Below are 57,671 nucleotides of genomic sequence, written 5' to 3' on the forward strand. Positions count from 1 at the left end.
CCATGCTCATCCCGATGTACTTCCTGATCGGCGGCTTCGGCCACGGGGCCGGGCGGTCGAAGGCAGCGGTGAAGTTCTTGCTGTACAACCTGTTCGGCGGGTTGATCATGCTCGCGGCGGTGATCGGGCTGTACGTGGTGACCGCCCAGCACTCGGTAGGTGGTGGGGCCGGCACCTTCGACTTCCGCGAGATCGTGACCGGCGTGCAGTGGGGCCGTTACAGCGACGTCGATCCCGCCGTCTTCAAGGCGCTGTTCCTGGGCTTCATGTTCGCGTTCGCCGTCAAGGCACCGCTGTGGCCGTTCCACCGCTGGCTGCCCGACGCTGCGGTGGAGTCGACCCCGGCCACCGCCGTGTTGATCACCGCGGTGATGGACAAGGTCGGTACCTTCGGCATGCTGCGCTACTGCCTGCAGCTGTTCCCGGACGCCTCAACCTATTTCCGTCCGGTGATCGTGACGCTGGCCATCATCGGGGTGATCTACGGCGCCATTGTGGCAATCGGACAGGCCGACATGATGCGTTTGATCGCCTATACCTCGATCTCGCACTTCGGGTTCATCATCGCGGGCATCTTCGTGATGACCACCCAGGGTCAGAGCGGCTCCACGCTCTACATGCTCAACCACGGCATCTCCACCGCGGCGGTGTTCCTGATCGCCGGTTTCCTGGTCTCCCGGCGCGGCAGCAGGTTGATCGCCGATTACGGCGGGGTGCAGAAGGTGGCCCCGGTCCTGGCCGGCACCTTCCTGGTCTCCTGTATGGCCACCCTGTCGCTGCCCGGGCTGGCACCGTTCGTCAGCGAATTCCTGGTGCTGCTGGGCACTTTCAACCGGTACTGGCTGGCCGCGGCGTTCGGAGTCACCGCGCTGGTGCTGGCGGCCATCTACATGCTGTGGCTGTACCAGCGCGTGATGACCGGACCGGTGGCCGCCGGCAACGACAAGATCCGTGATCTCGCCGGCCGCGAAATGATCGTCGTCGCACCGCTCATCGCATTGCTGCTGGTACTCGGGGTCTACCCGAAACCGATACTGGACGTAGTCAATCCGGCCGTCGCCAACACGATGCGCACGATCGGGCAGCACGATCCCAAGCCCGTCGTGCCGATGAACGGCGTACCCCGTAGAGCCGAAGGACCGCACCGATGAACCTGTCCACCATCAGCGTCGAATACTTCCTGCTGTCGCCGATGTTCATCGTGTTCGGCGTCGCGGTGGTCGGCGTGCTGGTCGAAGCGTTCGTACCGCGCCGGAGTCGCTATGGCGCGCAGGTGATCTTGACTCTCGGCGGCTTCGTCGCCGCGTTCGTCGCGGTCGTACTGGTGGCGCGGTCGGTACCCGCAGATGGTCAGCGCGCGGTGCTCGGCGCGATGGCGGTGGACCGTCCGGCGCTGTTCCTGCAGGGCACCGTGCTGCTGGTGGCGGTACTGGCCACCATCTTCGTCGCCGAGCGCAGCCATGTCGTGACGAAGACGAAGGTCTTCGCGGGCCTGGATTCCTTTACCCCGCAAGCCTCCTCGGTGCCCGGTAGCGACATCGAGCAGGAGGCGCAGCGCGCCGGAGCCGCCCAAACCGAGCTGTTTCCGCTGCTGACGCTGTCGGTCGGCGGCATGCTGGTGTTCCCCGCGTCCAACGACCTGCTGACCATGTTCGTCGCGCTGGAAGTGCTGTCGCTGCCGTTGTATCTGCTGTGCGGACTGGCCCGGCACCGCCGGCTGCTGTCGCAGGAGTCGGCGCTGAAATACTTTCTGTTGGGCGCGTTCTCGTCGGCGTTCTTCCTCTACGGTGTGGCGTTGCTGTACGGGGCGACCGGCACCCTGAACCTGAACGGTATCCGCGATTCGCTTGCGGCCCAGAACGATACGACGATGGCTCTGGCTGGTGTGGCCCTGCTGTCGGTGGGCCTGCTGTTCAAGGTCGGCGCCGTCCCCTTCCATTCCTGGATTCCCGATGTATACCAGGGCGCACCCACGCCCATCACCGGCTTCATGGCGGCGGCCACCAAGGTAGCGGCCTTCGGGGCGGTGCTGCGGGTGATCTACGTCGCGCTGCCGCCCTTGCATGCTGATTGGCGTCCGGTGCTGTGGGGGGTCGCGATCCTGACCATGGCCGTCGGCACCATCACCGCCATCAACCAGACCGACGTCAAGCGGATGCTGGCCTATTCGTCGGTGGCACACGTCGGCTTCATCTTCACGGGCGTGATCGCCGACAATTCCGCCGGCCTGTCAGCAACGTTGTTCTACCTGGTCGCCTACAGCTTCAGCACGGTGGGCGCGTTCGCGATCGTCGGCCTGATCCGCGACGCCGACGGTGTGGAAGAGGCGTCTTTAGCGCGCTGGGCCGGCCTGGGCCAGCGCTCCCCCATTGTCGGCGTGATGCTGTCGATGTTCCTGTTGGCGTTTGCCGGCATTCCGCTGACGAGCGGCTTCATCAGCAAGTTCGCGGTGTTCCGGGCGGCCGCCCAGGGCGGTGCGGTTCCGCTGGTGATCATCGGTGTGACGTTCAGCGCGATCGCGGCCTACTTCTATGTGCGGGTGATCGTGTCGATGTTCTTCACCGAGCCCACCGAAGACACGCCGCGGGTGGTGGAGCCCGGCGTACTGAGCAAAGCCGCAATTGCGGTGTGCGCGTTGGTGACTGTGGGGTTGGGGATCTTCCCGCAGCCGGTATTGGACCTGGCCGACCAGGCCGGGCAGTTGCTGCATTAAGAGGAGCTAACTCCGGCCGAGTACCCCTCGGAAGAACCCGGCCTGGAAGTCGCCGATAATGAAAAATCCCGAGCTGAACATGCCCAGATTGCCGACGCCGGTGTTGCCGTAGCCAGGGTTGAAAGCGCCGATATTCGCCCCTCCGGTGTTCCAGATTCCGACGGCGCTGCCGCCGGAGTTGAAGAGCCCCGTGGTGAACGGTGCGGTGTTACCCACGCCGGAGCTGGGGCCGTTGAACCACGACGGGTCGGAGTTGCCATAGCCGGACGAATTATGGGTCGAGTTGAAAAACCCGGAGGTATTGGGTGCGGTGTTACCGAAACCCGACGTCGTTGCTCCGACCGGAGTGGTTGAGCTGCCGATCCCCGTGTTCAGGCCGCCCGCGTTGAACAATCCCGTATTGGTACCACCCGAACTGCCCCAACCGGTGTTCCGGTCACCGGCATTCGAGAAGCCGGTGTTGTATTCACCGGTGTTGGCCGACCCGGTGTTGTTGTCGCCGGCGTTGCCGAAGCCGAAGTTCAACAAGCCGGCGTTTCCGGAGCCGAAGTTGAGGCTGCCCGCGTTGCCGATGCCGAAATTGCTGGTACCGAAGTTGCCGATACCGACATTGTCACTTCCTGAGTTCCAGAACCCGGTATTCAAGTTTCCGGAATTGCCGAAGCCGAAGGAGCCGTTACCTGAATTGAAGAAGCCGACGTTGCCGTCGCCGGAGTTGCCGAACCCGATGTTGCCGTTGCCGGAGTTGCCGAAGCCGATGTTGCCGATCCCGGTGTTCAGCGCACCGATGCCGATCTGATTGTCGCCGGTGAGCCCGAAGCCGATGTTGTTGTTCCCGGTGTTGCCGAACCCGAAGTTCCTGTTCCCGAAGTTGCCGAAACCGACGTTGTCTGAGCCGATGTTGGCGGCACCCAAGTTGGTGGCTCCCCGGTTCGCACTGCCGATGTTGTTACCGAAGTTGCCTTCGGTCGGATGAGAACTGTTGGCGCTGCCGAGGTTTCCGTTGACGTTGTTGCCGATGCCGAAGTTGCCTTGGCCGTGGTTGCCCAAGCCGATATTCAGCTGGCCGTCGTTGCCGAAACCGATATTGATGGCCCCGTAGTTGCCGAACCCGACGTGGTAATCACCCCGGTTTCCGCCGCCGAAGTTCAGGTTTCCCTGGTTGCCACCGCCGAAGTTGCGGCTACCGACGTTGCCGCTGCCCAGGTTCAGGTCCCCGAGATTTCCGCCGCCCAGATTCCAGTTCCCGATGTTTCCCAGGCCGGTGTTGAGGGCGGGAAACGTTTCCAGCATGGCAGTCCAGGGCGACAATGCGGCCGCCGCTGCCGAGGCGCCGCCGTGATAACCGACCATCGCTGCCACATCGGCAGCCCAGAACCCTTCATAAACACTCTCCGCCGCCGCGATCGCGGGCGCGTTCTGCCCGAACACATTGGATAACACCAACTGCACGAACGCATTTCGGTTAGCTGCCACCGCCACCGGGTGCACAATTGCCGCGCGGGCCGCTTCGAACGCGCTGACAACACCCTGAGCCGAAGCCGACATGCTTGACGCCTGAGTAGCGGCCGCCGAAAGCCAGCTCGCATACGGCGTCGCTGCGGCGGCCATCGCCTGCGCCGCCGCACCCTGCCACGCTTGACCCGTCAGATCCGAGACCACGGTCGCGAAAGACTGTGCGGATCCCGCTAATTCGACGGCCAGCCCGTCCCAGGCCGCGGCCGCGGCCAACATCGGCACCGAACCCGCACCGGCCAGCATTCGCAACGAGTTGACCTCGGGCGGTAGCGTGAAAAAACTCAAGGTGGTATCCCCTTCGAGGGTTCCAGTCGGGCCGTGGTCCGCCCTCTCGGGCCACCCGCGAATCTAGGCGACTTCGCAGCCGGATTCCGGGAAATCACCAGATTGGCTTGTCACCAAACAGAATTCAGATCAGCCGGGCATGGGCCCGGTCCGGGTCAGCGGAAGATTCCGGCCACGTCGTCGCTCCGGTTGAACGCGCCCGCACTGCCGTTGCCCCAGTTCGACACGCCACTGCTCTGGCTGCCAACGTTCCCGATGCCGGTGCTGGCGCTTCCGGAGTTCCAGACGCCAACCGAGCCCTCTGCGGCATTGAACCAACCCACCAGTCCTGATCCGTTGTTGCTGATCCCGACGTTGCCGCCACCCACATTGTTGAATCCGGACATGTAGAGGCTCGCCCCGACCTCGGTGTTCTGGAATCCCGACGTGTGGTCGCCGGTGTTGAAGAAGCCCGAGGTGCCTATTCCGCTGTTGCCGAATCCCGACCACGTCACGCCCACCGGGGTCGTGGAGCTGCCTATACCGGTGTTCAGATCGCCCGAGTTCATCACGCCGGTATTGGAGTCACCCGAGTTGCCGTAGCCGGTGTTGAAGTAACCCGAGTTGAAGTCACCGGTATTGGCGTTGCCGGCGTTGAAACTGCCGGTATTGGACGAACCGGCGTTACCGAGCCCCATGTTGCCGTAGCCGCCGTTACCGATACCCATGTTGAAGTCGCCCGCATTGCCGACGCCGAAGTTGGCGTAACCCGCATTTCCGACGCCGGTGCCGAACGAGCCTGCGTTCCAAAAGCCGGTGTCCGTATTGCCGGCATTACTGAAGCCGAAGTTCCCGTTGCCGGAGTTGAAGAACCCGACGTTTCCGTTGCCGGAGTTGAAGAACCCGATGTTGTTGTTGCCGGAATTCCCGAAACCGAGGTTTCCGATGCCACCGTTCAGAGCACCGATGCCGAATTGGTTGTCGCCGCTGAGTCCGAATCCGATGTTGTTGTTACCGCTGTTGCCGAATCCGAAGTTGTAGCTACCGTTGTTGCCGAACCCGACGTTGTTCCAGCCATTGTTGCCGCTACCGAGATTGAACCAACCGAGATTGCCGCTGCCGACGTTGCGGTCACCGATGTTGCCACCACCCAGGTTCCCGTCGCCGCTGTTACCCAACCCGAAGTTGCTGTTGCCGAAGTTGCCGCTGCCCAGGTTGAGGCTGCCGATGTTTCCGCTGCCGAGGTTGGTGTGTCCGAGGTTGCCACTGCCCAGGTTGAAGAAGCCCTCGTTTCCGCTGCCGATATTCAGGTTGCCGACGTTGCCGCCACCGAAGTTCACGTTTCCGGCATTGCCGCTGCCCAGGTTCAGGTCGCCGAAGTTGCCGCCGCCGAGGTTCCAGGCACCGATGTTGCCCAGGCCGGTGTTGATATCCGGGAATGTGATTGCCGCTGGCGCAGACACTGTGCCGACGATCGGAGCCAAGGGGCCCAGGTCGAGCAGGAACGCCGGGGTGGCGGCGGGGCCGAAGATGCCGGACTGGTTGTCGCCTTGGTTGAAGAGGCCGGCGCTGAACTGGCCCGCGTTGCCGACTCCCGAACTGTTGTTACCGCTGATGCCGATGCCTGATGCGAACAGCGCGGAGTTGAAGAAGCCGACGCCGGAGTCACCCGTATTGCCAATCCCTACGCTGGCAAAGCCCGAGTTGTTGAAACCCGACGTGTAGGCGTTGCTGTTGTTGAAGCCAGACACTTGACCCCACCCCATGATGGGGTCGGAATTGTTGAAGCCGGAGGAGTTATTCGCCGAGTTGTAGAACCCGGAGCTGCCGGTGCCGGTATTGCCGATCCCAGACGAGGTCGCCCCGAGCGGCGTCGTGGAACCACCGATTCCGGTGTTGAAGTCGCCTGAATTGAGCAGACCCGTGTTGGTGTCGCCTGCGTTGCAGATTCCGGTATTGATTGAACCCGAATTCGAGAAGCCCGTGTTGTACTGCCCGGAATTGAAGAATCCGGAGTTGTTGAATCCCGAATTGCCGGACCCGGCATTATCGAAACCGGCATTCGCCGATCCAAAATTGGAGCTACCGGCATTGCCGAAGCCCATGTTGAGGCTGCCCGCGTTGCCGAAGCCGGTGTTCGTGCTTGCCGCGTTCCAGAACCCGGTGTTGGTGCTTCCGCCATTCGAGAACCCAAAGTTTCCGTTTCCGGAGTTGAAGAGGCCGACGTTCCCGTCGCCGGAGTTGAAGAACCCGATGTTGTTGTTACCTGAGTTCCCGAAACCGATGTTCCCGAGGCCGGAGTTCAACGCGCCGATACCGAACTGATTGTCGCCGGTGAGACCGAAGCCGATATTGTTATTGCCGGAGTTGCCGAAACCGAAGTTGAAATTGCCGTTGTTTCCGAAGCCGACGTTGTGCAAGCCGAGGTTGCCGCTGCCCAGATTGAAGGCGCCAGCGTTGCCACTGCCGAAGTTCGTGCCACCGACGAAGGTGGACGGATGGAAGGTGTTTCCGAAACCCAGATTCCCACTGCCGAGGTTGCCCAGACCGAAGTTGCCGCTACCTCTGTTGCCGAGCCCGATATTCACGTTACCGGAATTGCCGAGTCCCAAATTGGTGGAACCGATGTTCCCAAATCCGAAATTGCTGTAACCGAGATTTCCGAAGCCGAAGTTCGTGGCACCGGTGTTCCCGCTACCGACATTCGCATTCCCGGAGTTACCGCCGCCCAGGTTGAAGTCACCGATATTGCCGCCGCCGAGGTTCCAGGACCCGATATTTCCCAGACCGGTGTTGAACTCCGGGATCGTGGCCGCCGCCGCGCTCGCCGCCACCTGGCCGAGGCCAGTCAATCCAGCCAACGACGAACCCCACGACGCGAGCGCAGACACAGCCGCCGATGCCCCGCTGTAGTAGCCGACCATTGCCGCCACGTCGGCAGCCCAGAACTCCTCGTAGATACTCTCGGCGGCCGCGATAGCCGGCGCATTCTGGCCGAAGATATTCGACATCACCAACTGCACGAACGCATTTCGGTTCGCTGCCACCGCCAGGGGGTGTATGGTCGCGGCCCGCGCCGCCTCGAACGCACTCACCGCCGCCTGCGCCGATCCGGCGGCGCCCACCGCCCGCGCCGCCGCCGCACTCAACCACGCCGCATACGGCGCCGCCGCAGCCGCCATCGCCTCCGCCGCGGCGCCCTGCCACGCTTGAGCCGCCAACCCAGACGTCACCGACGAGAACGACTGCGCCGCCGTCGACAATTCGTCGGCCAAACCATTCCAGGCCGCCGCTGCCTGCAATAGCGGAGCCGGGCCTGCGCCGGAAAGTAGCCGCACGGAGTTGATTTCCGGCGGTAGTCCGAAGAAACTCATCAGACGCTCCCCTTCGTTGAGTCACAGGCCGCAACCGACCCACCGGACACACACTGTATGACTTTTCCTCGTGGCTATCCGGCAAATGCACAAACCTCATGCAATAGCGACTCGCCTGAACGGAACACGCGCTCCGATCAATTCAGAAAGGGCCGGGTGGCCAGTACATAAATGGCCACCACCGCGAACGGGGCCAACAGCGGCAGCCACGGCACCTGCAGCGGGAACGACGTCGCAACCAACCCGACGAAGGTAAACCCCACAGCACCAACAACCGTCGTCCAGGATTGAGCGAGGTGTCGGCTCGTCAGGTAGCCCACCGCGCAGAGCCCGGACAGCGCAGCAAGTACCGGTGAGCTATCCGCGACGACGATCGCCGCGACCGCCGACAACACGGCAACCGTTGCCGCGGCGCGTATGACGAGTCCCGCTCCCACCGCCAGCACCGCGATCGCCGGAAATGCCAACGCAGGCCCGTGCGTGTCGATGGCGGCCAGTCCAACCATCAGCAGCCCAAGAACTGTCGGCATCTCAACGCCTGCCCTGTCCCCGGACCCGACGCCGGCGGTCCGGCAGTCCACCCAGCGAATGTTCCAGTGAGCGATCCCCCGGCCAGGACAGCACATCCACGCCCACCGTCGCCATGTCGCGGTACATGGCAGACCGTTGCAACGTCCACATACGGATGATCAGCGGATCATGCTCGCCTTCGAATGGGGAGTTGTCGAGGACGTCGACAGCTACCACCACATGGCCGCGCCTGCGCAAGTCGATCAGTGCCAGGGCGAATTCGGTGTCGAGCAGGGTGGAGAACGCAAAGACGATCGCACCCGCCGGTACCGCGGCACGAGGTGCCAGCGTGCCGGTGGCATTGTCGAACTGCTCGCCGGCACCCAGCACGGTGTCGAGCACCCGGTAGAACTGACGTTGGCCGATGTCGGCGCCCAGCCAGCGCGGCCGGTTGCCGCCCAGCGCGACGATGCCGGCGCGATCTCCGTTGCGCAACGCGGTTTGTACCACCTGCGCGGCGCCCCGCACTACGCGTTCGGTGGCGGCGGTCGCCGGACCCGCGGGCTGACGGTACGTGTCGATCAGCACCACCACGTCGGCCGCGCGGTCGGTCAGCCGTTGCGTGACGTGCAATCGTCCCCGCCGCGCGCTCACCGCCCAGTTCACCGCGCGCAGTTGGTCGCCGGGGACGTAGGGCCGAATATCGGCATATTCGACACCCGGGCCGATGTGCCGGGTCAGGTGGGCACCCAACCGGTCGAGCAACTCGGTCTGCGGAATGGACGTGGACTGTGGTGGCGTCAAAGGGAATACGATGACGTTGGATACATCGGCGGTCCCCTTGCCCTGCACCAGACCGCCGCGGGCGAGGACGTCGACGCGGGCCGTGATCGGATAGCGGCCCCAACGTTGCGCCACCGCGGTCACCGCTTTTCCCTCACCGGCATCCGCAACCTCGAGTTCCATGCCGGGAAGCGCGGATACCGCCAGCTCGACCGTCGCCTCCACGGAATCCGTTGTTGTCCAGACCTTTATCCGTGCCTCTTCGAGCTCGAAACATCGCTGGGCATCTGGCTCACCATGCACCTGCACGGTCGGGACTGGGTGTTGCCAACCCAGCGAGCACAAGACCCCGAGCAGCGGCGCGGCGAAGGCGATGAGCTGCCAGCGTCCACTGATGACCGCAGCGACCAGCGCGACGCCCGCACAGGTGGCGATTGCCAGCGTCAATGGCGATGCGCGCCAGCGCAACTCGACTTCCCGAGTCTGGATCACGCCGATCCGCCGTTAGCCCGCGGCACAGGCAGGCGTCGCAACAATTCCCCGACCACGTCAGCACCCTGGATCTTGCGCACCCACATCTCGGGTCGCAACGTAATACGGTGTGCGACAGCGGCTGTGGCAAGCGCCTTCACGTCCTCGGGAATCACGAAGTCGCGGCCGAGCAACAGCGCCCGGGCGCGCGCGAGTTGAACGAGGTCGAGTTCCGCACGCGGACTGGCCCCGACCGCAACCTGCGGATGATGTCGGGTGGCGGTGGCCAGCGACACCACATAGTGCAGGACATCCTCGTGCACCGTGACCTGCTCGACCGATTCGCGCATCGTCAGCAGATCGTGCGCGTCGACAACCTGGTTCACCGTCGGTTGGGCCGAGCCACGGTCCAGCCGTCGGCGCAGCATCGCCGCCTCGTCCTGCTCGGACAGATAGCGCAGTTCCAGGCGGATCGCGAACCGGTCCAGTTGTGCCTCCGGCAGCGGATAGGTGCCTTCGTACTCGATCGGATTGTCGGTAGCCAGGACGATGAACGGCGTTGGCAGGCGGTGGGTTTGACCGTCGATGCTGACCTGACCCTCGGCCATCGCCTCGAGCAGGGCGGCCTGCGTCTTGGGCGGCGTGCGGTTGATCTCGTCGGCGAGCAGGAGGTTGGTGAAGATCGGTCCGCGCCGGAAATCGAAACGGCCGGACTGCATGTCATAGATCGTCGAACCGAGCAGATCGGCCGGCAGCAGGTCCGGAGTGAATTGCACCCGGGTGAATTCCAGTCCCAGTGCCGAGGCGAACGAACGTGCGATCAGAGTCTTGCCGAGACCGGGCAGGTCTTCGATCAGCACATGGCCGCCCGCGAGGACGGCGGTCAAGATCAGCGTCAGAGCCGAACGTTTCCCGACCACGACGCGTTCGATTTCATCTAGTACTGCTTCACAATTGGCGGTGGTCTTCTCGGCCGGCATCGTCATACCTGTTCCAACTTTCGCAGAATCTCTTCCAGCGCCGCCCGTCCGGGACCCGATTGCCGGTGGCTATCGGTATTCCCGACGTTATTTGGATTAACCCATTCCCATAGCTGAGCTCCGAACAGCATCTCGCCGGTCGCGTTGTAAGCCGCCGGATCCTTCGCCTGCCGTTGGCCGGTGGCCATCTGGTAGCGCCGCGCCAACATCGGGCGCAAGTGACGATCCCAGTCCGCGCGGGTCGATTCCGACCATCGGATCGTGGTCTCGGTCGTGGCCAGCCAACGGCGCAATCCCTCGCCGGGATCGTCGGAGTCCGGTTCGGCGACCGATTCGTTCGGGTGTCCCAGGACACGGCGAACATTGAGCAGCACCAAAGCCAGACCCACCCCGGCCGCGGCGAGCACGAACCGCCGGTCCTGCAGGATCAGCGCCAGGGCCTCGGTGCCGAGGATGAGCAAAATGCCAAGCACGATAAGCTTTTTCATGGTCGCGCACCTGACCGCGGTGTGATTTCTTCGAGGACGAGTTCGAGCACACGAACCGCGGTCTCCCGGTGGACCTCGTTCATCACGTGGGGGCTGAACCGCGCTTCCTCGAACAAATTGACCAGCTGGACGGCGTTTTCGGCATGCAGCGCATGGTGTTCGACGGCGCGGGCCAGCACTTCGGTCGGCGTGTCGAAATCCTGGGGGACCGCGCCGGGGACGTTGGCCAGCTCACGTTCCATCGCTGCGTAGCACGCGATGATCGCCTCGCGGGGTTCGCGGCTAAGGTCGGTCATTTCGGCGAGACCGACTTCGGCTGCGCGCACCAGCGTTTCGGACGCGGTCTGGGGCGGCGGCGCATCGCTGTCACCATCGCGGGTGGTTTTCGTGGTCGGCGTGGGTCGTCGACGTCGCGACGCGATGGCACCGCCGATGAACAACATCAGCAGCACAGGCGCACTCGCGAGCAGGATTCCGAGCGTGTCGGTGGAGTCTTTGTGCTGCGGCGGTTGTTTCGGTGGCTGTCCGGTGCCCGAACCGGTTGACGGCGTTGTGGTCGAGTTCTGTTGCGCCGCATCGAGTCCCAGATCAGGTGGGACGAACAGCCGGGAGAGCAGGATTGCGGTCAACAGCCACGCGACGATCACCCCCAGTCCGATCAGGACGACGCGCCAACTAGGTCGAGCACTGCCACGGCCAAGCAATTGGGACAACTCACCGGCACTGGGCGCTGCGGCACGCGGGTCGCGTAGCCGGGCGACGATCGAAAACGCCACCAGCACGAGCGTGCCCGCGAGCGCCGCGGTCAGGAACATCAGTGCCGCCGGACTGCCGCCCGATTCCCGCACGCTGGAACCGTGATGAGCGGGTAGGTAACCGCGCAAAGCCGCGGCGACCACGATCAGCAGGGCGATCATCAGGACAACGCGTGCGGTGGGCTTGTCGACTCGCCCCATAGCCGAAGGCTAGCCGTGGCGGCGTGCCGCGGTCCAGAACGGTGGTGCTCCACAACTCGCGACCGTGCCAGAGCACCGGCCAGCAATACGGGGTATAGTCGAACATATGTTCGAGTCGCACGATATTCCCGCTGCTCAACGGGCCATGGAAGCTGAACTGATCGCCCGGATCACCGCCTGCGAACACGCCAAGAGCGTCGCAGCCGCCGAACAGGCCCGCGCCACCGCCGCCCTGGCTGTGGTGCGGTGCAGCGCCGAAGCCGCCACCGGAGTACCCGCCCGCAAACAGGGACGCGGACTGGCCAGCGAGATCGCCCTGGCCCGGCACGATTCCCCCGCCCGCGGCGGCCGCCACCTCGGCTTCGCCAACGCCCTGGTCCACGAAATGCCGCACACCCTGGCCGCACTGGAATCCGGTGCGTTGTCCGAGTGGCGCGCCACCCTGATCGTGCGCGAATCAGCCTGCCTGGACCTTCAGGACCGCCAAACGCTGGACCGCGAACTGTGTGCAGATGTCACGGCACTGCACGGGATGGGTGATCAACGGGTGACCGCAGCGGCCAAGGCCATCGCCTACCGTCTCGACCCGCATGCCGTCGTCGAGCGCGCCGCGAAAGCCGAGCATGAGCGCACCGTGACCATCCGGCCCGCTCCCGACACCATGACCTGGGTCAGCGCCCTGCTTCCGGTGGCCAAAGGTGTCGGCGTCTACGCTGCGCTGCGCCGCGCCGCCGACACCACGTTCGACGGCCGCTCCCGCGGCCAAGTCATGGCCGACACCCTGATCGAACGCATTACCGGCACCCCCGCCGACGTACCTGCCCCTGTCGACGTCAATGTGGTCATCTCCGACGAGACACTGCTCGGCGACGGCAACGAACCAGCCGTACTCGACGGCTACGGACCCATCCCCGCCGCGGTTGCCCGCAATCTGATCGGCAGCGCCCTGGCCGACGCCCGCTCGCGGGCCGCCTTGCGCCGCCTCTACACCCACCCCAAAACCGGTGCCCTGCTCGCCATGGAGTCCCGCTCCCGCACCTTCCCCCGCGGGCTGGCCCACTTCATCGGGCTACGCGACCAAACCTGCCGCACCCCCTACTGCGACGCCCCCATCCGCCACCGCGACCACGCCCAACCCCATCACTGCGGCGGACCCACCACCGCGCATAACGGCCTGGGCACCTGCGAACACTGCAACTACGCCAAGGAAGCACCTGGCTGGAGCGTCGAAACCAGCACCGACACCGGTACCCACACCGCCACTTACACCACCCCCACCGGTGCCCGCTACCAATCCACCGCCCCGCCGCCGGTCGGCCGCCCACGAATCGAGCTCAGCGAAATCGAAGCAGCTGTCAAGATCACGCTGATCGACCGACATGCCGCCTGACGTGGATTCAGACTGTGAACGGTGTGAAGCTGCCATCGAGCACCTGGTGGTGACCGATGGTGCGGCCGGTGACCTCGCCGGGGTCGACGTGCGTCAGTTGCACAGCGGCCTGGGCGAATTCCTCGGCGGAACTCACGTCGTCGAAACCGCGCGCGTAATAAGACAGCCCCGGCGTCATGATCGGCTTGGACGGCGCCAGGGTGTTGACCGCAATGTGGTAGTCGGCCAGGTCGAACGCCGCGCACTGGGTCAGGTGTTCGAGGGCGGCTTTGGAGCCGCCATATCCCGGCAGCACCCCGGCGCCGCGGTCGGCGTAGGGTCCGTCGCCGGGCAGCCGCGAGGCGATCGAGGTGATGTTGACGATCGATCCGCCGCCAGCCTCGATCATGTCCGGGCAGACCAGTTGCATGAGTTCGTATGCGGCGAAGATCGAGATCTCGAAGTGCCGGCGATAGGCAGCCAGCGGAACACTGACGAAGCCCGGCCAATCGGGCTTGGGCGCTGTGTTGGCCGCTTTGGCGCGACGCTGCGCTCCCGGCCGGCCGGGAGCGGTGAAGGCGGCGTTATTGATCAGGGTCGTGATGGGCCCGAGGGCGTCCCGCGCCTCGGCGACCACCCGGCCGATGTCGTCACGGTCGGTCAGATCGGCCCGCACCGCCACCGCCCGGCCCCCGGCCGATTCGATCTCGGCCACCGTCTCGCCGATGGTGCCGGGCAGCCGCTCGTCCCAAACCGCCTCGGTGCGCCCGACGACGGCCACCGGGGCGCCGTCGGCGGCCAGCGCCAGCGCGATCGCCCGTCCCAGCCCGCGACTGGCACCCGTGACGATCGCGGTCACCGGTTGACCCCGTGCACGACGATGGCGGTGGTCTGGTCGACCCAGGCGTCGTCCAACTCCGGATACAGCAGCACCCTCAGCATGGTGGCTCCCCCTATCAACTCGATGAGCCGGCCCGGATCGACGTCGGGATGGGCTTCGCCGCGTTCGATGGCCTCGCGCAGTCGCACCCGGACCGCCTCGAAAAGGCCGGCGAACCGGGCCATCACCCGTGCGTTGAGTTCCGGGTCCGCGGTCATGTCCGCCATGAGCCCGGGCAGCGCAGCGCGCACCACGGGTGTGGTGAAGATGTCGCGCGTGGCTTCGAACATCATCCGAATGTCGGCGGCGAAGTCCCCCGCCGGCGTTTCCAGGGCAGTCGGCGCAACCGGAAAGGCAGCCTCGTGAACCAGCTCGGCCTTGCTCGACCACCTTCGGTACAGTGCCGACTTAGTGGTTCCCGCCCGTTCGGCGACCGCGGCCAGGCTCAGATTCGAATACCCGATCTGCACAAGCAGTTCCGAGGTCGCCGACAAGATGGCCGAGTCGATGCGCGGATCGCGCGGCCGCCCGGCGCCCGAGGCCTTGTCAAGGGATGGCAGGTCTGCTTTCATAACGCTACCTACCGTATCGTAATTATCTCGCGAAGGAAGCCTCGTGGCCAATGAACCGGCGGTCGAAGATGTCGGCCGCATGCAACGCTCGAGCCGCGACACCACCACCGTCCCGCAACTGATCTCGCAGTGGCTGTCGACCGTGTTGCCGGTGGCACCGGACATCACCGTGGAGAGCGGTGTCGACTCCACCGGCATGTCCTCGGAGACCATCATCTTGACCGCGCGATGGGCGGACCAAGAGCAGAAGCTGGTGGCCCGGGTCGCACCCACCAACCAAGACGTCCCGGTGTTTCCGACCTATCGCCTCGACCACCAATTCGACGTGATCCGCAAAGTCGGCGAACTGACCGACGTCCCGGTTCCGCGGATGCGCTGGATCGAGAACACCGGGGAGGTGTTGGGAGCACCCTTCTTCCTGATGGACTACGTCGAGGGCGAGGTGCCGCCCGACGTCATGCCTTACACGTTCGGCGGCAACTGGTTCGCTGACGCGCCGGCCGAGCAGCAACGCAAACTGCAGGATGCGTCGGTCGGGATTCTGGCAACGCTGCACTCGATCCCGGAGGCGGACAAGACGTTTGGCTTCCTGACGGAGGGTCTCACCGGCGATACCGCTCTGCGCAAACATTTCAGCTGGGTCAGGTCCTGGTATGAGTTCGCTGTCCCCGATATCGGCCGCTCGCCCTTGGTGGAGCGCAGTTTCGAATGGCTGCAAGACAATTGGCCGGAACAGGCCGACACGCGTGAGCCTGTCTTGCTGTGGGGCGACGCCCGGGTGGGCAACGTCTTGTACCGGGACTTCACTCCGGTGGCGGTGCTGGACTGGGAGATGGTGACGCTGGGCCCGCGGGAACTGGATGTCGCCTGGATGATCTTCGCGCACAAGGTTTTCGAGGAACTCGCCGGCCTGGCCACGCTGCCGGGACTACCGCAGGTGATGCGCGAGGAAGACGTCCGCGACACCTATGGTCGGCTCACCGGCGTACACCTCGACGACCTGCACTGGTTCTACGTGTATTCCGGCATCATGTGGGCCTGTGTCTTCATGCGCACCGGAGCCCGGCGCATTCACTTCGGCGAGGCCGAAAAGCCCGATGATGTCGAATCGCTGTTCTACCACGCCGGATTGATGAAACGCCTTATCGGAGAGGACAACTGATGCTCGGCCCGCTCGACGAGTACCCGGTACACCAGATTCCCCAGCCGATCGCCTGGCCGGGCTCCTCGGACCGCAACTTCTACGATCGCTCCTACTTCAACGCCCACGACCGGACCGGTGACATCTTCGTGATCACCGGCATCGGCTACTACCCCAACCTCGGTGTCAAAGACGCGTTCCTGCTCATCCGGCGCGGCGACATCCAGACGGCGGTGCACGTGTCCGACGCCATCGACCAGGACAGGCTGCATCAGCATGTCAACGGCTACCGGGTAGAGGTCGTCGAACCGCTGCGCAAGATCCGGATCGTGCTCGACGAAACCGAAGGCGTCGCAGCCGATCTCACCTGGGAAGGCCTATTCGACGTCGTACAGGAGCAGCCGCACATTCTGCGGACGGGTAACCGCGTCACGCTCAACGCACAGCGCTTCGCCCAGCTGGGCAGTTGGAGCGGACAGCTGTCGATCGACGGCGACGAGATCACCGTCGACCCCTCGGTGTGGATCGGCAGCCGAGACCGGTCCTGGGGTATCCGGCCGATCGGCGAGGCCGAACCGGCGGGGCGCCCGGCCGACCCGCCGTTCGAAGGCATGTGGTGGCTCTACGTTCCGATCGCGTTCGAGGACTTCGCGATCGTGCTGATCATCCAGGAGGAGCCCAACGGGTTCCGTTCGCTCAACGACTGCACCCGGGTATGGCGCGACGGGCGGGTCGAGCAGCTGGGCTGGCCGCGGGTGAAAATTCACTACCGCTCCGGCACCCGGATCCCGACTGGCGCCTCCATCGACGCGACCGCCCCGGACGGCACCCCGGTCCACGTCGACGTGGAGTCCAAACTCCCGGTCCCGATCCACGTCGGCGGCGGCTACGGGGGCGACTCGGACTGGCTGCACGGGACGTGGAAAGGCGAGAAGTTCGTCGAGCGACTGACCTACGACATGACCGACCCCGCCATCATCGCCCGGTCCGGTTTCGGTGTCATCGACCACGTCGGGCGCGCGGTGTGCCGCGACGGTGACGGAGATCCGGTGGAAGGGTGGGGCCTCTACGAGCACGGCGCGCTCGGACGCCATGACCCGTCGGGATTCGCCGACTGGTTGACGGTTGCCCCCTAGCGTGCGGTTCACTGGACAACGTGACAAACCCACCGTGGAATGTCGACGTTGTGGTGGTGGGCGCCGGCTTTGCCGGACTGGCTGCTGCCCGTGACCTGACCCAGCAGGGCCACGATGTGCTGGTATTCGAAGGCAGAGACCGTGTCGGGGGCCGCTCCTTCACCGGCAACGTCGCGGGTCTGCCCGTCGATATGGGCGGCTCGTTCGTCGGCCCCACCCAGGACGCGGTGCTGGGATTGGTCGCCGAACTCGGGCTGCCGACCATCCCGACCTTCCACGAAGGCAAGAACGTCATCCACTGGCGCGGCGCAGCGCGCGCCTACAGCGGCACCATCCCGCGACTGTCGTTGCTCGGCCTGCTCGACATCGGCCGCCTGCAATGGCAGTTCGGGAGACTTTCCCGTACCGTCCCGGTTTCCCGGCCGTGGGAGGCCAAGCGGGCACGCCAACTGGACAGCGTGTCCCTGGGCCAATGGTTGCGCATGGTGCACGCCACCGAATCTTCGCGCGACCTGATGGCGATCATGTCCCGGGTGACCTGGGGGTGCGAACCCGACGACGTCTCGATGCTGCACGCCACCCGGTACGTGCGGGCCGCCGGCGGACTGAACCGGCTGCTCGACACCGAGAACGGTGCGCAGCAGGACCGGTTTCCCGGCGGCACCCAGCAGGTCGCGGAATTCGCAGCGGCCGAATTGGGCTCGCGCGTCGTCCTGGACGCACCCGTCCGGCGCATCGAACGACACGGGTCGGGGGTCACCGTCACCTCCGATCAGGGCCAGGCCGAGGCCGGTTTCGTCATCGTGGCGATCCCGCCGGCGCACCGCCACCACATCGAATTCACCCCGCCGCTGCCGCCCGACTACGCCGAACTCGCCCAGCACTGGCCGCAGGGCCGCCTGAGCAAGGCTTATGCAGCGTATGAGACGCCATTCTGGCGGGCGCAGGGTTTCTCCGGCTCAGCGCTGCTCGACACGGGTCCGGTGTTCATCACATTCGACGTCAGCCCGCACGAAGACGGACCGGGCATTCTGATGGGTTTCGTCGACGCCCGCGCCTTCGACTCCCTGACCACCGACCAGCGCCGCCGCGACACCCTGCGCTGCTTCGCCTCGCTCTACGGCGACGAAGCGCTCAAGCCGCTGGACTATGCCGACTACCGTTGGGGCACAGAAGAATTCGCTCCAGGGGGTCCTACCGCCGCGGTGCCGCCGGGGTCGTGGACGAAGTACGGCCGGTTGCTGCGGGAGCCGGTCGGCCCCATTCACTGGGCCGGTACCGAGACCGCCGACGCATGGACCGGATACTTCGACGGCGCCGTCAGCTCCGGCCAGCGGGCCGCCGCAGCGGTCGCCGCGCTGTTATGAGCTGATCAGTCGAATTCGATCGTGCCGCGCCCGCACCGATTCGGCGAGTCCGCGCAACTGCCGGTTCAACTCGTCGGGCTGTTCGAGCATCGAGCAGTGACCGCCGGGCAGTTCCACGAGACCGACGACATTCGGAGCGGTGGCCGCGAGCAACCGGGACTGGCTGATCGGCGTCAACCGGTCCCGCTTGCTGCCGACGACCAGCGTCGGCACCGTCAGGCCGTCCAGGCTGAGGTGGCGAGAACCCATCTCGTGCATGAGCATTCGCGCGCAGCCGCCGCGACCGGCGGGCGTGGTCTGGGCGAACAGTTCGTAGACCAGCTTGACGATCCCGGGGTCGGCGTCGGCGCCGGTGGCCATCATCGCGACCATGTATTGGCTGGGAATCCGGACCGCATTCGGCAGCGGCAAGCCGCCGATGGCGTTGATCAGCGTCCGGCCGGCGATCACCCGGGCAGGTGAGAGACCCGCAGGCACCGACAGCAACCTGATCTTGGACAACAGATCACCGCTGGCCGTATTGATCAGCGCGACGGCGTCGGCACGCCGGGTGACCTTGTGGCGGTACCGCTGCGACCACGCCTGAATGGTCATACCACCCATCGAGTGCCCGGCGATCAACGCACGCTCGTGCGGAGCCAGGGTTGCTTCCAGCACGCAGTCGAGGTCGGACGCCAGGTGTTTGAGGCTGTACCCGCCGCGGCGGGGCACGCCGCTGCGGCCGTGACCGCGGTGGTCGAAGGCGATCACACGGTATTCGCCCGCCAGGTCGGCGATCTGGTAAGTCCAGGCGCGGATGGCACACACGAATCCGTGCGTCAGCACGATCGGATAGCCGTCCTCGGGCCCGAACACCTCAGCGTGCAACCGGGTTCCGTCTGCCGCGCGGACCGTCAGGGGACGGCCCGGCGGCATCGCATCAGCTACGGACTGGGTGTTCCTTCGAGCACTCATCGCAGCTCCCCCCTTGGCGGCGGCACCGTTGCCGCCCTCCGGTCCTGGCGAGTTTACCTGACCGTAATGTGCGCTCTGTCACATTCGCAGAACACAATCGGGTAACGGCGTGAGACCCTCACAGTCGTGTCCCGGATGTCCCGGCGGGAGTTCTTGGCGGCGACGGCGCTGGTAGCGGCGGGTTGCGCGCCGCATCGGCACCCGACTTCCCCCGACTCCAAGTCAGTGCTGGTCGTCGGCGCCGGGATGGCCGGCCTGGCTGCGGCGCGCACCCTGCAAGACGCCGGCCGGCCGGTCCGGGTCATCGAAGCCCGTAACCGGATCGGCGGGCGGGTCAGCACCATTCGCGACTGGCGTGTGCCGCTGGAAATGGGGGCTTCGTGGATCCACGGGACCACCAACAACCCGTTGGTTGAACTGGCCCAGCAGGCCCACGCGCACGTCGTGCCGACCGACTACGACCACGCTTCGAAGCTGACCATCGATCCCCGATTGCCGCCGTTGACGTACGACGCGACGACCTGGCGCACGCTGGTCTCCGACGCCCGCGACGACGCCGACGGGGGCAGCCTGGGTGCCGCGATCAGCACTGCGGCCCACGGACTCTCCGACGTCGAGCGCGCCGAGTTGGCCTACTACGTCACCACCGACATCGAAGACGAGTACGCCGCCGACGCCGACCAGCTCTCGGCGGCGACGTTCGACCTGGGCAGTTACACACGCGGTCCGCAGTCGGTGATCACCAGCGGCTACGACGCCCTGCCCCGGCAACTGGCCGACGGACTCCACATCACCTTGCGGTCACCAGTGAAATCTGTTACCCGACAGGGTAATTCGGTGACGATACATGCCGCCGGCCAGACGTTCGAGGGGCCGGCCGCCATCGTCACCGTTCCGCTCGGCGTCCTGAAAGCCGGGAGCATCACCTTCGAGCCGCCCCTGCCCGACGGACACGCCCACGCGGTGAGCGCCTTGGGATTCGGCGTCTTGTCCAAGAGCTATTTCCTTTTCTCACAACGCAATTGGGATCAGGAGAACGCCTTCTTTCAGTATCTGGGTTCCGAGCAGGGGATGTGGGCGCAGTGGTTCACGCTGCCGGCCAGCGCCGGCCCGGTGGTGTTGGCCTTCAACCCAGGTGAGCGCGGCCGCCGGGTGGAGTCCGCCTCCCCCACCGAGTTGCTGGCCGGCGCGATGCCCATCGGACGTCGGCTGTTCGGCGCCGACGTGACCGAGGTCCGCTGCTCAGGTTGGACGCGTGATCCCTACGCCCTGGGTTCATACTCCTACCACGCACCCGGGTCCGGGCCCGATGACCGCCGCCGACTGCAGGAGCCCGTCAGCGACCGGCTCTACCTGGCCGGTGAGGCGATCGGGGTGGACAACCCCGGCACGGTGCACGGGGCGCTGCAAAGCGGGCGCCGGGCGGCCACCGAATTGCTGCGCCGGCTGGGCTGAACACTCAGCTGAACAGTTCGAACGCATTGTCGTGCAGCACTTTTCGGCACCACTGGTCACCCAGACCCAGCCTGGTGATCGACTCGATGGAGTGGTGGTACGGGTAGGGGATGTTGGGAAAATCGCTACCGAAGAGCACCTTGTCGCCCAGTTCCTCCAGCCGTGGCAGCTCCCGGCGCGGAAACGGGTGCAGCTGCTCGGTGAAGTCGGTGAACACCATCGTCGTGTCGAGATAGACCCCGGAGAACCGCTGGGCAAGGTCAAGGAACTCCCGATATTCGGGCATGCCCAGGTGGGCGATGATCAACCGCAACGACGGGTGGCGCTCCAACACCTCGGCCACCGGGCCCGGACCGGTGAAAGTGCCTGGCGCCGGGCCGGATCCGGCGTGGATCACCGTCGGGATCCCCGCTTGCTCCAACGCCGCCCAGACCGGCGCCAACAGCGGATCGGTCGGCGCATAGTCACCGACCTGCACATGGGCCTTGAACACCCGCGCTCCGTCACCGATCGCGCGTGTCACGTACTCGGCGGCGGTGGGTTCGGGGTAGAAAGTCGCGGTGTGCAGGCAATCCGGTGTGATGGCGGCGAATTGGGCCGACCAGGCGTTGAGCCACGCGGCCATGTCCGGCTTGTGCGGGTACACCAGCGAGGAGAACGCCGCTACCCCGAAGTCCCGCAACGTCGCCACCCGCGCTTGCTCGTCGAGGCGATAGGCGACCGGCCACGGCCGGCCGGTCAACGGGCCGACTCCGTCGAAGTACGCCCACACTTTGTCGAGCACCCGCTTCGGCATGAAATGGGTGTGGACGTCGATGATGGCGGCCAGGCCGACGTCGTCGAGCAACCGGCGCACGACGGCGCGCTCGGTATCCACGGACGCTCAGTACCCTTCCAGCGCGGCGACGCCACGCCAGCTCGGCCAGGTGGTCTCCCAGACCCGGTGGATGCGCCCGTCGAGATAGGCCGCGATCAGCACCACCTCGATGCGGGTCGGCCGCTCGCCCGGACGCGATGTGGTGATCCACACCCGGCCGGCGACCCGGTCGGGCGCTTCCACCCAGGCTTGCTCGTCATACTCGACCGCGTAGCTGATGGCGGTCTGGTAGAGGTGCCGGTGGCTTTCGTGGAACTCGGCGTAACCCTGGGTCATCCCGTCCGAGCACATCACGAAGTCGGGGTGATAGTAGCGCTCGACCAGGTCGGCGTTCTTGGCGACGACCATGCGCTCGAACATCTCACGCAGCGCGGCAACGGACATCGGGGGTCCTCACCAGGCGTCGTGACGCATCGGCATCCGCGGTGACGGCTTGATCCTGTTGACGGCGGCCCACAGGGCACGTTCCCGGGCGTTGTCGGCGATGAACAACAATTCGTCGCCCCCCTCCAGCACGTCGTCAGGACCGGGTGCGATGACCTGATCGCCGCGGACCACGGTGACCAGGGCGGTGTTGTGCGGCAGGTCCAGCTCCTCGACCCGCTGGCCCACGGTGGGGTTGTCGTCAGGCAACGTCAGCTTCGTCAGGGCGGTCCGGCCTTCCCGCAGTCCCATCAGCCGCACCAGGTGTCCGACGTCGATGGCACCCTCGATGCCGGCGACCATGGCGCCCGGCGTCGAGACCGCGACGTCGATCCCCCAGGCCTGGCCGAACAGCCATTCGTTGCGAACGTCGTTGATCCGCGCCACCACCCGGGGCACGCCGAACTCGGACTTGGCCAGCAGGCCCACCACCAGGTTGGCTTTGTCGTCGCCGGTGGCGGCGATCACCACGTCGCACAGGTGCACCCCCGCCTCCTCCAGCGAGGCCATTTCACAGGCGTCGGCGTTCAGCCAGTCCGCATCCGGGACCTTGTGCGGCTCGAAGGCCCGCCGCTGGCGTTCGATCAGCAAGACCTTCTGGCCGGCGTCGAGCAGCTCCTGTGCGACCGAACGGCCGACATTGCCCGCCCCGGCAATACCGATCCGCAGTTTCCGTGTCGTCACGCAATCATCTTTGCGTATGGCGTGAGGGTGAGCACGTCCCGCGGCGAGGTGAGCGACGAACGGCCTCGGACTGATTTACTGACATGACGCCGGAATCGGCATCCTCGTCGTACCAACCGCGGTAAGCGCCGGTCGTGTTGAACGGGAAAGAATGACTCTGGAACAGCTGTACCTGACGGTGTCGGTTGGCGGCCTGGTGCTGCTGGCCAGCATTGTCGGCACCCGGGTGGCCACCGTCGTGGGCTTCCCCAGCCTGCTGCTCTACCTGCTGGTCGGTGTCGCGATCGGCGAGGACGGGTTGGGGCTGGAGTTCGACAACGTGGTGCTGGCCCGCAACGTGGGGACTGCGGCGCTGGCAGTGATCCTGGTCGAAGGCGGTCTGACCACCAGATTCAGCGACATCCGCAAGGTACTGGCGCCGGCGGGCACCCTGGCCAGCCTCGGCGTGGTGATCAGCACGCTGGTGACCGCGGTGGGCGCGCATCTGCTGCTGGACATCGACTGGCAACTGGCGCTGCTGCTCGGCGCCATCGTGTCCTCCACCGACGCCGCGGCGGTGTTCTCCGTACTGCGAGTGCTGCCGCTGCCGCGGCGCATTGCCGGGCTGCTCGAAGCCGAGTCGGGATTCAACGACGCGCCCGGCGTGATCCTGGTGCTGATGTTCAGCGTGGTGCCCTTCGTGTTCGAACCGGAGGGCGCGCTGAGCCACCTGGTCTATGAACTGCTTGGCGGATCGGCGATCGGGGTGGTCGTCGGTTACCTGGGGGCCTTGGGGCTGCGCCGCATCGCGCTGCCCGCATCGGGCCTGTATCCGATCGCGACGTTCGGACTGGGCATGGTCGCATTCGCCGCCGCCGGCGACGCCCACGCCAGCGGATTCATCGCCGCCTACCTGGCCGCCGTGGTGTTGGCGAACTCGGGACTGCCGCACCGCTCGGCGACCCGGTCGTTCGCCGAAGGCGTGGGCTGGCTGGCGCAGATCGGGCTGTTCGTGCTGCTCGGGTTGCTGGTGGACCCCAGTGAACTGGCGGTGGACGTGGTGCCGGCGATCGTCATCGGACTGGTGCTGCTGCTGGTGGCGCGGCCGCTGTCGGTGGTGGGGTCGCTGGTCTGGTTCCGGGTGCCGTGGCGCGACCAGGTTTTCCTGTCCTGGGCGGGGCTGCGCGGCGCCGTGCCGATCGTGCTGGCGACGTTCCCGATCGTGGCCGGGGTCCAGGGCAGTCAGCGCCTACTCAACGTTGTCTTCGTGCTGGTCGTGGTCTTCACCCTGATCCAGGGTCCCAGCTTGCGCCCCATCGCCCGCATCCTGGGTCTGATCTCGCGGGAGGCCACCCGGGAAATCCAGGTCGAGGCCGCCCCGCTGGACATGCTGGACGCCGAGCTGCTGACCATGACCGTGCAGCGGCCCTCGCGGCTGCACAACGTGACCATCCTGGAGCTGCGCCTGCCCGACCCGGCGGTGATCACACTGATCATCCGCAACGGCCACACCTTCGTCCCGGAGCCCGATACCCGGATCGCGGCCGGCGACGAACTGATGATCGTCACCACCAGCAAGACCAGGGCGGCCGCCGAAGCACGGCTGCGCGCGGTCAGCCGCCGCGGCAAACTCGCGCACTGGTTCGACGAGTACGGCGAGATCGACTAGAAGCGTGGCTCGCCGAGGGTGAAGGTGGCGTCGTGGATGTAGACGCCGGCATGCAGACCGGGGCGCAGCCAGGTCGGTAGCGGTCCGGCCGAGGAGACGCCGACCGTCACCAACGCGGGCCGTACCCGGCCGGCGAAGATCAGCTCCGAGTCACCGACCCGGCCGTCGGCGAACTGCTGGCGCGCCGACGCCTTGAGCTTCAGAGGTATCGCCGGACCCTTCACCCGCGGCTTGGCGCTGACCGACCAGGACACCTCGTCGCTGCCCTCGCCGGTGATGAGCTCGCCGTCGGCCAGCTCGCCTTTGAAGCGGGCCAGCGTCTTGGGCATCGCCCAGTTGGTGCGGCCCCCGACCAGGCTGGACTCCGAATCCACCGACATGAAGGCCACGTTGCCCCACGGCCGCAGGCCGGTGCGGGAGGCGACCATGCCGAGCACCTCGTCGTACGCGCCGACGGGGGTGTCGGTGTAACGGACGAAGGCTCCCACCGTGGCCAGCGCCGGGCTGCCGGCCATGGCCGGCGGCAGAGCCGCCGCTGCGGCGCGCCCTCCGCGTCCCAGCCACAGCAACGCCGAGCAGCGACACTCCCAGGGGGCCGGCGCCGCGTTGTCCGGCAACGTCGCCACCAGCGCCGCACTGAGCGCTGTCTCCGGCACGCCGCGCAATCCGGTCAATTCGATACGGCTCATTCCTGCTCCTTCTCCGGTCGCCCTTCGAGTTTTGCCTGGTAGGCCGCCCGTTTTTGGCGATCCAACCCCGAGGTGACCTTGTTGCCGCCGGACAGCCGGAAGGCCGTGTCGACGATGGCGCTGGGCATCGAGGCCGTTCCGCGGGAGACCAGACCGACCAGCTTGGGGACGAACACCGTCCGGGACGCGCCCTTGCGAAGTTCGTCGACCACGGCCGTCGCGACGTCCTCCGGGTCGATCACCAGGAACCGCTCCAGCAATCCCGGGGCGGCCATCCCCGCGATCAGCTCGGTGCGCACGAAGCCCGGGCAGATCGCCGAGATGTTGACCCCGCTGCCACGCCACTCCTGCCGCAGCGCCTCGCTGAAACCGACCACCGCGTACTTGGCCGCACAATAGGTCGCCGCGTTCGGCGACGCCAGCGTGCCCATCACCGACGCGATGTTGACGATGTGGCCCGATCCGCGCTGCGCGAAGCGGGTACCCGCCAGCCGGGTTCCGGTCAGCACACCAAGGACGTCGATCTCGATGGTTCGCCGGGTGACCCCGGGGCTCTCCTGCAGAAACGGCCCGATCGGCATGATGCCCGCGTTGTTGACCAACACGTCGAGGCCGCCGAGCTGCTCGGTCGCCCGATCCAGAAACGTCTCGAACGCGGCCTCGTCCATCACGTCGAGGTGGTAACCCGTTGCCGCGCTGCCGAGTTCGGTTGCGGTCGCCTGCACGGCGGCCTCCTGCACATCGCCGAGCACCACCCGGGCGCCGGCGGCGATCAGCGCCTCACCGATAGCCCGTCCGATGCCCTGCGCGCCACCGGTGATGGCAACCCGTCGTCCCTGCAGTCGAGCCATGGGGTTCAGCCTGTCATATCGCCGACGGCCGGTACCGCTCACCTCCCGGGCGTGAGCGCTGAATGAACGAGATCGACTGCCCGAGCAGCACTTTGAGCCGCACCCTCCATGGTGGTCGGCCAGTCGTTGTGCGTCCAGTCCCCCGCCAGCGCGAGGTTGGGCAGCGCGGTGCGGTTTCCCGGGCGGATGGTGGACATCCCGACCCGTGAGGAGAAGGTGGCCTTGGGCCACGGCACCACGGTCACGTCCAGCACCCGGGCGTCCCGGGCGGCCGGATAGCTGGCTTTGAGCGCCTCCACCAGGCGGTCAGCCACCTCGCGGTTCTTCAGCGGCATCAGGTCGTAGGCGGCACAGGTGGTCAGCGCGTAGAGGTGGTTGCCGTCTTCGCGCGGACCGTGCATGCGGTCCCGGTCGAAGACCCAGCCGATATCGCTGTCGAGCAACGACTCCCAGGGAGCGACGGTTTCCAACGGACGGTCGAGCAGCACGTAGGCGTTCATGATCGGGATCGGCTCGAGTTGCTTGGCCGCCAGTCGGGCATCCTCCGAACCCGGCACCTCGTCCAGCAACGAACGCAGGTTCCAGGAGGGCACGGCGAGCACCACCGCGTCGGCGTCGATCGTCGAACCGTCGGACACCTGCACCCCGTCGGCTCGACCGTCGGTGACGGTGACCGACACCGCCCGGGTGCGCAGCCGCACGTCCACCCCCCGTTCGGCCATCACCCGCCGCGCACCCTCGAGGTACAGCGTCTCCAGATCGACTGTCGGATAACCGATTCGCGCTGCGGCGCTGCCACCCCGACGGACGCGGTCGGCGCCGGTGCGCAGCAGTGCCGCGAACGCGTGCGCGGAGGCCAGCTGCGGCTGTTCGTTCAACAGCCCGATCACCATGGAGTTGAGCATGATTCGCCGTACCGCGGCCGGGAAGCCGAGGCGGTCGAACCACTCCTCGACGGTGATGTCGTCCAGGGCGTCGTCGAACCGGATGACCTCGCGAACGAGTCGGCCCCACGCCGGTGCTGTCTTGAGCAGGGTGGGGATGCCCAGCCCGCGGACCCGGCCGAGCAGCATGCGTCGCGCGTGGGCCGGGCGCAGGCCGAACGTCTCGACATGCCCGCCCGGGTAACGTACGCCGAACTCGTCGGGAAACGTCAAAAACTGCCGGGTGCCAATGGATTCCAGGTAGCGGAAGATGCAGTCGTACGAGCCGGCCAGGACATGCTGGCCGTTTTCGATGGCATCGCCGTGGCCCGACGTCAGACCAATGGTGCGACCACCCAACGAACCGTTGCTCTCCAGCAGCGTCACCGCGTAGCCCAGTTCGGCCAGCCACACCGTCGCCGCCAGGCCGGCCAGACCACCGCCGACGACGACCACGTGTTGGTTCGCGGAATCACCCATCACCGAACCATAACCCGCGCGACTCAGGCTTCCCGCCGGTAGTCAGCGGGCGCCGTCCACACCGGCCGACTCGACGGTCGCGATCTTGCTGAAACCACTGACGGTGAGCACCCGGACGAGCAGCGGATGGACGATCACATGCAGATCGTCGACAGCGTCGGCGTGATCGAAGAGCGCGTTGATGCCGGCGCTGTCCACATACCTGACCGCGCTGAGATCGATCGTGATGGGCCCGCGGGTGCCGCCGTTGGCGGCGGTGAGCGCCCGTTTGAACACCACGATGTTGCTGAGGTCGATCTCACCCGTCGCCACCACCCGGGGCGTCCCGTCTGCGGCACGGTCTGTGTTGAGGCTGAGCGGTGTAGCCATTACGCGATCCTCGAGTACAGGTGAACGGTCGTGCCGGCGTCGGTGGAGTGAATGCTGAAGTCTTCCATCAGAACTCGCATCAGGGAGATTCCGCGACCACGGCTCATCCCTGGGGTGGCCGTCGGAGTTTTCCACACTCCGGTGTCGGTGACCGTGACCTGCAGGCGGTCGACCACTGCGCTCGCGCGCAGCGAGACGGTGCCCTCGGGACGGTCGCGGTGACCGTGCTCGATCGCGTTCGCGACCGCCTCTCCGGTGGCGGTGAGCACGTCCTGAATCTGGTGCGGGTCGACGCCGACCTGGGTCAGCCAGCCGCGCAGGGCAGCTCGGCTGCCGGCCAGGTGGTTGGTGTTGGCGGTGAATTCCATTGTCAGCGGGGCAGGTTGGCGATAAAGCAGCACGGCCACGTCGTCGGGATAACCACCGGTGGGTTCCAGGCCGGCCATCAGGTGGTCGGCTACCTCGTCGAGCTCCTGCGAGCGACTGTCCTGCACCAGATCGGCAGCGCGGGCCATCCCGTCGTCGAGCGATGCGCCGCGGCGTTCAACCAGCCCGTCGGTGTAGAGCAACAACGTCGCCCGCGGCGGCATCGTGATCTGCGTTTCCGGCCGCAGCCACTGCGGCCGCAGCGCCAGCGGCAGGCCGTGTTCACCGTCCAGCAACACCTTGGTGCCGTCGGCATGCACCAGGATGGGCGGCGGATGACCTGCGTTGGCGTACAACAGTTCTCCGGTGTCGAGCGTGAGTACCGCGCAGAACGCGGTGGTGCACCGGGCGCCGGGCAACTGTGCGGCGAACCTGTCCAGACCCGCGAGAGCCGCACTGGGACTTGATTGTTCGAGCAGCAGCGCGCGACATGCGCTACGCAGCTGGCCCATCACCGTGGCGGCCGCCAACCCGTGCCCGACGCAGTCACCCACAATGAGGGCGACCCGCCCGTCGTCGAGGTCGACGACGTCGTACCAGTCGCCACCGACCTGAAGCGGACGACTCGCGGGGTGGTAGCGCACGGCGATGCCGCCGGGCGGGTGCGCCGGACCGAGCATGGCGTGCTGCAGCGCCACCGCTGTTTCGCGCTGCTCGTCCAATTGGTAGACCCGCTGCAGCCCTTGTCCGAGCCGCCCGGCCAGCACCGTGAGCAACGTGTGGTCGGCGGGGGTGAACTCCCGGTTCTCGGCCAGCTGAATCCAGACGACCAGGATCCCGCGGGGCTGCTGCAGCGCGATACCCGCGCTGCCCGCCTCGTCGCTGACGGTGGTGAGCAGGTCGGCGCCGCGCAGTGACTCGATCAGTTCGCGCCGGGCCGGTGGCAGATCGGTCCACTTGACCGCGTCGCCGGCGCACACGAGCTGGGGGGCACTCCCGCGCGGGGCGTCGCTGGGGAACGTCACCGCCAGCACAGTGCGGGCCTGCCACACCCGGCGCAACTCCTCGGCCGCGCCACGCAGCGCCTCATCCAATGTATCAGCTTGCGCCAGTTGCTGATTGAGCGCAGCGAGCGCCGTCTGCCGTTGCACGAAATAGTGCTCGGCGGTGACGTCACGCATCGTGCCCACCATGACCTGGCGCCCGGTGTCCGGATCGGCGGCATGGTTGAAGCTGACCGCCACCCACACCCGGTGCCCGGCCCGGTGCACGACCGGGATGGTGTAGCCACCCTGGTTCTGGCTCAGTAGCGCCGCGAACGCCTCTCCGGCCAGTCGGTGACCCTCGGGGTCGGTCTCGGCGTCCGGCCACCACGGGTGCAGGGGCTCATAAGGCAGATCTTCGGGGCCGAAGCCGAGAATATCGGTGAAGGCAGTGTTGATTTCGATGACCGCGCCGTGCTCGTCGCAGATGAAGAAGGCTTCCTGCAAGGAGTCCACCAGGGCGGTGCGCCACCGGGCGTGGTGGGTCCGCAGGCGCGCGAGATCGACGTTGGTACGCACCCGGGCCAGCAGATCCGCGGCGACGAAAGGCTTGACCAGGTAGTCGTCCGCACCGGCCAGCAGACCCTCGACAGAAGCCTCCTCACCGGCGCGCGCGGACAGCAGCAGGACAGGCAGCGCCGCGGTACGTGGATCGTTGCGCAGCGCGGCCAGCAGCTGCAGACCATCCAGGCCCGGCATCATCACGTCGCTGATCACCAGATCCGGAAGCTGGGTGCGGATGGCTTCCAGCGCCGTCACGCCGTCACTGAATGTGCTGATCGCATAGCCCGCCGCGCCCAGCAGATTGGCCAGGTATTCACGCATGTCGGCGTTGTCGTCGGCGACCAGGACGCGGGCCCGGGCCCCTGCCACCGGAGCGGCGTCGGGCTGGTCCGGCGGGCCGGGCAGCCAGCGCAACGCTTCCTGCACAAACGGTGCGGCCACCGCGCCGGTGGCCGGGGGCGCGGCGGGTGCCGTGCTCAATTCGTCGGTGCGCAGATGACTCGCGCCGAACGGCAACCGTACGCGGAACGACGTGCCCACGCCCTCCTGGCTCTCCGCGGTGATCGTGCCCTCGTGCAATCCGACGAGTTCCTTGACCAGCGCCAAGCCGATACCACTGCCCTCGGTGGACCGGGCGCGGGCCGTTTCGATCCGGTGGAAGCGTTCGAAGAGCCGGGGCATCTCCGCTGCCGGCACGCCGATCCCGGTGTCGGTCACCGTGACGACGGCGTGGTCGTCCTCCCGGGCCACCCGGACGGTGATGGAGCCCTCGAAGGTGAACTTCAGCGCATTGGAGAGCAGGTTCAGGATCACCTTCTCCCACATCTCACGGTCCAGGTACACCGGTTCGGGCAGCGGCGGGCAGTCCACCACGAACGTCAGACCGGCCTGGCTGATCGCCGAGCGGAACACGCTGGCCAGTTCGGCGGTGGCCGTGGCGAGGTCGACGGGTTCGAACCGGGCGCGCATCCGGCCCGCCTCAATGCGCGAGAAGTCCAGCAGCGTGTTGACCAGCTTGGCCAGCCGCAGGACATTGCGGTGCACCAGCTCCAGTTCCTGGCGCGCGTAGTCGTCGACGCCGACCGCTCGGCCGCTCAGCTCTTCGACGGGCCCGAGGATCAGGGTGAGCGGAGTGCGGAATTCGTGGCTGATATTGGAGAAGAACGTGGTCTTGGCGCGGTCGAGCTCGGCGAGTGCCTCGGCGCGCTGTTGCTGCGCCTCATAGCTGCGGGCATCGCTCACGCCGGTGGCCAGGTAGCCGGCGACCAACTCCACGAAACCGCGGTAACCGTCGTCGAACTCACGGTGCCGGTTCAGCGCCGCGACCAGGAATCCGACCGGTGGGCCACCCTGTTGCAGCAGCGGCACCAGCAGTGCGCGGGTGGGCGGTTCGCGCCAGGCGCCGGACGGCAGCTGCAGTGCGGCGCCGTCCAGTTCGACGAGTTCGGATTCACCGTGCGATACCCGTTCCACGGGCCACACCGACGTACCGGACCGCGGCACGATCTCCGGTGCCGCCGGGTGCCCGGCAGCGATCCCACTGACACCGGCGAGCTGCGCGTCACCCCGGTCGTCGAACAGATAGGTGATGGTGAAGGGCAGGTCGTAGGGGTTGAGACTGAGTTGCTGAGCGGCGAAATCCAGCATCTGCCGCTCCGTGCGTCCCACGCTGGGATCGGAACCCAGGTCGCGCATCGTCGCCATACGACGCTGCGCAATCACCCGGCCGGTGTCCTCGCTGACGACACACAGCAAACCGACCACGCGCGCGTCGTCGTCACGCAGCGGGCTGTAGGAGAACGTGTGGTAGGTCTCCTCGGGGTAGCCGGACCGCTCCAGGATGAGCAGCAACGCCTCGTCCCAGGTCGACTCCTCGGCATCCAGCACGCGCTCCACGCGCGGCGAGATATCCGGCCAGATCTCGGCCCACACCTCACTGGCCGGCCGGCCCAGCGCCCACGGATATTTGCGTCCCAGGGTGTCGCGGCGGTACGCGGCGTTGCAGAAGAAAGTGAGCTCGGGTCCCCACCCCATCCACATCGAAAACTGGGACGACAAAAGGATACTGACCGCCGTACGCAGACTTTGCGGCCACTCGTCGACGGGCCCTAGTGGGGTGGAGGACCAATCGACAGCGGCGAGATCTCTGCCGATCTCCTGGTCTGCACGGAAGACCACTGGTATCCCTCTCGAGCTCTGTCCGGCCCCACCGAGCGATCGCTCATCATCTGACATTATCCGCAGCAAACCCGCACTAGCTGCTTAATGCGGTCGAAGACATACATACACCTCATTCGGTGGCAGCTGCCAGTGGGGTGGCGATGTCTTCCAGCGATTTACCCTCGGCGTCAACGGCCAGGAACCAGGCGATCAACCCGCCGGCGATCATCACCCCCGCGCCCAGCAGGTAGCCCAGGAACAGCGGCATCGACTCAGAGCCGTCGCCGATCAGCGCACCGTAGATGACCGGGCCCAGGGCGCCGAAACACTGGGCGATGGCGAAGAACACCGCAATCGCCTTCGCCCGGACCTCCAGCGGGAAGATCTCGCTGACCGTCAGATAGGCCGCACTCGCCCCGGCCGACGCGACATAGAAAATTGCGCACCAGGCCACGGTCTGAGTCAGCGCACTGAGCACGCCCGCCTTGAACAGGACAGCGCTCACCGCCAGCAGCAATCCGGACAGCAGGTAGGTGCCGGCGATCATCTTGCGCCGGCCGATCGTGTCGAAAAAATGTCCGAGTGTCAACGGTCCCAACAGGTTTCCCACCGCGAACGCGATCAGATACAACGGCGTCGACTGCGCCGGAACGTCGTAGAACTTGCCCAGCACCAGCGTGTAGGTGAAGAAAATGGCGTTGTACAGGAACGACTGGCTGATCATCAACGAGGCGCCCAGCACGGCCCGGCTCGGATAGAGCCGGAACAGCACCCGGGTCAGCGTCAGATATCCGATCTTCTCGGCGGGGAGCAGGTCGATCGCCTTCGCCGGATCGACGGGGGGCAGCGAGACGCCGGTGGATTTGATGGCGTGCTCGATGAGGGTGATGGTTTGCTCGGCCTCCTCGGCGCGGCCGTTCATCACCTGCCAACGGGGGCTTTCCGGCAGGTTCCGCCGGACGAACACGATGACCAGGCCGAGCACCGGCCCGATCAGAAAAGCTAGCCGCCAGCCCAGGCTGAGGTCGATCATCTTGAGGAAGACGAAGGTGCCCAGCGTGCCGAGGATGGCCCCGGCCCAATAGGTGCCGTTGACCGCGATGTCGACCCGGCCGCGGTAACGGGCCGGGATCAGTTCGTCGATCGCCGAGTTGATAGCGGCGTATTCGCCGCCGATGCCCATTCCGGCGATGAACCGGGTGATGTAGAGGAACAGCAGCCAGCCGAAGTTGTTGCCCAGCGTGAACGCAGTCAGGGCGCTGCCGATCAGGTACACACCCAAGGTGATGGTGAACAGATTGCGTCGGCCCAGCTTGTCGGACAGATGGCCGAAGAACAGCGCGCCGAACACCTCGCCGGCCAGATAGACCGTCGCCAGGAAACCGACCGACGCCGGCGACAGGTGCAGCGTCGCAGGTTCGGTGAGGGTCTCGGCCACCGCGCTGGCCACGGTGATCTCCAGGCCGTCCAGGATCCAGGCCACCCCGAGCGCCACCACCATGCGAGTGTGGAACGGAGACCAGGGCAGGCGGTCGATGCGGGCGGGAATAAGGCTGCGGACCGATTCCGTCACCTCACCGGGCATAGCTGTGATCGGCTCCTCGCGATTCGGCACACGTTGAGGTTCCCGTCACCGGGTGGACGAAAACATCTGTGGGCGGCCGGGGCGGAATCATTCCGCACCGAGTGGACAGCTGGCATAGACCCGCTCGCCGGTGATCAGGTCCGCGTCGTCGAAATCGAAGACTGCCCACAACCGCACCTCGAACGGTTCACCCGTCGCCGACGGGGTGCCACGCAACCAGAATTCGATCAGGACCTGGTCACCGTCCAAGTGAGTCAGTTCGATCAGTTCGTTGCGCTGATCAGGCACCATGGAGCGGCCATCTATCCAGTACCGCATCACCTCGTCGGCGCCGTCGAACACCGTCCCGTCCGGCAACTCGTAGCGGGGGTGGCTGAACGTCGCCATCGTCCGGTCCCATTCCTGGACGTTCTCGCTCTGCATGTGCTCGATGACGGTCGCCTTGCGGCGTGCCAGCCTACCGGGGTCCGTCATGGCGTCCTTTCATGAGTCGCTCAGTGCGACAATGATATTGAGGGTAACGCTGAAATCCCGGCGTTCACCCGGCCGCCGGCACCGCCGTGGCCACCGGCAGCGCCGTGCCCACCGGCGTCAGACTATCGGAAAGTCCTGCAGCACTATGCAGTTCGATGAACGAATCGATCAACGCATCGGTGGCCTCGTGCGGATCGGCCAGCGTCACATCGTCGGTCAGCACCGAGATGGCCAGCTGATCAACGTAGCTCCACACCGTGATGTTCATGCCGCTGCCAGCGACAATCGGTCCGACAGAGTAGATCTCGCTGACAACGGCGCCCTGGATGTGTCCCCGTTCCCGCGGGCCGGGCACATTCGACACGGTCAGGTTCATCACACTGGCCGACTCCACGCGGCGGGCCTGCGTCCGAAACAACCTCGGCGCCAACGATGGCGGCAGATAGGACAACCACGCCGGCAGCACCGTGGGGCCGAGCAGCTGGTGGTTCTCCTTGGCGATCTTGGTCGCGACCGACGTCAACCTCACCCGCTCCAGCGGATCGTCGACATGGACCGGCAACGACGGAGTCATGTAGGTGAACTCGTTGCCCGCCAAGCGTTCCGGCGAGGTGTTGAAGCTCACCGGAACGCCGGCGATCAACGGGGCGTCGGCCAGCCCGTCGTAGCGCAGCAACAGTCGGCGCAACGCACCGGCCACGGTGGCCAGCACGACGTCGTTGAGCGTGACGCCGAGATGCCGACCCGTCTCCTTCACATCGGCCAACGCCAGCGGCGCGGTTGCAAACCGGCGCCCGGGAGTCACCCGGTGATTGATGAAACTCTGCGGCGGCGCGAAATTGCGGGCCAGGTCGGGGTGGGTGCCCCGCTCTTTGGCTCGGCGTCGCACCCGTTGCACGCCGCCGGCCGTCTCACTGACCAGCCGGGGCAGCTTGCGGATCAACCCGGCGTGGTCCCGTGCGGCCGTGCCGAGCAGGTGTGTGCGCGTCGGCAGGTGGCCGGTGCCGGTGCGGTGCACGGCGTCCGGGTGCTCAGTCGCCATCGCCTGGGCCATCTGGTTGGCCGAGGCGACGCCGTCGGCCAGCACATGGTGAACCTTGTGGATGATCGCGATGCGGCCCTGTTCGAGGCCGTCAGCAACGTACATCTCCCACAGCGGACGAGAGCGGTCCAGCGGTGTGGCCGCGATGTGACCGATCAGTTCGTCGAGTTCACGTCGGCCGCCCGGCGCCGGTACGCGGGCCCGGCGCAGGTGGTAGTCCACGTCGATGTCCTCGTTGGTCCGCCACATCGGGTGGTGCAGCTGGAGCGGAATGTCCACCAACTGATAGCGCAGCGGCTCCAGCGCCATCAGCCGCGGATAGGCGATCTGCCGGAATGCCTCGAAACTGAAGTCCTGCTCGAAATTAGAGATGTCGAGCACGCCGATCTTCAACGTGTGCATGTGGATCTCCGGTGTCTCGCTGTACAGCATCAAGGCGTCCACACCGTTGAGTCGCTTCACATCCACTCCTATACCCCTTCGACCGCCGGAGTGGCACTCGCCGGGCACGTGATCAGGCCGCGCCGAACACCACGGCGACGTTGTTCCCGCCCAGCCCGAACGACTCCGAGACGGCATAACGGTAATTACCCCGACGCGGCTCGCCGGTGACGATGTCGAGGTCGATCTCAGGGTCGACGGTGTCGAGGTTCAACGTGGGCGGCACGATCCCGTCGCGCAGCGCCTGTACGGTCAGCACCGCCTCGATGGCACCCGCCGCGCCGAGCGAGTGCCCCAGCGCCGCTTTGGCCGAGTACACCGCGGGCGCGTGACCGCCCAGCGCTCGGCGGATCGCGCGCGCTTCGGCGACGTCGCCGAACGTCGTGCCGGCGGCGTGCGCGTTGATGTGATCGATGTCCGCCGGCTCCAGCCCGGCGACGTCAATCGCGCGGGCGATGGCGTCGCCAGCCCGCTCGCCACTGGGATCCGGGCGCACCAGATCGCATCCGTCCGAGGTAGTGGCCGCGCCCATCAACCGGGCCAGGATCGTTGCCCCGCGGGCTTTGGCGTGCTCCTCGGTTTCGATCAGCAGCAGTGCGCCCCCTTCGCCGAACACCATGCCTTCCCGGGTCACGTCGAAGGGGCGGCAGGCGCCGGCAGGATTGTCATTGCTGGTGGAAAGCATGCCGAGCTGCCAGAAGGTGGCAACGGGCACCGCTTCGATCACTGTCTCGACGCCGCCGGCAATCGCGACGTCGGCCTCTCCGAGCACGATGTTCTGCCAGGCATGCGCAATGGCCGCGGTGCCGGACGCGTCGGCCATCACCGGCGTCATCACGCCTGCCTTGGCCTTCATGTCGAGCCCGATCACGGCGGCCGGCGCGTTCGGCATGTGCTTCTGCACCGATATCGGCGTCACCGCGCGCAGCCCCTTGACCTTCCAGACGTTGTGCCAGAGCGGGATGTCCTCGGTACTGCCCAGGCCGAGACCGACCGCCACCATCAGCCGATCGGTGTCGACCTCCGGGGATCCGGCCTGCTCCCACAGCCGTCGGCTCAGCACCGCCGCCATCTTCTGCATGAAGGCGAACCGACGCAGTTCGACGCGGTTGAGATGCTCATCGAAGTCCTCGCGCAACGTCCCACCGATGCGGACCGGGGAGTCGAATTCTGAGACGAACGGTTTGTCCAGTTCCCGGATGCCGCTGTGGCCCCCGAGCAGTCGCTGCCACGTTTCTTCGGCGTCCGCCGCGAGCGCGGTCGTGGACGCCACTGCCGTCACGACCACGTTGGGGTACCCCGCACCGGTTCTCAACATGGTGACAACCACCTGACCTGGGCGGATTGCTCCTCGACCTGTCTGGTGATCCGCTTCGACGCCATATCCCCTCCAAGAACCAAGCTCGGCACTGATTTTGCCGCGAGGCCCGAATACCGGTAGCCCTAGTTTGTGAAGGCGCCTACGATTTTACCCATTTGCGCAGGTCTGAATCCATATCGCGGCTGGGCGGCGGGGGCGGTTGACCGCGGCGAAGCTCTGGCTCGAGCTCGTCGATGGCGGCCAGGGCTTCGGTAGTCAGTTCCGCGCGGATGCCGCTTTCGGCGTGCGCGAACGGAACGTACGCCCGCAGCAGATCCGGCAGATTTTGCACCGTGCCGGACCGACCGCAGGGATAGTCGTCGAGGTCCGGCAGTCGCTCCGGTAGGCCACGTAGGCGTCCGGCACTCCAGCGCAACGGATCCCCGGTGCCGTCTTTGATGCACGCGCGCAACAACTCCCGGTCGTAGTCGTCGAACCCCCGGCCCGGCGCGGTGGCGAAGAACCTGTCCAACAACTCGTTGACCTGTGCCGCGCTGTAAAACGGCGGTTGATAGTCACTGCCTCCCTCCGGTAGCCGCCGGACCAGCCACCGGAGCAGCGGACGACTTGCCGGCCACGTGTCCGACTCGTCGGACATCGACGTCACGCCCTCTACCTCGACACCCCGTCGCAACCAGGCGCGGGCGTCGGCCAGGCTCATCTCGACGAACGTGCTGTCGGTATCGGTGCGGCTGCGCGTCGCGACGTCGAGAACTTCCTGCAGCGACGAGGGAACGAAGAACGCCTCCGTCACCTCGGTCGAACTGGCGTGATCGACGTAGGCCGCGCAGGCAATCTCGTGTCCGGAGGGCAGGCGCACAGCGAGCATCACCTCGTCGCCGTCACCGAGCACGTGCGTCATCCGCACCGCCCGATCGACCTGCGTGTCAGGTAGCTCGATGATCCACGGAGGCAGGTCGTGGTCGCGCGCGGCGACTTCTCGTTGGCAACGCGTCCGCTGCTCCTCGTCATCGAGCAGCGCGGCCAGCACCGCTAGGAGCGCCGTCGTTTCGCGAAGCTCGGTAGCGATGAAGCTGTCGATGAGTTCGTCGAGGCCGACCACCTCTTCATCGGCTTCATCGGCTTCATCGGCGCAATATCGAGGCAACGTCGCCTGGATGAGGAAACTCACCGTGTGCAGCAGGGCCAACGGATGTTCGTCGGCGAGCGCCTCCCGCACCGCGTCAACAAGCGAGAACTCTTCTTCCTGCTGCTGCTCGCGACGCTTCCGACGCGCAGCGCGCCGCGCCTGCTTGGCCTTCCTGCGCTTTCTACTGTCCGACATGGACCGGACCCTACCGCGCTCTGCCGACAACGCCGTTCATTCGAGTGGGGTCGCGTGAAAGCTGGTCTGATGTATCTGGACTCGGTTGTGCCGCAGTCATTTCCGGTTGCCGATGGTCTTTGCAAGCAGGGGGCGAGATGCTGATTTTCCGGTGTCGATTCGCTGGTGTGAAAGCAAAGCCCTGCGGGTAGTCGGTTGCTACACACGAGACGATTGCCCGCATCGACGCGGACCGAGGGACAGGACGAACATGGGCGTCATCGGCGAGGTCATGGACTGGACCCGCAAGCAAGTGGCGTCCCGGGTCCCCAAAGCCGATCTCGACCAACGCGACCCGGACTACATCCGCGATCAACTGCCGGGAACGTGGCTCATCGCGTCGCTCTACTTCCGGGCCGACGTACGCGGGCTGGACCGCATTCCCGCCGACGGGCCGGTGCTGCTGGTCGGCAACCACAGCGGCGGGAATGTCCCGCCCGACACGTTCGTCTTCACCCTTGCGTTCTGCTCGTACTTCGGTGTCGAGCGGCCCTTCTACCAATTGGCGCACAATCTTGTCGTCTCCGCGCCGCCGCTGGGCTGGCTACGCAAGTTCGGCACCGTCGCCGCAAACCACGAAAATGCCCGTCTGGCACTGGAATCCGGAGCCGCGCTGCTGGTTTACCCCGGCGGCGACTACGAGGTGTTCCGGCCATCATGGGAACGGCACAAGGTCGACTTCGGCGGCCGGATGGGATACGTGCGACTGGCCCGTGATGCCGGCGTGCCGATCGTTCCGGTCGCCAGCGTCGGCGGCCAGGAAAGTGCGCTGTTCCTCAACCGCGGCCAATGGCTGGCCAAGCTGCTCATGGCGGATAAGTTGTTGCGGCTCAAGAGTATTCCGATATCGCTGGCGTTCCCCTGGGGGTTGAACATCAGCGACCTCGCGGGCCACATACCGCTGCCCAGCAAGATCGTGATCGAGGTGCAGGAACCGATCGAGGTCGACGGGGACGATCAGGCGGTGCACGACAAGGTCATAGAAAGTCTGCAGGGCGGCGTCGATCGGTTGGCCGCCGAACGTCGATTCCCGGTGCTGGGCTGATGCGCGTCGAACGGCAGTGCGTGATCGACGCGGACCGGGATGCGGTGTGGAAGCTGGTCGGCGACCCGGACAGCTACCCGTCTTTCATGAGCAACCTCGAGCGCTGGGAGACGGCCAGCGAACAGGCCGCCGGCGTGGGTGCGCGGTACATCGTGCACTGGAAGATCGGCTCGGTCCCCATCGGCGGGTTGATCGAGGTGGTGGAATTCGACGAGGGCCGCGATGTGGCTTTCGTGGGTATCACGGGTATCACACTGCGCGGCCGGATCCGGCTGCGCGACGCCGGCGACGGCGAGACCAAAGTGACGTTCCGGCTGTCATACCAAGCACCCGGGGGGTTGCTGGGCTATATCGCGGACCGGATTGCGGTGCGGCAGGTGGGGCGCACCCTGGCGGATACGTTGAAGCGGTTGAAGGGGCTCGCGGAGGGCCATTCACGCTCGTAGCGGGGACAGGAGAACCTGTCGGTAATCCTTCCGTTGATTGACTCGACTCCCGAGGGAAGCAAGCCGGCCATTCCGGTCATGGGGACCTTCGTCGTCGACGGCGAGGGGCGGATTGCTCGCTGGACCACCTATTTTGACCTGAACCTGATCATGAAGCTCATGCAAGGTGACGACATCAGCGCGCTGGTGCCCATGCCGGCATGAGTAGGGACATTGCCACCGATTTGGGATCAGCGGCGCAGGAACGCCTGGCGCGACACAGCGGCCGAGATCGACGACGTACTGGGAGCAGACGCGGATGTAACGGCCGACATCAAGAACCACGATGCCAGTGCTACGGCGTCAATGATGTCGCGCCTCGGTGGGCCCATCGCACCGGACCTCCGCGACATGGCACCAGCTAACTCCCTAGTGACGGCGATCCGCTCCGGGCCGTAGCGTTCCCACAGATACTGATCATTTCAAGCTCGGATAGGAACGGGGAGGGTCCATGCGGGTGCCAAGGGCCGTGGCAAAGTTCAATAATCGAGTCACCAACCCAACGGCTCGGTCGATCACGCCGTGGCTTCCAGGTCAAGGAACACTCGAACATGTCGGACGCAAGTCAGGCAAGCGTTATCGAACGCCGCTGTTGGTTTTTCCCATCCGCGACGGCTTCGTCGTTCTCGTCGGGTACGGGCTGAAATCGGACTGGCTGAAGAATGTTTTCGCTGCTGGACAGGCGGTGCTTCACAAGCGCGGCAAGAGTATCGCGCTCGCTGATCCGCGCCTCGTCAGCAAGGCTGAGGCGGCAGCCCTCGTTACCGGCGCCTCTCGCGTGTTCTACCGCCTGTTTCCGTACAACGAAGCGGCGCTGGTGTTGACCGAAGTCAACGCCACGCAGTGACGAGGGCAGCAGAACGGGTTCAGGCGGTAGGCAATTAGAGTTCGAGACCGTACCCATTGCGTTTGCGGTGACGACGCTGGTAGGTGGTGGCGGTGATGCGTGGTAGGCGATGTCACTTGCGGGGGGCTGGGCCTCGCGCCGGCGCCAAGCCTGCAACTGAGGGCAGGAGCTGCTGGGGGGCTGCGTATTTGATGCCCAGGCGCATCTCGCGGATGCCTGCGCCGGCTTCGTGGAGTTGGTGGGCTGCGATGGTGACAACGGGGTAGATGGCGAGATGTTTGCGTCGCGGCCGCGGGTCAGGCCGACGTAGGCCAGAGCGCGACTGGCTTGATCGGACCGAACGGTCCAGAACACCCCTGCTGACTCGCTGCGTAGCGCCGAAGCGTTCCCTTGCGACCGTTAGCTTTGCGGAGGTCGCCACAGTGTTTCCCGATAGGCACGAAAATGGCCCCCAGGCTGCTGCCTGAGGACCATTCACGTTGGTAGCGGGGACAGGATTCGAACCTGCGACCTCTGGGTTATGAGCCCAGCGAGCTACCGAGCTGCTCCACCCCGCGTCGGTAAACGCAAGGTTACCCAACGTCGGGGAGCCCACCAAATCGCCTGGCAGGCTCGGCGAACCCTAGACTCCGGTGAAGTTCGGCGGGCGTTTCTCCAGGAAGGCGCGCGGGCCCTCCTGGGCGTCGTGCGAGCCCATCACCTCTATCCCCAACTCCAATTCCCGAGGAAACGCGTCGGCTTCGGCCTTGGTCAGGTTCTCGACCACCGACGCCTTGATGTTGCGCACCGCCAGAGGGCCGTTGGCGGCCAACCTCTCGGCCAGTTCGCGGGCCCGCACCAGCGCACCGCCGCTCGGGGTCACGTGCCCGACCAACCCCACTTCATAAGCCCGTCGACCGGTGATCGGGTCGCCGACGATCAACATGTCCATGGCGACCGTGTACGGGATCTGACGCGGCAGCCGCACCGTCGACGCGCTCATCGGGAACAGTCCGCGCTGCACCTCACTGACCGCGAGCTGCGCGTCCTCGGCAGCGACCCGAATGTCGAACGCCTGCAGGATCTCCATGCCGCCCGCGTAGCAGTAGCCTTCCACCGCGGCGACAATGGGCTTCTTGACGTAGTGGTCCTTCAGAAAACCCTTATAGATCAACGAAAAGTCCTGCCGCACACGCTCTTCGTACTCATTCTGAGCCGGTTCACCGGACAGCAGCGCACCGACTAAACGGTCGAGATCGGCACCGGCAGAGAAGTTTCCGCCCGCCCCCGTCATGATGGCGACTCTGAGTTCCGGGTCGCTGTCGAGCAGATCCCAGGCATCGGCCAAGCGACACAACATCTCCGGGTTGAAGGCGTTGCGCTTCTCGAGACGGTTGAGAGTGAGCGTCAATACGTGGCCGTCACGTTCGACGAGGACCGCAGGTTCGGGCATGGTCGCCTTCTTCTTATTGAGTGTTACGTGTCGCGCCGAGTGTATGGCCGACGCGAAGGATGCTTGAGACCGCGGCGAGCGTCCCCATAATGCCGCAGAAAGTGGCCGTTCAGCGCACATATGAGGGCGCTCGCGGCGGGCACGACGCTCGCGGAGCGGAGCGGAGCGGAGCGGGGCGGAGCGGGGCGGAGCGGGGCGGGCGGGCGGCGGCGAGCAGGGCGGGGCACGACGCCCGCGGAGCGGTGCGCGCGGGTCGGGCGACCCGCCTCCCTACTTCGTGCTGTTGAACTTGGTGATGGCTTCGTCGAGCCGCTGCAGCGCCGACCCGTACGCAGCGAAGTCACCCTTCTTCTGCGCATCCCGGGCCGCTCCGATCGCAGCCTGAATCTCTTGCAGCACAGCGGCTTTGGCCGGAGACAAGGTGCTCGCACCATCGGGGGGTGACGGGATCGCGGCCGTCGGCGGCGGCGCGCCCGGTCCGGACGCCGGCGGTGGCGTGCCTGGCGAGTTGGGCGGCAAGCCCGCATCGGTGGGCTGAATTCCGGTCGCCGCGGCACCCGCACCCGGCCCGAACAACCCGGTGAGCGCGTCGCCGACCGTCGGCCCGTAACCGATCTTGTCGTTGTACATCATCGCCACCCGGATCAACCGCGGATACGACGACGCGGCGTCGCTGGCCCCCGGCGATGCATAGACCGGTTCGACGTAGAGCAGACCGTTCTCCCCCACCGGCAACGTGAGCAGATTGCCCCACTTGATGCGGTTCTGGTTGTCGCGCCCGATCACCCCGAGGTCCTGGGACACCGCCGGGTCGGTGGTGATGGCGTTGTTGGCCAGCTTCGGTCCGTTGACGTTGCCCGGAATCGTGAGCACCGTGAGCTTGCCGTACGTCGCGGGGTCCGAACTGGCGCTGATGTAGGCGGCCAGGAAGTCCTGTTTGAACCTGTTCATTGCGCTGGTCAACTGATATGACGGCGAATTGTCGTTCTTGGCAAGGTTTTTGGCGACGATGTAGTACGGCGGCTGATAGCTGCTGGCGGTCGGGTTGGGGTCCAGTGGCACGTCCCAGAAGTCCGAGGTGGAGAAGAACGTCACCGGGTCGTTGACGTGATACTTGGCCAGCAGCATGCGCTGCACCTTGAACAGGTCCTCGGGGTACCGCAGATGATCGGCCAGTTCGGCGGAGATCTCACTCTTGGCCTTCACGGTGCCCGGGAACACCCGCATCCAAGCCTTGAGCACCGGATCGTTCTCGTCCTGCTGGTAAAGCGAGACGGTTCCGTCGTAGGCGTCCACGGTTGCCTTGACGGAATTACGGATGTAGGAGACCCGCTTGTCGGGGGCCAGCCGGTTGAACGCCACCTCGGCCGAGTCCGCCGTCGCCGACGACAACGACGTGAGTTCGGAGTACGGATAGTTGTCCAGGGTGGTGTATCCGTCGATGATCCACACCAGCCGCTTGTTGACGATGGCCGGGTAGACCGCGCTGTCGGTGGTCAGCCACGGCGCCACCGCCTCCACCCGCTGCGCCGGGTCGCGGTTGAACAGGATCCGGCTGTTGGAGCCGATCACGTTGGAGAACAAGAAGTTTCGCTCGGCGAACTTCGCCGCGAACACCGACCGGGTCAGCCAGCTGCCGATCGGTACCCCACCACCGCCGGTGTAGGTGTAGTTCTTGGTTTCGTTGCTGGTCTCGTAGTCGTACTCGCGGTCCGCCCCGGTCTTACCGACGATCGCGTAGTCGGCGGTCGCGCTGGCGATGACCGGTCCGAAGTAGACCCGGGGCTGGTCCAGCGGGGCCGGACCGTCGGACACGATGCTGCCGTTGGCGCCGACGACGTTGACCAGGAACTGCGGGTAGCCGCCGTTCTGGTTCGGGTCGTTGGCGATGCCGCGCACGGTGTTGGCCGGTGACGCGATGAACCCGTTGCCGTGGGTGTACACCGTATGCCGGTTGATCCAGTCGCGCTGGTTGTCGATCAACCGGTCCGGGTTCAGTTCGCGGGCGGCGACGACGAAGTCGCGCAGCGCACCGGTGCGGTCCTTGTAGCGGTCGATGGACAGCTGCTCGGGGAAGAAGTAGAAGTTCTTGCCGCGTTGGAACTGGGTGAACGCCGGGCTGACGATCGTGGGATCGAGCAACCGGATGTTGGAGGTGGTGGCGCGGTCGGCCGCGACCTGTTGCGCGGTCGCCTGACTGTCGCCGGTGTAGTTGCGGTAAGTCACCACATCTGACGTGAGACCGTACGCCTGCCGGGTCGCCGCGATACTTCGGCTGATGTATTCGCTTTCCTTCTGCGCGGCATTGGGTTTGACGCTGATCTGCTCGACGATCAGCGGCCACCCGGCACCCACGATGAGCGAGGACAGCAACAGCAGCACCAAGCCGATGGCCGGAATCCGCAAGTCGCGCAGCGTAATCGCGGAGAAGACCGCGGCCGCACAGATCAGCGCGATCGCCATCAGGATTAGTTTCGCCGGCAGTACGGCGTTGATATCGGTGTAACCGGCGCCGGTGAACGGCTTGCCGCCGCGGGTGTGCGACAGCAACTCGTACCGGTCCAGCCAGTAGGCCACCGCTTTGAGCACGACCAGGACACCGACCAGGGTGACCAACTGGATCCGTGCCGAGCGGCTCAGCACCCCCGCGCGCCCCGACAGCCGGATGCCGCCGAACAGGTAATGCGCGACCACATTGGCCAGCAGCGCCAGGAAGACCGCGACGAACAGGTAGCTGAGTACCAACCGGTAGAACGGCAGCTCGAATGCGTAGAACCCGAGGTCCTTGCCGAACTGCGGATCGGTGATGCCGAAGTCGCCGCCGTGCAGAAACAGCTGCACCCGCACCCAGTAACTCTGCGCCACCATGCCGGCCAGCACGCCGAACGACGCCGGGACACCGATGCCCACCGACCGCAGCCGGCTCATCACCACCGCGCGGTACCGCGCCACCGGGTCGTTTTCGTTGCTCGGGACGAACACCGGGCGGGTGCGGTAAGCCGTCGCCAGACCGGCGAACACGATGCCGCCGACCAGCAGCCCGGCCACCAGGAACACCACGATGCGCGTGACCAGCACGGTGGTGAACACCGATCGGAAGCCGAGTTCGCCGAACCACAGCCAGTCCACGTAGGCGTCGATCAGGCGCGGGCCGGCCAGCAGCAACACGATCACCGCGAGTGCGATCAGGATCAGAATCCGGCTACGCCGAGTCAGCTTCGGCATCCTTGCGGCGGGCCGCATTCCCACTGGCTACGCTCCCTGCTCTAGTTTCCCGACGGTCACAACTGTACGCATCGCGCCGACCGGCCCGGCCTGCCCGCGGGGCTAGCAACTCGGGGTGGCCGCCCCCGCCTTCATCGCGCGCAGCGCGTCGACTGCCGAGCTCAGCGTTTCGACCTTCACCAGCCGCAACCCGGACGGGATCTCGGAGACCGCTTCGACGCAATTCTTCGCCGGCACCAGGAAGACGGTGGCGCCGGCCGCGCGGGCGGCCGCCATCTTGTGCGTGATGCCCCCAATCGGCCCGACCTTGCCGTCGACGCTGATGGTTCCCGTGCCCGCCACGAACGTCGAACCGGCCAGGTCGTCGGTGGTGAGTTTGTCGACGACAGCCAGGCTGAACATCAGCCCGGCCGACGGGCCGCCGATATTGGCCAGGTTGAAGTTCACGCTGAACGACGCCCACGGCGCGTCCACCACGCCGACCCCCATGAACCCGTAGTCGCGGTCCTTATTGCTGCCCAGGGTGATCTCCGCGACGCCGGGTGGCTCGTTCTTGCGCCGGAAGTCGATGGTGACCACCTGGCCCGGCTTGGTGTTCTTCAACAGCGCCGTGAACTGCTCGACCGTGGCCACCGGCGTGCGGTCGACGGCATCGAGGGCGTCGCCCGGCTTGAGCTTGCCCGCGGACGGCCCGTCCCCGGTGACCGTGGCCACCGTCACCGCCTCGGGGTACTTCAGATACCCCAGGGCGGCGTACTCGGCGCTGTCCTCGGAGTTCTTGAAGTCGGCGTTGTTGGCTTTGTCGACCTCGTCGCGCGACTTTCCCGGCGGGTAGACCAGATCGCGCGGAACCAGCTGTTCCTGACCCGAGATCCACAGCGTGATGGCTTCACCCAGGGTCAGGTCGTCGCGCTGGGACACCGTCGTCATGTTGAGGTGACCGGTCGTGGGGTGGGTCTGGGTCCCCTCGATCTGGACCACCTGCTTGCCGTCGACCTCCCCCAGGGTGTCGAAGGTGGGTCCCGGGCCCAGTGACACAAACGGAACCGTCACCACCGCCAGCAGCACGCCGAACACCACAATCGGCACCAGCGCGACCATCAACGTCAAAATCCGCCTGTTCACGCAGAACACACTAATCGGCGCCGTCCACGACCGATTCAGCTGCGAGCGTGACGGCGCACCGCGCTTTCTGTTTCCCCGGTGGGTACCGTTGACCCCATGGCTGACCTGCCCTTCGGCTTCTCCTCGGGAGACGACCCCGAGCACGAGAAGCGCGGGAAGAACGATCCCAACTCCGGATCGGGCGCGAACCCGTTCGGTTTGGGCGGCGACTTCGACATGGCCAACCTCGGCCAGCTGTTCACCCGGCTGGGTGAGATGTTCGGCGGTGTCGGCAGCGCGATGGCGTCGGGGGCATCGGGAAAGGACAGCGGCCCGGTCAACTACGACCTGGCCCGCCAGGTGGCGTCCGGTTCGCTCGGGTTCGTCGCTCCCATTCCGGCCACCACCAATTCGGCGATCTCCGACGCGGTGCACCTGGCCGAGACGTGGCTGAACGGCGCCACGGCACTGCCGGCCGGCACCACCAGGGCCACGGGCTGGAGCCCCACCGATTGGGTCGACAACACCCTGCACACCTGGAAACGGCTGTGTGACCCGATGGCGCAACAGATTTCGTCGGTGTGGGTGTCCTCGCTGCCGGAGGAAGCCAAGGGTATGGCGGGGCCACTGCTGCAGGTCATGTCGCAGATGGGCGGCATCGCATTCGGCTCTCAGCTCGGCCAAGCCCTGGGCCGGCTGTCCAAGGAGGTGCTGACCTCCACCGACATCGGTCTACCGTTGGGGCCCAAAGGAATTGCCGCGATCATGCCCGACGCGGTGGAGGCCTTCGCCGCCGGGCTCGAGCAGCCGCGCAGCGAGATCATGACGTTTCTGGCCGCCCGCGAGGCCGCCCATCACCGGTTGTTCAGTCACGTGCCCTGGTTGTCCAGCCAGCTGCTGGGCGCCGTCGAGGCCTACGCCCAGGGCATGCAGATCGATATGAGCGGAATCGAGGAGCTGGCCCGCGACTTCAACCCGGCGTCGCTGGCCGACCCGGCCGCCATGGAACAGCTGTTGAGCCAGGGGGTGTTCGAGCCCAAGGCCACCCCGGCGCAGACTCAGGCGCTGGAACGGCTGGAGACGCTGCTCGCGTTGATCGAGGGATGGGTGCAGACGGTGGTGACCGCCGCCGTCGGTGACCGCCTGCCCGGCGAAGCTGCGCTGAGCGAGACGTTGCGCCGACGCCGGGCCAGCAGCGGACCCGCCGAACAGACGTTCGCCACGCTGGTCGGGCTGGAACTGCGCCCGCGCAAACTGCGCGAGGCCGGGGCGTTGTGGGAGCGCCTGACGCAGGCTGCGGGCATGGATGCGCGCGACGCGGTCTGGCAACACCCTGACCTACTGCCCGGCGCGGATGACCTGGACGACCCGGCGGCCTTCATCGACGCGGTGATCGGCGGCGACACCAGCGGGATCGACAAGGCGCTTTCCGACCTGCAGGCCAAGCTCGACGACGACGGCCACGACACCGGTCCTGTGGATAACTGAGTACGACGGTCCCCGCCGGCGTGGCAGCGTGACACGTCATGGCGCGGCCCGCACCTTGCTTGTACTGCCTGGACCCGGCCATGCCGGTGCTGCTGCGACCCGACGGCGCGGTCCAGGTGGGCTGGGATCCGCGCCGGGCCGTGCTGGTCCGCCCGCCCGGTGAATTGACCGCGACGAAACTGGCCGCCGTGTTGCGGTCCATGCGGTCACCGACGCCGATGACCGAGCTGCAGCGCCAGGCCGACGGCGAGGACCTGACCGACCTGGTCACCCAGCTGGTCAACCACGGGGTCGCGACCCGAGGTTCGCGACCCACCGCCGCCCGCGCGGCGTCGATCAGGGTGCACGGACGGGGTCCGCTGTCTGACCTACTGGTGCCGGCCCTGCGCAGCTCGGGGGTCCGGATCGGGCACAGCAGCCAACCGCACGCGACGGTGTCCAGCACCGTCGACCTGGTGGTGTTGGCCGATTATTTGGTTGCCGATCCGCGGATCCTGCGCGATCTGCACAGCACGGGTGTCCCACACCTGGCGGTACGGGTACGCGACGGCACCGGGCTGGTCGGACCGCTCGTCATCCCGGGCGTCACCAGCTGCTTGAGCTGCGCGGACTTGCACCGCCGCGACCGCGACGCGGCGTGGCCCGCCATCGCCGCGCAACTGCGCGACACCGTCGGCGTCGCGGACCGGGCCACCCTGCTGGCGACCGCGGCGCTGGCGCTCGGCCAGGTGAACCAGGTCATCGCTGCGGTCCGCGGCCAGCGGCCCGCTCCCCCGTCGGCCCTGAACGCGACGCTGGAATTCGACCTGAACAGCAGCGCCATCGTCGCGCGCCAGTGGACCCGGCACCCGCTGTGCCAGTGTTAGCCCAACCGGCCCTGCTCGGGGACGTTCGTCGAGATCGACGCGTAGGCCCGGGCCAGGGAGTCCAGCACGTCTTCGGTCAGGGTCCGCTCATTGCGGTGCTTGTCCAGGGTTTCGATGATGGCCCGGAACAAGGCGTCGGCGGCGTCGTGCTGGGTTTGTTTGGCTGACATACGGTCGGTCCACCCTCCGGGACAGGGAATCTGGGGAAGTGTTCGAGTGCGACCCGAAGAGACTACATATCGCTGACGAACCACCGCTGACTGTGCGGAATCGATGCAACGGATGCCCTGGCCGTGATGGATGATGGTGGAGTGTCAGAAATCAAGCGTGGCCGTGCGGCCCGCAATGCAAAACTCGCCAGCCTGCCGGTCGGCATGGCCGGCCGGGCCGCTCTGGGCTTCGGCAAGCGGTTAACCGGCAAGTCGCGGGACGAAGTCAACGCCGAGCTGATGGAAAAGGCGGCGAACCAGCTGTTCACCGTGCTCGGCGAGCTCAAGGGCGGCGCGATGAAAGTCGGCCAGGCGCTGTCGGTGATGGAAGCCGCCATCCCCGAGCAGTTCGGTGAGCCCTACCGCGAAGCGCTGACCAAACTGCAGAAAGACGCCCCCCCGTTGCCGGCCGCCAAGGTGCACCGGGTCCTCGACGCCCAGCTCGGCACCAAGTGGCGCGAACGTTTCCGTGAATTCAACGACACCCCGGTGGCGTCGGCCAGCATCGGCCAGGTGCACAAGGCGATCTGGAACGACGGTCGCGAAGTCGCCGTCAAGATCCAGTACCCGGGTGCCGACGAAGCCCTGCGCGCCGACCTCAAGACCATGCAGCGGCTGGTCGGCGTGTTCAAACAACTCGCCCCCGGCGCCGACGTCCAGGGCGTGGTGGACGAGTTGATCGAACGCACCGAGATGGAACTGGACTACCGCCTGGAAGCCGACAATCAGCGGGCCTTCGCCAAGGCCTACGAGGGTCACCCGCACTTCCTGGTGCCGCATGTGGTGGCCAGCGCGCCGAAGGTGGTGATCCAGGAGTGGATCGACGGCCTGCACATGGCCGAGATCATCCGGCACGGCACCACCGAGCAACGCGACCTGATCGGCGTCCGGCTGCTCGAACTCACCTTCGACGCGCCACGCCGGTTGGAGATGCTGCACGGCGATGCCCACCCCGGCAACTTCATGCTGCTGCCCGACGGGCGTCTGGGCGTCATCGACTTCGGTGCGGTGGCACCGCTGCCGGGCGGCTATCCCATCGAACTCGGGATGACCATCCGGCTGGCCCGCGACAAGAACTACGACCTGCTGCTGCCCACCATGGAGAAGGTCGGGTTCATCCAGCGGGGCCAGGACGTGTCGGTCCGCGAGATCGACGAGATGCTGCGCCAGTACGTCGAACCCATCGAGGTCGAGGTCTTCCACTACACCCGTAAGTGGCTGCAGCGGATGACGGTCAGCCAGTTCGACCGGTCCGTCGCGCAGATCAAGACGGCACGGCAGATGGACCTGCCGCCCAAGCTGGCGATCCCGATGCGGGTGATCGCGTCGGTGGCCGCGATCCTGTGTCAGCTGGACGCCCGGGTGCCGATCAAGGCGCTCTCGGAGGAGCTGATCCCGGGCTTCAGCGAACCGGACGCGGTACCCGTCTGAGTTGACGTTGCCTACGCGGCCTGCTTGCGCGGACGTCCGCGCGGGCGCTTGCGGCTGACGATCGAGCCCCGCTCGAATATCTCGCCGCCCCACACCCCCCACGGTTCGGCCCGGTCGAGTGCGGCGGTCAGGCACTGCCGCCGGACTGGGCAGTCCGTGCACAGCGTCTTGGCGCGCTCGAGGTCCGCCGGTGTCTCGGCGAACCACAGGTCGGGATCGCCGCCGTGACACGGCAGCGTCTGTCTGGGGACTGTCAGAGCCGACATGTCCTGTTCACCTGCTTCCTGGTCGGTTTGGCTGTCTTCTCGGCGATCCGGGCCAGGTCGGGAATCGGGCTTCCCGAAAGCTATGGCCACGGATCCTGGTGACTTCGGGTCCGTGGCCATTTGGCGAAACTGGGCTTGCTACGTCGTTATATGCAGCCCCAATCCATGGACGCTTCAGTCGCGGCGGCGACGCGGTGCTTACCCGCGGCCGCCGCAGCGGCGGCGGCAATGGTGCTCGAGAGCATGCGGGCAGCCACGCCTACGCCGGACGCAGTTACGTCGATCGTGTTGAACATCGCGGGCCACCCTCCTTCCAGGTTGCTCTGCGAACCAGCCTTCGATACCGGCCGGCAGAATGCGTTTCGAGGGTAATGCGTCCCAGCCTGTTGCGACAACCGATTTTCTGACCTGCGGGTTTACCGGTCAGCGCGGGTGCCGGACCATTTCGAGCAGATCCGGCCCGTACTGCGCGAGTTTGGTGGCGCCGATGCCGGGGATGGCGATCAGGCCCTCGTCGTCGGTCGGCAGCATCTCGGCGATCGCGACCAGGGTGTTGTCGCTGAAAACCATGAACGGGGCGATCTTGTGTTCCTTGGCCCGGTCCGAGCGCCACGCCTTGAGTTTGAGCAGCAGGTCTTCGTCCACGTCACCGGCGCAGGTGGTGCAGCGCCGCAGCATGATGGCCGCCGGCGTGGTGAGGTCCTTGTTGCAGATCCGGCAGCGCGACGGGCCGCGGTTGCGCCGCGACCTGGCCGGCGCCGGATCGCCGCGCAGCTCAGGCGCGATGCCGTTGAGGAACCGCGACGGCTTACGCGTCTGACGTCCGCCCTGGGTCCGCGACAGCGCCCAGCTCAACGCCAAATGCACACGTGCCCTTGTGATTCCGACGTAGAACAGACGGCGCTCTTCTTCGACCGGCTCGCTGTCGGGGCCGCGCGCCAGCGCGTGCGAGATGGGCAGCGTGCCGTCGGCCAGCCCGACCAGGAACACCGCATCCCACTCCAGGCCCTTCGCGGCGTGCAGCGACGCCAGCGTGACACCTTGCACCACCGGTGGGTGCCGGGCGTCCGCACGCTTGCGCAGCTCGGCCACCAACTCCGGCAGCTGCAGCTCCGGACGCAGGGCGACTTCGTCGTCGACCAACTCGGCCAGCGCGGTGAGGGCCTCCCAGCGTTCGCGGGCTTTGGTACCGGCGGGCTCGCCGGCCGTCAATCCCAGCGGCTCGAGGACGGCGCGGACCAATTCGGGCAGCGGACCATCGGCACCGCGTTCGGCGCTGCGGTGCAGGGCCAGCAGCGCCTGCTTGATTTCCTGACGGTTGAAGAACCCCTCACCCCCGCGGACCTGATAGGCGATACCGGCTTCGGTCAGCGCTTCCTCATACACCTCAGACTGCGCGTTGACCCGGTACAGAATCGCGATTTCGCTTGGCGCGGTGCCGGATTCGATGAGGCCCGCGATCTTGGCGGCCACCGCGGCAGCCTCGGTGGCCTCGTCGGGGTGTTCCCGGAAGGACGGCGCCGGACCCGGTGGGCGCTGGCCGATCAGCTGCAGTCGGCTGCCCGCGACGCGGCCCCGGGCGGCGGCGATGACCTGGTTGGCCAGCGACACCACCTGCGGGGTGGACCGGTAGTCGCGTTCCAGCCGCACCACGGTGGCACCCGGGAATCGGCGGGAGAAGTCCAGCAGGAAGCGCGGTGAGGCGCCGGTGAACGAGTAGATGGTCTGGTTGGCGTCGCCGACCACGGTCAGATCGTCCCGGTCGCCCAGCCACGCCGAGAGCACCCGTTGCTGCAGCGGCGTGACGTCCTGATATTCGTCGACGACGAAGCAGCGATAACGGTCCCGGAATTCGCCGGCCACCGCGGCGTCGTTTTCGATCGCCGCGGCGGTGTGCAGCAGCAGGTCGTCGAAGTCGAGCAACGTGACGTCCTCGTCGCGAACCTTGAGCGCCTCATAGGCGGTGTAGACGGCCGCGACCTGCTCGGCGTCCAGCGGGGTGTCGCGGCCGGCGGCGGCCACCGCACCCGGGTATTCCTCGGGGCCGATCAATGACGCCTTGGCCCACTCGATCTCGCCGGCCAGGTCGCGCACGTCGTCGGTGCTGACGTTGAGCCGGGACCGGCTGGCCGCACGGGCCACCACGGCGAATTTGGTATCCAGCAACTCCCAGCGGGTGTTGCTGACCACCCGCGGCCAGAAATAGCGCAACTGGCGACGCGCCGCAGCGTGGAAAGTCAGTGCCTGCACCGAGCCGACACCGGCACCCAGCTGGGCGGCGGCATCCAGCGAGCGCAGCCGGGACCGCATCTCACCGGCCGCGCGCTGGGTGAACGTCACCGCCAGCACCTGGCCGGGGGCGACATGCCCGTCGGCGACGAGGTGAGCGATGCGGTGGGTGATCGTGCGCGTCTTGCCGGTTCCGGCACCGGCCAGCACACAGACCGGCCCGCGCGCGGCCAGCACCGCTTCGCGCTGCTCGTCGTCCAGGCCCGCGGTCAACGGGTCGGTCACCACAGACATGGCGTCCATCTTCGCAGCGCGGGCCGACAAACCTGGCGTGTCGCGGTTTTCGGCGGGGCCACGCTCGGAACGGTTCATCGCTTCGTTACGTTAACGAGTCATGACCAACGCTGCGCTCACCGTCTATTCGACCACCTGGTGTGGGTACTGCTTCCGGCTGAAGACCGCGCTCAAGGCCCAGGGCATCCCCTACGACGAGGTGGACATCGAACGCGACGCGGCAGCAGCGGAATTCGTCAGTTCCGTCAACGGCGGCAACCGCACGGTTCCCACGGTGAAGTTCGCCGACGGGTCCACCCTGACCAACCCGAGTGCGGGTGAGGTCAAGGCGAAGCTGGCCGCCGGCTAGACACAGCGGTTTCCGGCGTCGTTGATGCGCAGGCCCGGTAGTACCGGGCTTTACGATGAGGACCATGGCGTCAGCGCTGCTCCAACGAGCGGTTCTGGCCGTGTGTTGCGCGATGACCCTGGTCGCCGGATGCTCCGACAGCAACACCTCGGCCACGCCGACTTCCGCCGCGACCGGAGCCGACGCGTTGATCGTGAGCATCGACGACGTGCGGCGCATCGCCAATTACGAGGAACTGACCGCCCATGCGCACGCCGATCTTCGGCATCCGCCGGTCGGCGACGTCAATGCCCCGGGGCCGTGCCGGGCAGCCGGAACCAGTGACCTGACGTTCGCCGGCGGCTGGACGGAATTCCGTAGTGCCGGCTACAGCGGGGTCACCGATGACATCGACCCGGGCGGGCTGGCCATGGTCGACTCGGTCAATCAGGCCGTCGCGATCTATCCGGACGCGCATGCCGCGCGCAGCGCACTGGACCAGCTGCACGCCTCGCTGAACGCGTGCGTGGCCCTGCACGACCCGAAATACGACTTCAAGCTGGACAAACCGGACACATCGTCACTTTGGATCACCGACAACGGGTGGAGCCATCAGTACCGGGTCAAGAACGCGGTGTTGATGTCGGTCGGCGTGCTGGGCATCGAGCCCGCCGAACGGATCGCGTCCGCCATCCTGGACAACATCACCGATCGCATCACATAGCGGCCCACGATTCGATGATCACCCGGGCAATCGAAATCGACCCGGGCAGCAGCAGTTTGGAGTCCGACGCACTGGTCCAGTCGCCGGCGTCGAGCGCCGCGCGCACCTCGTCGCGGGTGAACCAGGCCGCCTCGGCGATCTCGCCGTCGTTGAAGGAGAACGGCTCGTCGGCGTCGGCCAGCGCGTGGAACCCGACCATCAGGGAGCGGGGAAACGGCCACGGTTGGCTGCCGAGGTAGCGGACGTCGCGGACGGTGAGCCCGATCTCCTCCCGGATCTCCCGCGCTACACACACTTCGAACGACTCGCCGGCCTCGACGAAACCGGCCAGCAGCGAGAACATGCGTGGCGGCCAGTTCGCCTGGCGGGCCAGGACGGCCCGGTCGCCGCCGTCGTGCACCAGACAGATGACCGCGGGGTCGACCCGGGGGAACTCCTCGTGCCCGGTGAGCGGATTGACCCGCGACCACCCGGCCCGGGCCGGCTTGGTGGGCGTGCCGTCCAGCGGGCTGAAGCGGGCGCTGTCATGCCAGTTCAGCAATGCCAGTGCGGCGGAGACCAGTTGACTGCTGGTGTCATCGATGATGCGACCGAGCCTGCGTAGGTCGAGCACTTCGACGTCGTCGGGGGCGTCATCGGGCGGCTCAAGTGCGGCGCGGATGGCCCAGACGTGGCGGCCGCCCTCGACGCGGCCCAGGAAGACCGCCTCAGCGGGTGGTTTCTCGCCGAGTGCGGCGGCAGCGCCCAACACCACTTTGCCGTCGGCGGCCAACACCTGGTTGCGGTTGTCGACCCGAAGCAGGGCGGCCTCGGCCCACCCCGCCGTTGCCGCGTCGATGTCGGTGCGCAGCTGGTCGGCGCGGTCGGCACCGATGCGGGATAACAGCGGGACGTCGCGCAGCTGGAAATCGAGGGGCATCAATGCCCCCCGTGGCGGATGTACAGCAACCGGTCGCTGGCCTCGACCGCGTCGACCTCGGGTGCGTCGATGCGCAGCAACCTTCCGTCCCGGACCACGCCGAGCACGATGTCGCGCAGGTGCCGCGGCGAGCCGCCGACCTCGGCCTGCTCCACCTCGCGTTCGGCGATCGCCAATCCGCCTTCCGGGGTCAGCAGGTCTTCGATCATCTGTACGACGCTGGGGGTGGTGGTAGCCAGGCCGAGCAACCGGCCGGCGGTCTCGGAGGACACCACCACCGAATCCGCTCCGGACTGCTGCAGCAGGTGCTGGTTTTCGGTCTCCCGGATGGACGCCACGATCTTGGCTTTCGGCGAGAGCTCGCGCGCCGTCAACGTCACCAGGACCGCGGTGTCGTCGCGGCTGGTGGCCACCACGATCGAGGCCGCGTGCTGGGTGCCGGCCAGCCGCAGCACGTCGGATTTGGTGGCGTCGCCGTGCACGGTCACCAGGCCGGCGGACGCGGCGCGGTCCAGGGCGGTGCGGTCGGTGTCGACGACGACGATTTCGCCGGGTGCCACGTCGTCGCCGAGCATCGCTGCGATCGCGGTCTTGCCCTTGGTCCCGTATCCGATGACGACGGTGTGGTTGCGCACTCTGCTCCTCCAACGCTGGATTTTGAATGCCTGCCGCGACGTTTCGGTGACGACCTCGAGCGTGGTGCCGACCAACAGGATCAGGAACGCGATGCGAAGCGGCGTGATGATCAGCACGTTCGCCGCGCGCGCGAACTCCGAGATCGGCGTGATGTCGCCGTATCCGGTCGTCGACAGTGTCACCGCCGAGTAGTAGAGGCAGTCCAGGAAGGTCAGGCGATCGCCCTGCACGTCGTGGTAGCCGTCGCGGTCGAGGTAGACAGTCGTTGCGCCGACGAACAATGCCGCCAGGGCGATGGCGATGCGGCGGGAGATGATGCGGGCAGGGCTGGATCGACCCTGCGGAATACGCAGTACACCGACCAGGGCGTAACTGGGCTGGGCGGTCAACCTTTCGTCGAGACGCCTCAGCCGCCGCCAGCTACCTTTCGCCACGGAAACCCGTACTGGTCCCAGCGCACGTCACCCGCACGTCCATCATGAAACCACGATCAGGGGCTGCGGGGGCGACTGGAGTCGGTCAGCAGAACCGCCAGTTCGTCGGCGCCGGGTTGCTCGTCCGGGACGACGGTGGTTCCGCTGCGCACGTAGTGGAATGCGGTACGTACCGACTCTTGCGGACAACCGTGCAGGGCCGCCCACGCCATCCGGTAGACGGCGAGCTGGACGGCGGCCTGGCGTTTGGCTTCCGGGCCGCGCGGTGGTTCCCCGGTCTTCCAGTCCACCACGGTGGTGCCGCCGTCGTCGTCGGCGAACACCGCGTCGATGCGGCCGCGGACCACGGTGTCGGCGATCGGCATCTCGAAGGGCACCTCGATCGCGATCGGGGTGCGGGCCGCCCATGGTGACGCGGCGAACGCGGTCTGCAGGGCGGCCAGCTCGGCGGGTTCGCCGACGTCGGAATCAGCAGCCCCCGGCAGATCTCCGAGGTCGAACAGCAGCTCGGTACCGTAGAAACGCTGCACCCAGGCGTGAAATGCGTTGCCCAACAATGCATGCCGGTCAGGGCGGGTGGGCAGCCGGTGAATCAGCCGCAGCACGGCGCCATCGGGGTCGCGCGCGAGTTCCACCAGTCCGCTGACCGAGACCTGGTTCGGCAGCCGATGGCTGGGGGGTTGTGCGGCGCGGGCCCGCTCGGCCAGCAGTGCATCGACGTCGGCGGCCCAGCCCTCAGCATCGGCCGGTCCGGTCTCGAGGTTCCCGGCGGAGATGGCGGCGGACACCAGTGCCGCGCCGCGTTCGACGTCACTGCGGCGCGAAGCCAGCGGGTCGACCGGCCATACTGCCTCGATAACGTTGTCCCGCAACGGGTTTCGCTCCCCGTCCGCGGGCGCGGGCGACCACTGTTCGACCGTGCCGCAGGGTTGGCCGTGCTGGGCGGAACGATCGATGATCTCCCTGACCTCGCAGAGGAATTCCGAAGGCCCCCGAGGCTTGATTCCCGTGGCACCCCACTGGTGACCGGACACCAACAGAGTGTCTTCGGCCCGGGTGACAGCGACATACAGCAGGCGGCGCTCCTCGTCGATGCGTCGCTGGTCGAGTGCGGCGCGATGCTCGGCGATCTTGTCCGACAACTGCTTTCGATTGGTCACCGCCGATGTGTCCAGTACCGGGATGCCGAGTGCGCCGGCTCGGGAGCGGTCACCGCGCAACAGCGGCGGCAGCTCACCGGGGTCGGTGAGCCAGCTGCTGCGCGACGCGGTCGACGGGAAGGTGCCGCCCGACAGGTGTGCCACCGCCACCAGCTGCCATTCCAGGCCCTTCGCGGCGTGCACGGTGAGCACTTGGACCCGGTCGCGGGTGACGGCGGGTTGAGCCGGCGCCAAACCGTTCTCTACCTCGCCGGCCACGTCGAGGTAGGCCAGCAGGCCGGCGACCGACGCGGTGTTCGAGTTGCCGGTGCGCTCGGCGTAGCCGGCGACCTCGTCGGCGAAGGCGTCCAGGTGCTCGGTGCCCGACCACGGCAG

At 66.5% G+C, this 57,671-nt stretch carries 49 protein-coding genes and 1 tRNA gene (1 of these 50 running past the window's edge); 17 read left to right on the forward strand and 33 right to left on the reverse strand.

The window, feature by feature from the left end; all coding sequences use genetic code 11:
* Positions 1-1,151, forward strand: a 1,151-nt coding sequence (locus tag AC5Y6Y_RS19470; RefSeq protein WP_499930150.1) for an NADH-quinone oxidoreductase subunit M, incomplete at its 5' end; no start/stop codon positions are given.
* Entirely contained in the window at positions 1,148-2,713 is a 1,566-nt protein-coding gene (gene nuoN / locus AC5Y6Y_RS19475; RefSeq protein ID WP_463827546.1) for an NADH-quinone oxidoreductase subunit NuoN, read from the forward strand. The genes AC5Y6Y_RS19470 and nuoN, both read left to right, overlap by 4 nt.
* Positions 2,714-2,719: 6 nt before the next feature.
* Here nuoN and AC5Y6Y_RS19480 read toward each other — a convergent pair whose 3' ends face one another.
* From AC5Y6Y_RS19480 to AC5Y6Y_RS19510, 7 genes are all read right to left on the reverse strand, one after another.
* The gene (locus tag AC5Y6Y_RS19480) at positions 2,720-4,516 is read right to left on the reverse strand and encodes a PPE family protein (protein ID WP_473139194.1); all 1,797 of its coding nucleotides are present in this window, start codon (positions 4,514-4,516) and stop codon (positions 2,720-2,722) included.
* Positions 4,517-4,671: 155 nt separating this feature from the next.
* A complete protein-coding gene (locus AC5Y6Y_RS19485; protein WP_473139195.1) occupies positions 4,672-7,869 on the reverse strand; it encodes a PPE family protein in 3,198 nt (1,065 codons plus the stop codon).
* 137 nt (positions 7,870-8,006) lie between these two features.
* Positions 8,007-8,399: a hypothetical protein gene (locus AC5Y6Y_RS19490; protein ID WP_463827544.1), complete on the reverse strand. Its 393-nt coding sequence runs from the start codon at positions 8,397-8,399 to the stop codon at positions 8,007-8,009.
* Between the two features lies 1 nt (position 8,400).
* Entirely contained in the window at positions 8,401-9,654 is a 1,254-nt protein-coding gene (locus AC5Y6Y_RS19495; RefSeq protein WP_473139196.1) for a DUF58 domain-containing protein, read from the reverse strand.
* On the reverse strand, positions 9,651-10,619 hold the full coding sequence (locus tag AC5Y6Y_RS19500) for an AAA family ATPase (protein WP_473139197.1): 969 nt from the start codon (positions 10,617-10,619) through the stop codon (positions 9,651-9,653). Before AC5Y6Y_RS19500 ends, AC5Y6Y_RS19495 begins: the two co-directional genes overlap by 4 nt.
* A complete protein-coding gene (locus AC5Y6Y_RS19505) occupies positions 10,616-11,101 on the reverse strand; it encodes a hypothetical protein (RefSeq protein ID WP_463827541.1) in 486 nt (161 codons plus the stop codon). Before AC5Y6Y_RS19505 ends, AC5Y6Y_RS19500 begins: the two co-directional genes overlap by 4 nt.
* Positions 11,098-12,057 (reverse strand): DUF4129 domain-containing protein, encoded by a 960-nt coding sequence (locus AC5Y6Y_RS19510; RefSeq protein ID WP_463827540.1) that lies wholly within the window; start codon positions 12,055-12,057, stop codon positions 11,098-11,100. The genes AC5Y6Y_RS19505 and AC5Y6Y_RS19510 overlap by 4 nt, the downstream gene beginning before the upstream one ends.
* A gap of 106 nt (positions 12,058-12,163) precedes the next feature.
* On the opposite strand from AC5Y6Y_RS19510, the gene AC5Y6Y_RS19515 reads away from it, so the two are divergent.
* Positions 12,164-13,447: an HNH endonuclease gene (locus tag AC5Y6Y_RS19515; RefSeq protein ID WP_473139198.1), complete on the forward strand. Its 1,284-nt coding sequence runs from the start codon at positions 12,164-12,166 to the stop codon at positions 13,445-13,447.
* Between the two features lie 7 nt (positions 13,448-13,454).
* On the opposite strand, the gene AC5Y6Y_RS19520 is transcribed toward AC5Y6Y_RS19515, so the two are convergent.
* Together AC5Y6Y_RS19520 and AC5Y6Y_RS19525 are read right to left on the reverse strand one after the other, a co-directional pair.
* Positions 13,455-14,285, reverse strand: coding sequence for an SDR family NAD(P)-dependent oxidoreductase (locus AC5Y6Y_RS19520; protein ID WP_473139199.1), 831 nt, complete (start codon positions 14,283-14,285; stop codon positions 13,455-13,457).
* On the reverse strand, positions 14,282-14,878 hold the full coding sequence (locus AC5Y6Y_RS19525; RefSeq protein ID WP_463827537.1) for a TetR/AcrR family transcriptional regulator: 597 nt from the start codon (positions 14,876-14,878) through the stop codon (positions 14,282-14,284). Before AC5Y6Y_RS19525 ends, AC5Y6Y_RS19520 begins: the two co-directional genes overlap by 4 nt.
* A 43-nt stretch (positions 14,879-14,921) precedes the next feature.
* On the opposite strand from AC5Y6Y_RS19525, the gene AC5Y6Y_RS19530 reads away from it, so the two are divergent.
* From AC5Y6Y_RS19530 to AC5Y6Y_RS19540, 3 genes are read left to right on the forward strand one after another with little or no spacing between them, the layout of a single operon-like run.
* Positions 14,922-16,040 (forward strand): phosphotransferase family protein, encoded by a 1,119-nt coding sequence (locus AC5Y6Y_RS19530; RefSeq protein WP_473139200.1) that lies wholly within the window; start codon positions 14,922-14,924, stop codon positions 16,038-16,040.
* Positions 16,040-17,155: an Rv3169 family protein gene (locus tag AC5Y6Y_RS19535; RefSeq protein WP_463827535.1), complete on the forward strand. Its 1,116-nt coding sequence runs from the start codon at positions 16,040-16,042 to the stop codon at positions 17,153-17,155. The genes AC5Y6Y_RS19530 and AC5Y6Y_RS19535 overlap by 1 nt, the downstream gene beginning before the upstream one ends.
* A 20-nt stretch (positions 17,156-17,175) precedes the next feature.
* Positions 17,176-18,522, forward strand: coding sequence for a flavin monoamine oxidase family protein (locus tag AC5Y6Y_RS19540; protein ID WP_473139201.1), 1,347 nt, complete (start codon positions 17,176-17,178; stop codon positions 18,520-18,522).
* Here the strand turns inward: AC5Y6Y_RS19540 and AC5Y6Y_RS19545 are convergent.
* On the reverse strand, positions 18,517-19,476 hold the full coding sequence (locus tag AC5Y6Y_RS19545) for an alpha/beta fold hydrolase (protein WP_463827533.1): 960 nt from the start codon (positions 19,474-19,476) through the stop codon (positions 18,517-18,519). The two genes, AC5Y6Y_RS19540 and AC5Y6Y_RS19545, sit on opposite strands and share 6 nt — an antisense overlap.
* A 135-nt stretch (positions 19,477-19,611) precedes the next feature.
* Here AC5Y6Y_RS19545 and AC5Y6Y_RS19550 point away from each other — a divergent pair, with 135 nt between their 5' ends.
* The gene (locus tag AC5Y6Y_RS19550) at positions 19,612-20,931 is read left to right on the forward strand and encodes a flavin monoamine oxidase family protein (protein WP_473139284.1); all 1,320 of its coding nucleotides are present in this window, start codon (positions 19,612-19,614) and stop codon (positions 20,929-20,931) included.
* A gap of 4 nt (positions 20,932-20,935) precedes the next feature.
* Here AC5Y6Y_RS19550 and AC5Y6Y_RS19555 read toward each other — a convergent pair whose 3' ends face one another.
* The 3 genes from AC5Y6Y_RS19555 to AC5Y6Y_RS19565 are packed head-to-tail and all read right to left on the reverse strand — an operon-like array spanning position 20,936 to position 22,900.
* The gene (locus AC5Y6Y_RS19555) at positions 20,936-21,808 is read right to left on the reverse strand and encodes an amidohydrolase family protein (protein ID WP_473139202.1); all 873 of its coding nucleotides are present in this window, start codon (positions 21,806-21,808) and stop codon (positions 20,936-20,938) included.
* A gap of 6 nt (positions 21,809-21,814) precedes the next feature.
* The gene (locus tag AC5Y6Y_RS19560; protein ID WP_473139203.1) at positions 21,815-22,192 is read right to left on the reverse strand and encodes a nuclear transport factor 2 family protein; all 378 of its coding nucleotides are present in this window, start codon (positions 22,190-22,192) and stop codon (positions 21,815-21,817) included.
* Between the two features lie 9 nt (positions 22,193-22,201).
* Positions 22,202-22,900, reverse strand: coding sequence for a potassium channel family protein (locus AC5Y6Y_RS19565; RefSeq protein WP_463827776.1), 699 nt, complete (start codon positions 22,898-22,900; stop codon positions 22,202-22,204).
* A 166-nt stretch (positions 22,901-23,066) separates the two neighbouring features.
* Here AC5Y6Y_RS19565 and AC5Y6Y_RS19570 point away from each other — a divergent pair, with 166 nt between their 5' ends.
* Positions 23,067-24,563 (forward strand): potassium/proton antiporter, encoded by a 1,497-nt coding sequence (locus tag AC5Y6Y_RS19570; RefSeq protein ID WP_463827530.1) that lies wholly within the window; start codon positions 23,067-23,069, stop codon positions 24,561-24,563.
* Here the strand turns inward: AC5Y6Y_RS19570 and AC5Y6Y_RS19575 are convergent.
* The 10 genes from AC5Y6Y_RS19575 to AC5Y6Y_RS19620 all read right to left on the reverse strand — a co-directional run bounded on the left by AC5Y6Y_RS19575 (position 24,560) and on the right by AC5Y6Y_RS19620 (position 38,135).
* Positions 24,560-25,252: an acetoacetate decarboxylase family protein gene (locus tag AC5Y6Y_RS19575; protein ID WP_473139204.1), complete on the reverse strand. Its 693-nt coding sequence runs from the start codon at positions 25,250-25,252 to the stop codon at positions 24,560-24,562. The genes AC5Y6Y_RS19570 and AC5Y6Y_RS19575 overlap by 4 nt on opposite strands.
* Positions 25,249-26,103 (reverse strand): SDR family oxidoreductase, encoded by an 855-nt coding sequence (locus tag AC5Y6Y_RS19580; RefSeq protein WP_473139205.1) that lies wholly within the window; start codon positions 26,101-26,103, stop codon positions 25,249-25,251. The genes AC5Y6Y_RS19575 and AC5Y6Y_RS19580 overlap by 4 nt, the downstream gene beginning before the upstream one ends.
* A 38-nt stretch (positions 26,104-26,141) precedes the next feature.
* Positions 26,142-27,506 carry a hydroxysqualene dehydroxylase HpnE gene (gene hpnE / locus AC5Y6Y_RS19585; protein ID WP_463827527.1) on the reverse strand — a complete coding sequence of 455 codons (1,365 nt, stop codon included), beginning with the start codon at positions 27,504-27,506 and terminating at the stop codon, positions 26,142-26,144.
* 42 nt (positions 27,507-27,548) lie between these two features.
* Entirely contained in the window at positions 27,549-27,875 is a 327-nt protein-coding gene (locus AC5Y6Y_RS19590; protein ID WP_463827526.1) for an STAS domain-containing protein, read from the reverse strand.
* On the reverse strand, positions 27,875-32,023 hold the full coding sequence (locus AC5Y6Y_RS19595; RefSeq protein ID WP_473139206.1) for a SpoIIE family protein phosphatase: 4,149 nt from the start codon (positions 32,021-32,023) through the stop codon (positions 27,875-27,877). The genes AC5Y6Y_RS19590 and AC5Y6Y_RS19595 overlap by 1 nt, the downstream gene beginning before the upstream one ends.
* Before the next feature lie 55 nt (positions 32,024-32,078).
* Positions 32,079-33,521: an MFS transporter gene (locus AC5Y6Y_RS19600; RefSeq protein ID WP_473139207.1), complete on the reverse strand. Its 1,443-nt coding sequence runs from the start codon at positions 33,519-33,521 to the stop codon at positions 32,079-32,081.
* Between the two features lie 99 nt (positions 33,522-33,620).
* Entirely contained in the window at positions 33,621-34,007 is a 387-nt protein-coding gene (locus AC5Y6Y_RS19605) for a nuclear transport factor 2 family protein (RefSeq protein WP_473139208.1), read from the reverse strand.
* A gap of 64 nt (positions 34,008-34,071) precedes the next feature.
* Positions 34,072-35,511 carry a WS/DGAT/MGAT family O-acyltransferase gene (locus AC5Y6Y_RS19610; protein ID WP_473139285.1) on the reverse strand — a complete coding sequence of 480 codons (1,440 nt, stop codon included), beginning with the start codon at positions 35,509-35,511 and terminating at the stop codon, positions 34,072-34,074.
* Positions 35,512-35,563: 52 nt separating this feature from the next.
* Positions 35,564-36,808, reverse strand: coding sequence for a KasA/KasB family beta-ketoacyl-ACP synthase (locus AC5Y6Y_RS19615; protein ID WP_473139209.1), 1,245 nt, complete (start codon positions 36,806-36,808; stop codon positions 35,564-35,566).
* Between the two features lie 142 nt (positions 36,809-36,950).
* Positions 36,951-38,135, reverse strand: coding sequence for a hypothetical protein (locus AC5Y6Y_RS19620; protein WP_473139210.1), 1,185 nt, complete (start codon positions 38,133-38,135; stop codon positions 36,951-36,953).
* Positions 38,136-38,385: 250 nt separating this feature from the next.
* On the opposite strand from AC5Y6Y_RS19620, the gene AC5Y6Y_RS19625 reads away from it, so the two are divergent.
* The 4 genes from AC5Y6Y_RS19625 (at position 38,386) to AC5Y6Y_RS19640 (ending at position 40,551) form a co-directional block, all read left to right on the forward strand.
* Positions 38,386-39,219 (forward strand): lysophospholipid acyltransferase family protein, encoded by an 834-nt coding sequence (locus AC5Y6Y_RS19625; protein WP_473139211.1) that lies wholly within the window; start codon positions 38,386-38,388, stop codon positions 39,217-39,219.
* Entirely contained in the window at positions 39,219-39,665 is a 447-nt protein-coding gene (locus AC5Y6Y_RS19630; RefSeq protein ID WP_463827519.1) for an SRPBCC family protein, read from the forward strand. The genes AC5Y6Y_RS19625 and AC5Y6Y_RS19630 overlap by 1 nt, the downstream gene beginning before the upstream one ends.
* Before the next feature lie 33 nt (positions 39,666-39,698).
* Positions 39,699-39,869 (forward strand): hypothetical protein, encoded by a 171-nt coding sequence (locus AC5Y6Y_RS19635; protein WP_473139212.1) that lies wholly within the window; start codon positions 39,699-39,701, stop codon positions 39,867-39,869.
* Between the two features lie 286 nt (positions 39,870-40,155).
* A complete protein-coding gene (locus AC5Y6Y_RS19640; RefSeq protein WP_473139213.1) occupies positions 40,156-40,551 on the forward strand; it encodes a nitroreductase family deazaflavin-dependent oxidoreductase in 396 nt (131 codons plus the stop codon).
* Positions 40,552-41,031: 480 nt separating this feature from the next.
* Here AC5Y6Y_RS19640 and AC5Y6Y_RS19645 read toward each other — a convergent pair.
* From AC5Y6Y_RS19645 to AC5Y6Y_RS19660, 4 genes are all read right to left on the reverse strand, one after another.
* A tRNA-Met gene (locus AC5Y6Y_RS19645) sits at positions 41,032-41,108 on the reverse strand.
* Positions 41,109-41,173: 65 nt separating this feature from the next.
* Positions 41,174-41,983: an enoyl-CoA hydratase-related protein gene (locus AC5Y6Y_RS19650; protein WP_499917798.1), complete on the reverse strand. Its 810-nt coding sequence runs from the start codon at positions 41,981-41,983 to the stop codon at positions 41,174-41,176.
* Positions 41,984-42,253: 270 nt separating this feature from the next.
* Positions 42,254-45,232 carry a UPF0182 family protein gene (locus tag AC5Y6Y_RS19655; RefSeq protein ID WP_473139215.1) on the reverse strand — a complete coding sequence of 993 codons (2,979 nt, stop codon included), beginning with the start codon at positions 45,230-45,232 and terminating at the stop codon, positions 42,254-42,256.
* A 78-nt stretch (positions 45,233-45,310) separates the two neighbouring features.
* The gene (locus AC5Y6Y_RS19660) at positions 45,311-46,333 is read right to left on the reverse strand and encodes a YlbL family protein (RefSeq protein ID WP_463828214.1); all 1,023 of its coding nucleotides are present in this window, start codon (positions 46,331-46,333) and stop codon (positions 45,311-45,313) included.
* A gap of 96 nt (positions 46,334-46,429) precedes the next feature.
* On the opposite strand from AC5Y6Y_RS19660, the gene AC5Y6Y_RS19665 reads away from it, so the two are divergent.
* A complete protein-coding gene (locus tag AC5Y6Y_RS19665) occupies positions 46,430-47,800 on the forward strand; it encodes a zinc-dependent metalloprotease (protein WP_473139216.1) in 1,371 nt (456 codons plus the stop codon).
* A 38-nt stretch (positions 47,801-47,838) separates the two neighbouring features.
* Entirely contained in the window at positions 47,839-48,666 is an 828-nt protein-coding gene (locus AC5Y6Y_RS19670; RefSeq protein ID WP_463828216.1) for a cyclodehydratase, read from the forward strand.
* Here the strand turns inward: AC5Y6Y_RS19670 and AC5Y6Y_RS19675 are convergent.
* Positions 48,663-48,836, reverse strand: a complete 174-nt coding sequence (locus AC5Y6Y_RS19675) for a hypothetical protein (protein WP_463828217.1) — start codon at positions 48,834-48,836, stop codon at positions 48,663-48,665. The two genes, AC5Y6Y_RS19670 and AC5Y6Y_RS19675, sit on opposite strands and share 4 nt — an antisense overlap.
* A gap of 126 nt (positions 48,837-48,962) precedes the next feature.
* Between AC5Y6Y_RS19675 and AC5Y6Y_RS19680 the strand changes: the two genes are divergently transcribed.
* The gene (locus AC5Y6Y_RS19680; RefSeq protein WP_463828218.1) at positions 48,963-50,306 is read left to right on the forward strand and encodes a macrolide-binding ATPase MABP-1; all 1,344 of its coding nucleotides are present in this window, start codon (positions 48,963-48,965) and stop codon (positions 50,304-50,306) included.
* A gap of 11 nt (positions 50,307-50,317) precedes the next feature.
* Here the strand turns inward: AC5Y6Y_RS19680 and AC5Y6Y_RS19685 are convergent, their stop codons facing one another.
* Both AC5Y6Y_RS19685 and AC5Y6Y_RS19690 read right to left on the reverse strand, forming a co-directional pair.
* Positions 50,318-50,572, reverse strand: coding sequence for a WhiB family transcriptional regulator (locus AC5Y6Y_RS19685; protein WP_463828219.1), 255 nt, complete (start codon positions 50,570-50,572; stop codon positions 50,318-50,320).
* Positions 50,573-50,995: 423 nt separating this feature from the next.
* The gene (locus AC5Y6Y_RS19690) at positions 50,996-53,095 is read right to left on the reverse strand and encodes an ATP-dependent DNA helicase UvrD2 (RefSeq protein WP_473139217.1); all 2,100 of its coding nucleotides are present in this window, start codon (positions 53,093-53,095) and stop codon (positions 50,996-50,998) included.
* Positions 53,096-53,195: 100 nt separating this feature from the next.
* On the opposite strand from AC5Y6Y_RS19690, the gene mrx1 reads away from it, so the two are divergent.
* Positions 53,196-53,444 carry a mycoredoxin Mrx1 gene (gene mrx1, locus AC5Y6Y_RS19695; protein WP_463828222.1) on the forward strand — a complete coding sequence of 83 codons (249 nt, stop codon included), beginning with the start codon at positions 53,196-53,198 and terminating at the stop codon, positions 53,442-53,444.
* 64 nt (positions 53,445-53,508) lie between these two features.
* Positions 53,509-54,147: a sensor domain-containing protein gene (locus AC5Y6Y_RS19700; RefSeq protein WP_473139218.1), complete on the forward strand. Its 639-nt coding sequence runs from the start codon at positions 53,509-53,511 to the stop codon at positions 54,145-54,147.
* Here the strand turns inward: AC5Y6Y_RS19700 and nudC are convergent.
* The 3 genes in view from nudC to AC5Y6Y_RS19715 are tightly spaced (at most 56 nt apart) and all read right to left on the reverse strand, a layout consistent with a single transcriptional unit that may run on beyond the window.
* Positions 54,140-55,066: an NAD(+) diphosphatase gene (gene nudC / locus AC5Y6Y_RS19705; protein ID WP_473139219.1), complete on the reverse strand. Its 927-nt coding sequence runs from the start codon at positions 55,064-55,066 to the stop codon at positions 54,140-54,142. The genes AC5Y6Y_RS19700 and nudC overlap by 8 nt on opposite strands.
* Positions 55,066-56,136 carry a potassium channel family protein gene (locus AC5Y6Y_RS19710; protein ID WP_463828225.1) on the reverse strand — a complete coding sequence of 357 codons (1,071 nt, stop codon included), beginning with the start codon at positions 56,134-56,136 and terminating at the stop codon, positions 55,066-55,068. The genes nudC and AC5Y6Y_RS19710 overlap by 1 nt, the downstream gene beginning before the upstream one ends.
* A gap of 56 nt (positions 56,137-56,192) precedes the next feature.
* A protein-coding gene (locus AC5Y6Y_RS19715; RefSeq protein WP_473139286.1) for an ATP-dependent helicase crosses the window boundary here: on the reverse strand, positions 56,193-57,671 show its final stretch. It continues 1,830 nt past the right edge of the window; only the last 1,479 of its 3,309 coding nucleotides appear in the window; its start codon lies off the right edge, out of view — the gene reads right to left on this strand; it ends in the stop codon at positions 56,193-56,195.

The sequence above is a fragment of the Mycobacterium sp. NGS24 genome (assembly GCF_059813065.1).

Coding starts and splice junctions, on each gene's coding strand:
- nuoN (WP_463827546.1), top strand. CDS start 1,148: ATGAACCTGTCCACCATCAGCGTCGAATACTTCCTGCTGTCGCCGATG.
- AC5Y6Y_RS19485 (WP_473139195.1), bottom strand. CDS start 7,869: ATGAGTTTCTTCGGACTACCGCCGGAAATCAACTCCGTGCGGCTACTT.
- AC5Y6Y_RS19490 (WP_463827544.1), bottom strand. CDS start 8,399: ATGCCGACAGTTCTTGGGCTGCTGATGGTTGGACTGGCCGCCATCGAC.
- AC5Y6Y_RS19500 (WP_473139197.1), bottom strand. CDS start 10,619: ATGACGATGCCGGCCGAGAAGACCACCGCCAATTGTGAAGCAGTACTA.
- AC5Y6Y_RS19505 (WP_463827541.1), bottom strand. CDS start 11,101: ATGAAAAAGCTTATCGTGCTTGGCATTTTGCTCATCCTCGGCACCGAG.
- AC5Y6Y_RS19510 (WP_463827540.1), bottom strand. CDS start 12,057: ATGGGGCGAGTCGACAAGCCCACCGCACGCGTTGTCCTGATGATCGCC.
- AC5Y6Y_RS19515 (WP_473139198.1), top strand. CDS start 12,164: ATGTTCGAGTCGCACGATATTCCCGCTGCTCAACGGGCCATGGAAGCT.
- AC5Y6Y_RS19525 (WP_463827537.1), bottom strand. CDS start 14,878: ATGAAAGCAGACCTGCCATCCCTTGACAAGGCCTCGGGCGCCGGGCGG.
- AC5Y6Y_RS19535 (WP_463827535.1), top strand. CDS start 16,040: ATGCTCGGCCCGCTCGACGAGTACCCGGTACACCAGATTCCCCAGCCG.
- AC5Y6Y_RS19545 (WP_463827533.1), bottom strand. CDS start 19,476: ATGAGTGCTCGAAGGAACACCCAGTCCGTAGCTGATGCGATGCCGCCG.
- AC5Y6Y_RS19550 (WP_473139284.1), top strand. CDS start 19,612: ATGTCCCGGCGGGAGTTCTTGGCGGCGACGGCGCTGGTAGCGGCGGGT.
- AC5Y6Y_RS19560 (WP_473139203.1), bottom strand. CDS start 22,192: ATGTCCGTTGCCGCGCTGCGTGAGATGTTCGAGCGCATGGTCGTCGCC.
- AC5Y6Y_RS19570 (WP_463827530.1), top strand. CDS start 23,067: ATGACTCTGGAACAGCTGTACCTGACGGTGTCGGTTGGCGGCCTGGTG.
- AC5Y6Y_RS19575 (WP_473139204.1), bottom strand. CDS start 25,252: ATGAGCCGTATCGAATTGACCGGATTGCGCGGCGTGCCGGAGACAGCG.
- AC5Y6Y_RS19580 (WP_473139205.1), bottom strand. CDS start 26,103: ATGGCTCGACTGCAGGGACGACGGGTTGCCATCACCGGTGGCGCGCAG.
- hpnE (WP_463827527.1), bottom strand. CDS start 27,506: ATGGGTGATTCCGCGAACCAACACGTGGTCGTCGTCGGCGGTGGTCTG.
- AC5Y6Y_RS19590 (WP_463827526.1), bottom strand. CDS start 27,875: ATGGCTACACCGCTCAGCCTCAACACAGACCGTGCCGCAGACGGGACG.
- AC5Y6Y_RS19595 (WP_473139206.1), bottom strand. CDS start 32,023: ATGTCAGATGATGAGCGATCGCTCGGTGGGGCCGGACAGAGCTCGAGA.
- AC5Y6Y_RS19605 (WP_473139208.1), bottom strand. CDS start 34,007: ATGACGGACCCCGGTAGGCTGGCACGCCGCAAGGCGACCGTCATCGAG.
- AC5Y6Y_RS19615 (WP_473139209.1), bottom strand. CDS start 36,808: ATGTTGAGAACCGGTGCGGGGTACCCCAACGTGGTCGTGACGGCAGTG.
- AC5Y6Y_RS19620 (WP_473139210.1), bottom strand. CDS start 38,135: ATGTCGGACAGTAGAAAGCGCAGGAAGGCCAAGCAGGCGCGGCGCGCT.
- AC5Y6Y_RS19625 (WP_473139211.1), top strand. CDS start 38,386: ATGGGCGTCATCGGCGAGGTCATGGACTGGACCCGCAAGCAAGTGGCG.
- AC5Y6Y_RS19630 (WP_463827519.1), top strand. CDS start 39,219: ATGCGCGTCGAACGGCAGTGCGTGATCGACGCGGACCGGGATGCGGTG.
- AC5Y6Y_RS19640 (WP_473139213.1), top strand. CDS start 40,156: ATGCGGGTGCCAAGGGCCGTGGCAAAGTTCAATAATCGAGTCACCAAC.
- AC5Y6Y_RS19650 (WP_499917798.1), bottom strand. CDS start 41,983: ATGCCCGAACCTGCGGTCCTCGTCGAACGTGACGGCCACGTATTGACG.
- AC5Y6Y_RS19665 (WP_473139216.1), top strand. CDS start 46,430: ATGGCTGACCTGCCCTTCGGCTTCTCCTCGGGAGACGACCCCGAGCAC.
- AC5Y6Y_RS19670 (WP_463828216.1), top strand. CDS start 47,839: ATGGCGCGGCCCGCACCTTGCTTGTACTGCCTGGACCCGGCCATGCCG.
- AC5Y6Y_RS19675 (WP_463828217.1), bottom strand. CDS start 48,836: ATGTCAGCCAAACAAACCCAGCACGACGCCGCCGACGCCTTGTTCCGG.
- AC5Y6Y_RS19680 (WP_463828218.1), top strand. CDS start 48,963: ATGGATGATGGTGGAGTGTCAGAAATCAAGCGTGGCCGTGCGGCCCGC.
- AC5Y6Y_RS19685 (WP_463828219.1), bottom strand. CDS start 50,572: ATGTCGGCTCTGACAGTCCCCAGACAGACGCTGCCGTGTCACGGCGGC.
- AC5Y6Y_RS19690 (WP_473139217.1), bottom strand. CDS start 53,095: ATGTCTGTGGTGACCGACCCGTTGACCGCGGGCCTGGACGACGAGCAG.
- mrx1 (WP_463828222.1), top strand. CDS start 53,196: ATGACCAACGCTGCGCTCACCGTCTATTCGACCACCTGGTGTGGGTAC.
- AC5Y6Y_RS19700 (WP_473139218.1), top strand. CDS start 53,509: ATGGCGTCAGCGCTGCTCCAACGAGCGGTTCTGGCCGTGTGTTGCGCG.
- nudC (WP_473139219.1), bottom strand. CDS start 55,066: ATGCCCCTCGATTTCCAGCTGCGCGACGTCCCGCTGTTATCCCGCATC.